Below are 57,077 nucleotides of genomic sequence, written 5' to 3' on the forward strand. Positions count from 1 at the left end.
GCGCATTCATTCAGATGATGTCCTTGTCATTCGTACCGCAGGGCCTGCACGGGATCGAGGCGCGAGGCGCGCCATGCCGGAAAGATCGTGGCAAGGAACGACAGGCTGAGGGCCATGACGACGACGAGGATCGTCTCGTCGGCGTTCATATCTGCCGGCAACTGGCTGAGGAAATAGAGCTCGGGGCTGAACAGCGTCGTGCCTGAAATCCAGGAGAAGAATTGGCGAATGGACTCAATGTTCAGGCAGACGACGACACCGAGCAGCACGCCGGCAACGGTTCCCGCCGCACCGATGGCAGCTCCAGTCATGAAGAAGATGCGCATGACGGAGCCGGAGGTCGCGCCCATCGTGCGAAGGATGGCGATGTCGCTCCCCTTGTCCTTCACCAGCATGATCAGTCCGGAAATGATGTTCAGCGCCGCGACCAGAACGATCAACGTCAGGATCATGAACATCACATTACGCTCGACCTCGAGCGCCGAGAAGAACGTCTTGTTGCGGTCGCGCCAATCGGTGATGAAGATCTGCCGCTCGGCAGCGTCCTCGACCGGCTTGCGCAAATCGTCGACCATATCGGGGTGCTCGACGAAGATCTCGATCTGCTGGGCCAAGCCTTCGGCATTGAAGAACAGCTGCGATTCCTCAAGCGGCATGAAGATGATCGACGCATCATATTCCGACATACCGATCTCGAAGATTGCCGAGACCGTATAGGCCTTGACCCGCGGGTTCATGCCCATCGGCGTGACGTCGCCGTTCGGCGATGTCAGCGTGATCGTGCCGCCCACCTGAATGCCGAGCTGCTCAGCCATACGTGAACCGATCGCCACGCCGGTGCCGGCGGCGAAGCCGACGAGATCGCCGGATTGAATATGGTCGGAGACCGACTTCATCTTGCTGAGGTCATCGGCGCGGATGCCGCGCACGAGCGCACCGGTCGAAGAATCGCCGACGCCCTGGGCCAGAACCTGGCCTTCGACCAGCGGGATCGCCATCGTCACACCCTTCACACCGGAAAAGCGGGTGGCGAGGTCGGGGTAATTGTTGAGCGGACCGTCGATCGGTTGCACGATCATGTGGCCATTGATGCCGAGGATGCGCGAGATGAGCTCGGTGCGAAAACCGTTCATCACCGCCATGACGATGATCAGCGTCGCGACGCCGAGCATGATGCCGATGAAGGAGAAGCCGGCGATCACCGAAATGAAGGCTTCCTTGCGCCGCGAACGCAGATAGCGCCAGGCGACCATGCGCTCAAAGGCGGAAAAAGGGCGGCTGGCGGACTTTGCAGACTGGCCAGCGGCCTGCACCTGATCTTCCGTCACGGCGGTCATCCTGCCTCCCCTTGCCTCACTTACTTCGTCGCGATCAGCTTGTTGAGGGCTGCCTCGACAGTCATGGTCTCGCGCTCACCGGTCTTGCGATCCTTGAGCTCGACTTCGCCGTTGGCGATAGAACGCGGTCCGACGATGATCTGGACAGGTACGCCGATAAGATCGGCAGAGGCGAACTTGGCGCCGGCGCGGTCGTCCGTATCGTCGAGCAGCGCATCGAATCCTGCGGCGCCGAGCTTCGAATAGAGCGTCTCGCAGGCTGCGTCGCAAGCGGCATCGCCCGCTTTCATGTTGATGATCACACCATCGAACGGCGAGATCGACTTCGGCCAGATGATGCCGTTGTCGTCATGCGACGCCTCGATGATCGCCGGAACCAGCCGTGTCGGGCCGATGCCGTAGGAGCCCATATGGACCGCGTGTTCCTTGCCATCCGGACCGAGAACCTTCGCGCCCATCGCCTCGGAATACTTGGTGCCGAAGTAGAAGATATGGCCGACTTCGATGCCGCGTGCCGACAGGCGATCGCCTTCGGCGACTTCGTTGAACGCCGCTTCGTCGTGCATTTCGGACGTGGCCGCGTAGCGCGAGGTCCACTTGTCGAAGATCGTCTTCAGACCAGCGACATCATCGAAATTGGTGTCTTCGCCGGGAATATCGAAGCCGAGGAAGTCCTTGTGGCAGAACACTTCGGATTCACCGGTTTCGGCGAGAATGATGAATTCATGGCTGAGATTGCGCCAATCGGTCCGGTGTCGGCACGCATCGGAATGGCACGCAGCCCCATGCGCGAGAAGGTGCGCAGGTAAGCGGCGAACATCTTGTTATAGGCGTGCTCGGCACCTTCGCGGTCGAGATCGAAGGAATAGGCATCCTTCATCAGGAACTCGCGCGAGCGCATGGTGCCGAAGCGCGGACGGATCTCGTCGCGGAACTTCAGCTGGATATGGTAGAGATTGAGCGGCAGATTGCGGTAGGACTTCACGTAGGAACGGAAGACATCCGTGATCATTTCCTCATTGGTCGGACCATAGAGCATCGGCCGATCCTGGCGGTCCTTGATGCGCAGCATTTCCTTGCCATAGGCGTCATAACGGCCGCTCTCCTGCCAAAGCTCGGCGGACTGCAGCGTCGGCATCAAAAGCTCATTCGCGCCGGTGCGGTTCTGCTCTTCGCGAACGATCGCATTGACCTTGTCGAGAACCCGCTTTCCGAACGGCAGCCAGGTATAGATCCCCGAGGACTGCTGCCGGATCATGCCCGTCCGGAGCATAAGACGGTGGGAAACGATTTCCGCTTCCTTCGGATTTTCCTTCAAGATGGGCATGAAAAAGCGGGACAGGCGCATGACGGGTTCCAGAACTTGATGAACGTCGCACTATCGACGGATTCGGGCGAAATGACGTTGAGCTCAGGTACGCCGGTCTCGCCGAAAACAGGCAAAGGCGACCATTGCTTCTTGGGGTCGGCTCTCAAATTTCCGTCACCGACAAGTCGGCAGGAACCTTTCCGAGCCCTGCGTTCATAGCCGCTTCGCGCCCGGATGAAAACCCTGCTTGCAGAAGGAACCACACAGAGTGGATCGAGAGATTCGAAGGAGAACCGACAAGCCAAAAGCTGCGTCAAAGAGCACGGTAGTAACAGTATTGCGACGATGCTTGTCAACGGAGAAATTTTATCCAACTGTAGCAAAAATGCAAAAAAATAAGGTGACATCGCCCAATGTTTGGGCTAATTTCGGCTCACAAAACAGGCATGAAGTCTAAATTCTTGCCGACTTTCGCGGTCAAGTCTTGGGAGGATAAGATCTTAGGCGCGCTTCGTCGCTGCCGCCGGAAACGGATTAAAGATCACGCGATACTTGAAAAACAAGGCTTTTAGCCTTGTTTTTTTTTGCCTTTCGCCAAGCGAACCCTCATCGGAGCACCCGGGCTTTCTTGAACTATGTCAATTTCGGGGCGGTCAATCGTAGGATTGCCCGGGTTTCGCGCAGAGAGGCACCCGAGAGAACTCTACGGGCCTGTGCAGCGGTAAATCGATAATACTTAACTGGGGATTGTGAGGAAGCGGACACGATCACTCGATATCCCTAGACGCCGAGCGCCCACATGCTTGCCGATGCTTGGCTCAATAGAACTTCGGATAGAAGCGCGGAATGCTGTCGATGCCGTAGCCGAGCCGCACCGACACAATGTACCAGGCAAGCTGGATGACCGCCGCGATTGCAGTTGTCAGCAGGATGACCCGTTTGGCACGGAACCGCGCCGGCGCGCTTTCGACAGTGCCGGGCACCACCTCGTTTTCCTCCGCCTGCGTGCGCACGCCAAGCGGCAGCACTGCAAACAGCGTCAGCCACCAGATAATGAAGTAGATGGCAAAGGTTGAAAAAAGCGGCATTTCCGGCTCCTGATGAAGACCTGTCCCGAACTGGCTACTGGCCCTCAACGGAACGATCCTCGCGATATTCTACTGCATAATTCCTTAAATCGGCATCGATTTAAGGAGAAAATTATGCAGCAAGTTTAAAGTGTTACAGCGTGCTGAGCGCGTCAAACTTGACGCGCGGCGCTGTAGCCCGCTTATAACGCCACCGGCGCGATCACACAAACCGGCATCGCGCGGTCAACTGTCACACCTGTTCAAGCTCGATCAACGTGCCTTGAAAATCCTTCGGGTGCAGAAAAAGCACCGGCTTGCCGTGAGCGCCGATCTTCGGCTCGCCGTCACCGAGAACCCGCGCGCCGGACGCCTTCAGCGTGTCACGGGCAGCAATGATGTCCTCGACCTCGTAGCAAATGTGATGCATGCCGCCGGACGGGTTCTTGGCGAGAAACGCCGCAATCGGCGAGGCATCGCCGAGCGGCTCCAGCAGTTCGACCTTGGTGTTGGGAAGCGCGACGAAAACGACGGTGACACCGTGCTCGGGCAAGGCTTGCGGCTCGGTCACCGAAGCGCCGAGCGTCACTCGGTAGCCCTCAGCAGCGGATGCCAGATCCGGCACGGCGATTGCCACATGGTTTACACGTCCAAGCATCGCGATCCTCCAACCTTCGGGCTGTTTTCAAGCCCCCGGACGTCTACAGCGCCGGGAGCCTGAAGGAAATCAGACTTTGGTGACGAACACGGTCACCACGGGCTTCTTGCCCCAGATCTGGTTGACGGTGCTACGCACGGCGCGGCGCACCGCCTCCTGCAGCATGGCCAGATCCTTGCGCTTGGCACGCGGGATGCTTTCGACAGCACCGAGCACGGCGTCATAGAGCGTGTCTTCCATGTCCTCGCCCTCGTCGTCGAACTCGGGCAAGCCGATGGCAACGAGGTCAGGATCACCGAGGAAATCGTAGCGGTTGTCGAGCACGACGTTGACTGAGACATGTCCGGCAAAGGAGAGCTTGCGCCGCTCACCGATGCCCATTTCCTCGAAATCACCGATCAGCGAGCCATCCTTGTAGATCCGGCCATGCGGCGCAGTGTCGATGACTTCGGCCGGACCTGGCGCCAGCCGCAGCATATCGCCGTTGCGAAGCCGCGGAACGCTGGCGATACCCGACTGCAGGCCAAGTTCGGCATGCGCCGTCAGGTGTGCGGCCTCACCATGCACCGGCACGAGGATCTGCGGACGGACCCACTGGTACATCTGCTGCAGCTCGCTGCGACGCGGGTGGCCCGACACATGCACCAGCGCTTCACTGTCGGTGATGATGTGAATGCCCTGCTCGATCAGGCCGTTCTTGATGTCGTTGATCGCCTTCTCGTTACCGGGAATGGTACGCGACGAAAACACGACCGTATCGCCGGCGGAAAAGGCGACGTTGCGCATCTCGTCGCGGGCGATCTTGGCAAGTGCGGCACGGGGTTCGCCCTGGCTACCGGTCAGGATCACCACGACCTTGTCGCGCGGCACATAGCCGAACTCGTCTTCGGCGAGGAAAGGCTTGATGCCTTCCATCAGGCCGAGATCGCGGGCGACGGCGACGACGCGCTTCATCGAGCTGCCGAGAAGCAACACCTCGCGGCCCGCCTCTTCCGCAGCTTCCGCAATCGAGCGGATGCGCCCGACATTGGAAGAGAAGGTGGTGATCGCCACACGTCCTTCAGACTTGGAGATGATCTGCGTCAGGCTTGCCGAAACCTCCTGCTCGGACGGCGAGACCCCGTCACGAAGCGCATTGGTCGAATCGCAGACCAGCGCCAGCACGCCCTCGTCACCGATCTTGCGGAAGCGCTGCTCGTCGGTCAGGGGCCCGAGCGACGGCTGAAGATCGATCTTCCAGTCGCCGGTGTGAACGATCGCGCCAAGCGGCGTGCGGATGATCAGCGACATCGGCTCGGGGATCGAGTGGTTGACGCCGACCGCTTCGATTTCGAACGGGCCAACATTGATGCGGTCGCCCTGCTTGAAGATCGTTATCGGGATTTCGCCGCGGCTCCTTTCGAAGTCGCGTTTCGCCTCAAGCATGCCCGCGGTAAACGGCGAGGCATAGACCGGTACGTTCAACCCCGGCCAAAGATCGTTGAGACCACCATAGTGATCCTCGTGGGCATGGGTGATGATGATGCCCTTGAGATTGCGGCGTTCTTCCGCCAGGAAACTGATATCGGCCAGAACCAGATCCACTCCCGGCAGCTCCGGCCCCGGGAAGGTGACGCCGCAATCGACCATTATCCACTGTCGATGACCGGGTTTGCCATAGCCATAGAGGCCGAGGTTCATCCCGATTTCACCGACGCCGCCGAGCGGCAAGAACACCAGTTCTTCTTCTTGCGCCATGTTTTTGATGCGCCCTTGTTTTGATTATCCGAAAAATACGTCGCCGGCGGCGATCGTCTGCATCGTGTCCGAGCCCGTATCGAGCATCAGCCGGCCGTCCTGATCAATACCGGCAAAGCGGCCGGAAAGCGACCGATCCGGCAGGTTCACCGTAATGGTCTCGCCGATGCCGCGCGCTGCCGCCCGCCATTGGTCTATGATGTGTGCCACACCCCTGCCCTGGTCCCAAACGGAGAGCGTTTCGGCCATGGTCAGGAAAAGGTGGGCAAACAAGTCGTCCGGCGATACCGACGCCCCTTCGTTGCGAAGCGAAGTCACCGGGTAGAGTGCCTCGTCGGGCATGACGGCGATGTTGATGCCGCAGCCGATGACCAGCGCGCGACGTCCGTCTGCAAGACTCTCGCCTTCAAGCAGGATGCCGCAAGTCTTCTTGCCGTCGATGAGGATATCGTTCGGCCATTTGATCTCGACCGGAGCGCCGGCCAGCGGCATTACCTGTCGGATGGCCCTGTGAACCGCCACTGCCACTGCCAGCGGCAGCGAGTGCAGCAGCTCGATCGGAGCCGGCTCGATCAAGAGGAGCGAAGCATAGAGATTGCCGGGCTCTGAAAACCAGGCCCTACCGCGTCGACCACGTCCACCTGTCTGGCGGGCGGCGGTGATCCAGAGATTTCCCCTGTCCCCCTCGCGCGCCCGCACCAGGCATTCGCTGTTGGTCGAACCGACTTCATTGAGAGCGACGTGCCGGAAATCGTCGAGCGAAACCCGGCCGCCGCCTTCAAGCCCTATCAAAAGAAGGTCCGAGCCGCGACTTCAGCGGCGTTGCCGAGCGGACCACCGATCAGGACGTAGCCAAGCACGAACAGGCCCGAGAGACCGAAAACCAGGCGAAGCTCGCCGGCCGTCCGGGCAAACTCGCCCTTGGCATCGTCGAACCACATCACCTTGATGACACGCAGGTAGTAGTAGGCGCCGACGACCGAAGCGAGCACGCCGATGATGGCAAGCGCATAGAGATGGGCTTCGATAGCCGCCATGAACACGAAGTACTTCCCGAAGAAGCCTGCCATCGGCGGGATGCCGGCGAGCGAGAACATCAGGATGGTAAGGACCGTGGCCATGAAGGGGTTGGTCTGCGACAGGCCAGCGAGATCGTCGACGCTTTCGACGTTCTCGCCATCCTTGCGGCGCATGGCGAGGATGCAGGCGAAGGTGCCGAGCGTCATGACCATGTAGATGAGCATGTAGAGCAGAACGCCGCGAACGCCCGCCATAGAGCCGGCGGCGAGACCGACGAGCGCGTAGCCCATGTGACCGATGGAGGAATAGGCCATCAGGCGCTTGATGTTCTTCTGGCCGATCGCCGCAAAGGCTCCGAGCAGCATCGAAGCGATCGAGATGAAGACGACGATCTGTTGCCACTGGACAACGACCGGCTCGAACGCGTTGATGACGATGCGAACGAAGATGGCCATGGCGGCAACCTTCGGGGCCGCGGCGAAGAATGCGGTGACCGGCGTCGGCGCACCTTCATAAACATCCGGCGTCCACATGTGGAACGGAACGGCAGAAATCTTGAATGCAAGGCCGGCAAGGATGAAGACCAGTCCGAAGATCAGGCCGAGCGACGGCGTGCCCGTAGTCGTCAATGCAGCGGCAATCTCGTCAAAGCCGGTGTGGCCGGTGAAGCCGTAGACCAGCGACATGCCATAAAGCAGCATGCCCGAAGACAGCGCGCCGAGGACGAAATACTTCAGGCCGGCTTCCGTCGAACGGATGCTGTCACGGTTGATGGCGGCTACGACGTAGAGCGCCAGCGACTGCAATTCCAGCGACAGGTACAGCGACATCAGGTCGTTGGCCGAGATCATCAGGAGCATTCCGAGGGTGGCGAGCACCAGCAGCACCGGGAACTCGAAACGATCGATCTGCGCGGAACGGGCATGGCCGACCGTCATCACCATGGCGGTGATCGAGCCGATCAGCGCCAGCACCTTCATGAACTTGGCGAAGGGATCGGACAGGAAGGCGCCGCCGTAAGCTTCGCCCTCGCCCGTCTTCAGGACGAGCCAGAGGCCGGCGATGATGAGAAGGGCAACCGCAAGGCCGGTGACGGTCGAGGTCGACTTTTCACCGGCGAACACGCCGATCATCAAGAGCGCCATCGCGCCGACCGCGAGGATCAACTCGGGGATCGAGAGCTGCAGGCTAGCGAGGAGGATTTCAGCAGTCATGTCCAATCACGTCCTGTGGTCATTGCACCGAAAGCGCAACGTTTTGCGCTGCCTGCAGGGCTGCGGAGTAGTTGTTGACGAGCAGATCCACGGAGGCTGCGGTCGCATCGAAGATCGGCGCCGGATAGACACCGAAGAAGATCGTCAGGATCACCAGCGGGTAAAGGATCGCCTTCTCGCGAGCCGAAAGATCGAGCAGAGCCTTCAGGCTTTCCTTTTCCAGCGCACCGAAGATCACTCGGCGGTAGAGCCAGAGCGCGTAGGCAGCCGAGAGAATAACGCCGCTCGTTGCAAAGAACGCAACCCAGGTATTGACGCGGAAGACGCCGACGAGCGTCAGCACTTCGCCGACGAAGCCTGATGTGCCGGGTAGGCCGACGTTGGCCATGGTGAACACCATGAAGGCGACGGCGTATTTCGGCATGTTGTTGACGAGGCCGCCATAGGCCGAGATCTCGCGGGTGTGCAGCCGGTCATAGACGACGCCGACGCAAAGGAAGAGCGCGCCGGAGACGATGCCGTGCGACAGCATCTGGAAAATCGCACCCTGAACACCCTGCGTATTGGCCGCGAAGATACCCATCGTCACGTAACCCATATGTGCGACGGACGAATAGGCGATCAGTTTCTTGATGTCGGTCTGCATCATCGCCACCAGCGAGGTGTAGATGATCGCGATGACCGACAGCGTGAAGACGAAGGGCGCGAAATAGTCGGACGCCAGCGGGAACATCGGCAGCGAGAAGCGCACGAAGCCGTAACCGCCAAGCTTCAGGAGGATGGCGGCCAGGATGACCGAACCCGCCGTCGGCGCCTGAACGTGCGCGTCGGGAAGCCAGGTGTGCACCGGCCACATCGGCATCTTCACCGCGAAGGAAGCGAAGAAGGCGAGCCATAACCACGTCTGCATCTCACGCGGGAAGTTGTAGGCGAGAAGTTCAGTGATGTCGGTGGTACCGGCCTGCCAGTACATCGCCATGATGGCGAGCAACATCAGCACCGAGCCGAGCAGCGTGTAGAGGAAGAACTTGTAGCTCGCATAGACGCGATCCTTGCCGCCCCAGACACCGATGATGAGGAACATCGGAATGAGGCCGGCTTCGAAGAACACGTAGAACAGCACGATGTCGAGCGACACGAACACGCCGATCATGAACGTTTCCAGGATCAGGAACGCGATCATGTATTCCTTCAGCCGCTTTTCGACCGAGAACCAGCTTGCGAGCACGCAGAACGGCATCAGGAAGGCAGAGAGAACGACGAAGAGCACCGAGATGCCGTCGACGCCGAGATGATAGGAAATCCCGGTGCCGAGCCATTCGTGCTTCTCGGTCATCTGGAAACCCGGGTTCGAGCTATCGAACTGGTACCAGATATAGACCGACACGGCGAACGTGAAGAGCGTCGTCAGCAGCGATACGTTCAGGATGTTGCGGCGGCCGTAGGCGCTGTCTTCTCTTGTCAGCAAGAGAAGCAGGACGCCGACGAGCGGCATGAAGGTGACCGCGGAAAGTACGGGCCAATCGGTCATCAGAAGGAACTCCCGAGCATCATCCATGTAACGAGCGCAGCAATGCCGATCAGCATGGCGAACGCGTAGTGATAGAGGTAACCGGTCTGCAGCCGGACCACACGATCGGTGACATCAAGCACGCGTGCCGCAATTCCGTTAGGGCCAAGGCCGTCGATGACCCGGCCGTCGCCTTCCTTCCACAGGAAGACGCCGAGGCGCTTGGCCGAGCGTACGAACAGGAAGTCGTATAGCTCGTCGAAGTACCACTTGTTGAGCAGGAACTGGTAGAGGCCGCGATGCTGTTCCGCCAGGTACTTCGGCAGCTCAGGCCGACGGATGTACATGTACCAGGCCGTGAAGAGACCAAGCGCCATGGCGCAGAACGGGCTCCACTTAACCCACAGCGGAACGTGGTGGTACTCATGGAGGATTTCGTTTTCAGCCGAGGTGAACAACGCACCCTTCCAGAACTCGGCATAGCCCTCGCCGAAGAAGTGGTCGTGGAACAGGAAGCCTGCGAGCAGAGCACCGGCAGCCAGGATGTAGAGCGGCACCAGCATGACCTGAGGTGATTCATGGACGTGATGCATGACATCCGACGAAGCGCGTGGCTTGCCGTGGAAGGTCATGAAGGTCAGGCGCCAGGAATAGAAACTGGTGAACAGAGCGGCGATCACCAGCATCGCAAAGGCAAAGCCCGAAACGATGCTGTGCGAAGCGAACGTCGATTCGATGATGGCATCCTTCGAGAAGAAGCCGGCCGTACCGATGACGGTGCCGGGGATGCCGACGCCGGTGAGCGCGATCGTGCCGATGAACATCATCCAATAGGTGACCTTAATATGCTTCCGCAGGCCACCCATGTAACGCATATCCTGTTCGCCATCGACGGCGTGAATGACCGAACCTGCACCCAAGAAAAGGAGAGCCTTGAAGAAGGCGTGCGTGAACAGATGAAAGATGGCCGCGCCATAGGCGCCGACGCCGAGGGCCACGAACATGTAGCCAAGCTGCGAACAGGTCGAATAGGCGATGACGCGCTTGATGTCGTTCTGGACCAGACCGACGGTTGCGGCGAAGAAGGCCGTGATCGCGCCGATCAGCGTGACGACCGTCAGTGCAGTCGGCGACAGCTCAAACAGCGGCGACATGCGAGCGACAAGGAAGACGCCGGCGGTGACCATGGTTGCGGCGTGAATGAGGGCCGAAACCGGGGTCGGGCCTTCCATCGCGTCCGGAAGCCAGGTGTGCAGCAGGAACTGAGCCGACTTGCCCATCGCGCCCATGAAGAGCAGCAGGCATGCGGCCGTGATGGCATCTGCCTTGTCGAGGTGCATGCCGAACAGCGTAACAACCGCCTCCCCTGCTGCGGCACCTTCGGCCGGCAGGTAGGTCTGGGCTGCTGCAAAGATGGTTTCGAGGTTGACCGAACCGAACAGCACGAAGACGAGGAAGATGCCAAGCGAGAAACCGAAGTCGCCAACGCGGTTGACGATGAACGCCTTCATCGCCGCCGCGTTCGCCGACGCTTCTTATACCAGAAGCCGATCAGCAGGTAGGATGCGAGACCCACGCCTTCCCAGCCGAAGAACATCTGCACCAGGTTGTCCGACGTGATCAGCATCAACATCGCGAAGGTGAAGAGCGACAGATAGGCGAAGAAACGCGGACGATGCGGATCGTGGTGCATATAGCCGATCGAATAGACATGCACGAGCGTCGACACTGTGTTGACGACCACGAACATGACTGCGGTCAGCGTGTCGACGCGGAACGCCCATTCGACGTCGAAGCCGCCGGACTGGATCCAGCGCAGCACCGAAACCTTGATCAGTTCCTGCTCGCCCATCGCGACGTCGAAGAAGACGTACCACGACAATGCGGCGGCGATGATCATCAGTCCGCTGGTGACATATTCAGAAGCCTTGGCGCCGATCGAAGTGCCGAAAAGGCCGGCGACCAGAAAGCCAATCAAAGGCAGGAAGACGATAGCCTTGATGATGGTATCCATAGCCCAATCAGCCCTTCATCATGTTGACGTCTTCAACAGCGATCGAGCCGCGGTTGCGGTAGAAGACGACGAGAATTGCAAGCCCGATGGCGGCTTCCGCGGCCGCGACGGTCAGAATGAACAGAGCAAAGACCTGGCCAGTGATGTCGTTCAGGAACGACGAGAAGGCGACCATGTTGATGTTGACCGCAAGCAGGATCAGTTCGACCGACATCAGGATGACGATGACGTTCTTCCGGTTCAGGAAGATGCCGAAGACACCAAGCGTGAACAGGATGGCGCTGACGGTGAGATAGTGGGAAATTCCGATTTCCATTTTTTGGTTCCTCGACCTCGCGTCCGAATTAAATGCCCTGCCCGGGCTTGACCGTGATCACCTCGACGGCGGTCTCGGGCGTGCGGGCAACCTGCTGCGGAATGCTCTGGCGCTTGATGTTCGTGCGGTGGCGCAGCGTGAGGACGATGGCGCCGATCATGGCGACCAACAGCACAAGGCCCGCGATCTGGAAGAAGTAGACGTAGTGGGTATAGAGCACGTCGCCGAGTGCGGCGGTGTTCGTCCGGTCGGCAACCGCCGGGATCGGCATCGAGATGCCCTTGGCAATCTCCGGCGAGAAGGTCGCGCCGCCGACGACGATGATCAGTTCGGCAGCCAGGATCAGACCGATCAGCGCACCGACGGGCGCATATTCAAGCACGCCGGCTCTGAGTTCGGCGAAATCGATATCGAGCATCATGACGACGAACAGGAAGAGCACCGCAACCGCGCCGACATAGACCACGAGCAGGATCATCGCCAGGAACTCGGCGCCAGCCAGCAGGAACAGGCCCGCCGAATTGAAGAAGGTCAGGATCAGGAACAGCACCGAATAAACGGGGTTCCTGGCCGCAATGACCATAAATGCCGATGCCACCGCGATGAAGGCAAAGAGATAGAAAAAAAGAACCTGCAGACCCATGATCGGTGCCTTTTTCGTCTTGCACGGCGTGAGGCTCTTGCAGCCCCCACTCCACTGGCAAAGCCGGACTGATGTCCGGCCTTTGCCCCAAACTGTTTCACATGTGCCGCCTTGAAGGGCGACACCACGCATCGGCCTCAGCGATAGGGCGAGTCCATTGCGATGTTGCGTGCGATTTCCCGCTCCCAACGGTCGCCATTGGCGAGGAGCTTGTCTTTGTCGTAGTACAGCTCTTCACGCGTCTCGGTGGCGAATTCGAAGTTCGGTCCCTCGACGATGGCGTCGACCGGACAGGCTTCCTGGCAGAAACCGCAATAGATGCACTTCACCATGTCGATGTCGTAGCGCACCGTGCGGCGGGTGCCGTCGTTGCGGCGCGGGCCGGCCTCGATGGTGATGGCCTGGGCAGGACAGATCGCCTCGCAGAGCTTGCAGGCGATGCAGCGCTCTTCGCCGTTCGGATAACGGCGCAGGGCGTGTTCGCCACGGAAGCGCGGGCTGACCGGCCCCTTTTCGAAGGGGTAGTTCAACGTCGCCTTCGGCTTGAAGAAGTAGCGCATCGACAGAAAGAACGCGCCGACGAATTCCTTGAGGAACAGCGAGCTGACGGCTTGCGAAAGACCGGCCATCATTTACCTCCAGACTTGCCGGCCTGGGAGCGGCCAGCGGTATGCAACCGAGCGAAAGCCAGCATCATGCAGCTCCCGTCAGCTTGAGAACGAATGCAGTGATCACGACCATTGCCAGAGAAATCGGCAGGAAGACCTTCCAGCCGAGACGCATCAGCTGGTCGTAGCGGTAACGCGGAACGAAAGCCTTCACCATCGCGAACATGAAGAACACGAAGGATGCCTTGAGAACGAACCAGATGATGCCCGGGACCCAGTTGAGGAACCAGACGTCAACCGGAGGCAGCCAGCCGCCGAGGAAGAGAATGGTCGTCAGCGCGCACATCAGGCAGATGGCGGCATACTCGCCGAGCATGAACATCATGTAAGGCGTGGAGCCGTATTCGACCATGAAGCCGGCGACGAGTTCGGATTCCGCTTCCGGCAGATCGAAGGGCGGGCGGTTCGTTTCAGCCAGCGCCGAAATGAAGAACACGATGAACATCGGGAACAGTGCGAGCCAGTGCCAGTCGAGGAACGATGCGGGCAGACCCAAGTTCGTACCGATGCCGTTGCTCTGCGCATTGACGATATCAGTCAGGTTCAGCGAACCCACGCACAACAGGACGGTGACGATGACGAAGCCGATCGAGACTTCGTAAGACACCATCTGCGCGGCAGAACGAAGCGCGCCGAGGAAGGGATATTTGGAGTTCGACGCCCAGCCACCCATGATGATGCCATAAACTTCAAGAGAAGATATGGCGAACACGAAGAGGATGCCGACGTTGATATTCGCGATCACCCAGCCGGCATTGAGCGGAATAACCGCCCAGGCGGCGAGCGCCAGCGTCACGGAGACGAGCGGCGCGAGCAGAAAGATTGCCTTGTTTGCGCCAGCCGGAATCACCGGCTCCTTGAAGACGAACTTCAAAAGGTCGGCAAAGGACTGGAAAAGACCCCAGGGGCCCACCACATTCGGACCACGGCGAAGCTGGACAGCAGCCCAGATCTTGCGGTCGGCCAGCAGAACGTAGGCGATGAAAAGCAGCAGCGCGACCAGCAGCAGCAGCGACTGGGCGACATGATGATCGCAGGCCAGACATAGGTCGAAACGAAAGCGTCCATGATACTCTATTCCCTCGCGCTCATTCCGCCGCAGCTTTGAAGTTGTTGCGTGCCAAAGCCGAGCATTCGGCCATGACGGCGGATGCGCGCGCTATCGGGTTCGTCAAATAGAAGTCTTTGACCGGAGACGCAAACACGGATTTGCCCATCTCACCGGCTTTTTGAGCAAGTGCGGCAATTTCGTCGCCACTGCCGACGGCAATCGCGTCGACATCGGCGAAATGCGGCTGCGCGGCGTAAAGCTTCGAGCGTAATTCGCCAAGCGAATCAAAGGGCAGCTTCTTGCCGAGAACGTCGGAGAGCGCACGGATGATCGCCCAGTCCTCGCGGGCGTCGCCCGGAGCGAAGCCGGCACGGTTGCCGATCTGCACGCGGCCCTCGGTGTTGACCCAGGTGCCGGATTTTTCGGTGTAGGTGGCGGCGGGCAGGATGACGTCGGCAGCGTGGGCGCCATTGTCGCCATGCGAACCGATATAGACAGTGAAGCCGGACTTGCGGCCAGCAAGATCGATCTCGTCGGCGCCGAGCAGGAAGAGAACGTCAGTGGCCGAAACCATTTCGGCGGCCGTCTTGCCGTTCTTGCCCGGGACGAAGCCGAGGTCGAGACCACCGACGCGGGACGCTGCGGTGTGCAGAACGGCAAAGCCGTTCCAGTCGGCCGTCACTGCGCCGACAAGCTTGGCGGCAGCGGCGAGAACGGCGGCACCGCCCTCCCCTGCAACGGCGCCCTGGCCGATGATGATCATCGGACGCTGCGCCTTCTTCAAGGTCGCAGCGAACTTGCCCTTGCCGGACACGAGTTCGGCCAGCGTGTCGGTGCCTGCACCGAGGTATTCGTATTCGTAGCGCAGTTCACCCTGCTCGCCGATGACGGCGATCGGGAAATTGCCCATCCGGTAACGCTTGCGGATGCGTGCGTTGAGAACGGATGCTTCGAAGCGCGGGTTCGAGCCGATGATCAGCAGCGCGTCGGCGCTCTCGATCCCCTGAATGGTCGGGTTGAAGATGTAGCTGGCGCGGCCGAGCGACGGATCGAGCGCTGCACCATCCTGGCGGCAGTCGACGTTTTCGGAACCGAGCGAAGCAAGCAGTTCCTTCAGCGCGTACATTTCTTCTACGGAAGCAAGGTCACCGGCGATGGCGCCGATCTTGTCGCCGGAGGTCGCTGCAACGGCAGCCTTGACCGCCTGGAACGCTTCGCTCCACGTTGCAGCCTGCAGACGGCCGTCCTTCTTGACATAAGGACGGTCGAGACGCTGAGTCTTCAGGCCGTCCCAGATGAAGCGGCTCTTGTCGGAGATCCACTCTTCGTTGATGTCCTCGTTGACGCGCGGCATGATGCGCATCACTTCGCGGCCACGGGTATCGACGCGGATGGCCGAACCGAGCGCGTCCATCACGTCGATCGATTCGGTCTTGTTCAGTTCCCACGGACGCGCCGTGAAGGCGAACGGCTTGGAGGTCAGCGCGCCGACCGGGCAGAGGTCAACGACATTGCCCTGAAGCTCGGAGGTCATGGCCTGTTCAAGATAGGTAGTGATCTCGGCGTCTTCGCCGCGGCCGATCAGGCCGAGTTCGGCAATGCCGGCCACTTCCGTGGTGAAACGGACGCAGCGCGTGCAATGGATGCAACGGTTCATCACCGTCTTGACCAACGGGCCGATATACTTGTCTTCGACAGCGCGCTTGTTTTCCTGGTAGCGCGAACTATCGATGCCGAAGGCCATCGCCTGGTCCTGCAAGTCGCATTCGCCACCCTGGTCGCAGATCGGGCAATCGAGCGGATGGTTGATCAGCAGGAATTCCATGACGCCTTCGCGCGCCTTCTTGACCATCGGTGTGGTCGTGAAGACTTCCGGCGTCTCGCCGTTCGGACCCGGACGAAGGTCGCGCACACCCATGGCACAGGAGGCGGCGGGCTTTGGTGGCCCTCCCTTCACCTCGATCAGACACATGCGGCAGTTGCCGGCGACCGACAGCCGCTCATGGAAACAGAAGCGCGGAACCTCGGCGCCGGCTTCTTCGCACGCCTGAAGCAGCGTGAAATGATCCGGGACCTCGATCTCTTTTCCGTCGACTTTCAGCTTTGCCATCTTCGTACTCAATCCTGTCTTCCATCCGTCCACCTTGAGGCGACGGACAATTCCAACACAGCCATGCTGCTTGCCGGTGGCGACCTCTGCCGGTCACCGCCTCTTATTCTTTTGCGCCTTTCAGCGCCTTTGCCTGCTTTACCCAGTCGTCGCGCAGAATACGTCCGCCAAAGCCCAGTTCGTCGTCGAAGCGGGCAATGTCGGCGTCACTCCAGGCGGCGATATCGGCGAACCGGCGAATGCCCTTGCCGTTCAGGACCTGCTCGAGCTTCGGGCCGATGCCGGAAATCCGCATGAGGTCGTCGGCGGTGCGGGTCTTGGACCGCGAAGCTGCCGGCGCCTTCACGCGCTCCGCCAGCTTGTTCTCAGCCTTCGGCTTTGATACCGCGCCTTTCTTGGCGACTACCGGCTTCACCGTCTCTTGCGGCATTGCTTCTGCCTGAACCGGAGCTGCTTGGGTCGGAACGACCTCAGCCGGGGCGTCTGCCTGCATCTGGCCAGCCAAGGCCGAGCCCTTCTGCAGCGCTTCGACGGCGCCCTGCATCGCGCCGAACATAACGCCGGCGATGTGGCTCGACAGACCGAAACCAAGCGCGGTGGCAGCTGCCACGGCGCCTGCCGGATGCGCCATCAGCGGATGCAGCGGCACTTTGGGCATGGTCTTCATCCATTCGGCCATGCCGAACGGATCGGCCGGATCACTGCCAAGCGGACGTGCGGACGGAATGCCGCTCTCGGCCTCTCCCCTCACCTGTCCATCCTTGCGTGTGCCGGCCATGGCCCGTTACTCCGCCGCTTCCAGCACCGCGCCGTGCGACGTCGCGTTGCGGGTGTATTCGTCGATGCGCTTTTCGATCTCCGGACGGAAGTTGCGGATCAGGCCCTGGATCGGCCAGGCGGCCGCATCACCCAGAGCACAGATCGTGTGACCTTCGATCTGCTTGGTGACGTCGAACAGCATGTCGATCTCGCGCTTCTGGGCGCGGCCCTGCACCATGCGTTCCATCACGCGCCACATCCAGCCGGTGCCTTCGCGGCACGGCGTGCACTGGCCGCAGCTCTCGTGCTTGAAGAAAGCCGAGATGCGGGCAATTGCCTTGATGATGTCCGTGGAGCGATCCATGACGATGGCAGCCGCCGTGCCGAAGGACGATTTGACTTCACGAAGCCCGTCGAAATCCATCGGGCAGTCAATGATGTCTTCCGCCTTGACCACCGGGCACGATGCGCCGCCGGGAATGACCGCCAGCAGGTTGTCCCAGCCGCCGCGTATGCCACCGGCATGCTTGTCGACGAGTTCACGGAAGGTGATGCCCATCGCTTCTTCGACCGTGCACGGCTTGTTGACGTGACCGGAGAGCATGAACAGCTTGGTGCCGACGTTGTTCGGACGGCCGATCGACGAGAACCAGCCAGCGCCGCGGCGCAGGATCGTCGGGGCAACTGCGATCGACTCGACGTTGTTGACGGTCGTCGGGCAGCCGTAGAGACCCATGTTCGCCGGGAACGGCGGCTTCAGGCGCGGCTGGCCCTTCTTGCCTTCAAGGCTTTCGAGCAGCGCGGTTTCTTCGCCGCAGATGTAGGCGCGGCGCGTGGTGGACGTAGATGTCCATGTCCCAGCCCAGCTTGTTGTTCTTGCCGAGCAGGCCGGCGTCGTAGCATTCGTCGATCGCAGCCTGCAGCGCCTCGCGCTCGCGGATATATTCACCGCGCACGTAGATGTATGCGGTGTGCGCACCCATGGCGAAGCTGGCGATGACGCAGCCTTCGATCAGGGTGTGCGGATCGTGACGCATGATGTCACGGTCCTTGCAGGTGCCCGGTTCGGATTCGTCGGCGTTGACGACCAGATAGTGCGGACGCCCGTCGCTTTCCTTCGGCATGAAGGACCACTTGAGACCGGTCGGGAAGCCTGCGCCGCCACGACCGCGAAGACCCGAAGCTTTCATCTCGTTGACGATCCAGTCGCGACCCTTTTCGAGGATCTGCTTGGTGCCATCCCAATGGCCGCGGCTCATCGCGCCCTTGAGAGACTTATCCTTGAGGCCGTAGATATTGGTAAAGATGCGATCTTCATCTCTGAGCATGGTTCACCTCTTTACCGCGGCTTCTTGCCGAAAACTCTGATGTATTCGGCTTCGCCACCCTTGGCGAGCGCCTTGGCCTGCTTGACCCAATCGTCACGTTCGATCCGGCCCTTGAAATTGAGATAGCTGTCGACCCATTCGCGCTCGGCCTTCTTCCACGACGCGACTTGCGCGAACGTGTAGATGCCGAGTTCGTGCAGCGTGCCTTCGATCTTCGGGCCAACGCCGGAGATCAGCTTGAGGTCGTCGACAGCCGCCGGCCTAGCGATGCCTGCCGGGCGGTTCTTGTCTTCAAGCGACGGCTTGCCGGAAACGTCGGCCGCCCTGGCGGGCTTCGACTTGTCGGCGGTGTCGCCCTCGACCTTGGCGTTTGCCGCCGCTTCCTTCTTCGCCGTCGCCGGCGTCTTCACGGCGGCGTTGGTTTCGCTGGCAGCGGTCTTTGCCCGTGCAGCGTTCGATGGCGGAACGCTGACAACAGGCGCATCGCTGACCTTCTTCGCGCTCGCGGGAGCCTTCCTGGCCGGCGCGTCCGGCGTCATGAGCGTGGTCGGGCCACCTTCCGGCGCCGAGAAGACACGATCGATCTGCGGACCGGTGGCGACTTCGGCACCCTTGCCTGCATCGAAGCGGTCGATGATCTGCTCGAGCTGCTCGGGCGTCAGGTCTTCATAGGTGTCCTTGAAGATCATGACCATCGGCGCATTCACACAGGCGCCCTGACATTCCACTTCTTCCCAGGAAAGCGTGCCGCTCTCGTTGAGGGTGAAAGGATCGTGGGCGATCTTGCTCTTGCAGACCCGGATCAGGTCTTCGGCGCCACGCAGCATACACGGCGTCGTGCCGCAGACCTGCACGTGAGCGCGCGTTCCGACCGGCTTCAGCTGGAACTGGGTATAGAAGGTCGCAACTTCGAGCACGCGGATATAGGCCATGCCGAGCATGTCAGCGATCGATTCGATCGCGGCCTTCGTTACCCAGCCGTCCTGCTCCTGCGCCCGCATCAACAACGGAATGACCGCGGACTGCTCACGGCCTTTCGGATACTTCTGGATTGTCTTCTTTGCCCAAGCGGCGTTTTCGCGATTGAACGCGAATGCGGCCGGCTGAACATTGTCTTCGGCTAGTCGACGAACAGACATTCTTCACGACACCTTATCAGTTAATCGACCCACACCGCGATTTCGTCACCGAAACGAATTCGCAGGCATAGGCTGACTGGTCTTTTTGTAAAAATACGATGTAGCGCGTGCCGTTGGCCACGGCCGCCTTGATCTCGTAGCCCTTGGCCACGAGATCGGCCATCGAGCCCCCACGCATCGCGGCAGACGCTTCGCTGTTGACGGAATCCTGTGCGGATGCCGCCGTCGCAAGCATAAGAAATCCTGCCATTGCCAGGGGCGCGAAACGCATCAGCGATCCACCTCACCGAACACGATATCGAGGGAGCCCAGCACGGCTGACACGTCGGCAAGCTGGTGTCCGCGACAGAGGAAGTCCATCGCCTGCAGATGCGCGTAGCCCGGGGCACGGATCTTGCAGCGATAGGGCTTGTTGCTACCGTCGGAGACGAGATAGACGCCGAATTCGCCCTTGGGCGCTTCAACGGCTGTATAAACCTCGCCGGCCGGCACGTGGTAGCCTTCGGTGTAGAGCTTGAAGTGGTGGATCAGCGCTTCCATCGAGCGCTTCATCTCACCACGTTTTGGCGGAACGATCTTACCGTCCATCGACGAGACCGGGCCAATCTTGGCATCGCCGAGCAGACGGTTCACGCACTGACGCATGATCTTGGCCGACTCGCGCATTTCGATCATGCGGATGAGGTAACGATCGAAGCAGTCACCGTTCTTGCCGATCGGAATGTCGAAATCCATGTCCGAATAGCATTCGTAGGGCTGCGAACGGCGCAGGTCCCAGGCAGCGCCGGAACCGCGAACCATCACGCCCGAGAAACCCCAGGCCCAGGCGTCTTCCAGCTTGACGACGCCGATGTCGACGTTGCGCTGCTTGAAGATGCGGTTGCCAGTCAGAAGCTCGTCGATATCGTCGACGGTCTTGAGGAACGGGTCGATCCACTTGCCGATATCCTCGACCAGCTCATGCGGCAGATCCTGGTGCACTCCGCCGGGACGGAAATAGGCCGAGTGCATGCGCGCGCCGCAGGCACGCTCATAGAACACCATCAGCTTTTCGCGCTCCTCGAAGCCCCAGAGCGGCGGCGTCAGCGCGCCGACGTCCATGGCCTGCGTGGTCACGTTCAGAAGATGCGACAGGATACGGCCGATTTCCGAATAGAGAACGCGGATCAGCTGGCCGCGGATCGGAACTTCGGTTCCGGTCAGCTTTTCCACTGCAAGCGCAAAAGCATGCTCCTGGTTCATCGGCGCGACGTAGTCGAGCCGATCGAAATAGGGAATCGCCTGCAGATAGGTCTTGGTTTCGATCAGCTTTTCGGTGCCGCGATGCAGCAGACCGATATGCGGGTCGACACGCTCGACGATTTCGCCATCAAGCTCGAGCACCAGACGAAGAACGCCGTGCGCCGCCGGATGCTGCGGACCAAAGTTGATGTTGAAATTGCGGACGTTATGTTCGGTCATACCGATTACTCCAGGCCGGACGGCGCCCTCAAAGGGTCGCCGCGGGCCGACTTAGTCTCACCGTGCTTTCGCCCTCTCGTCGCCGGGCAGGACGTATTCCGTCCCTTCCCACGGGGAGAGGAAGTCGAAGTTACGGAATTCCTGCTTCAGTTCAACGGGCTCATAGATGACGCGCTTGGCTTCGTCATCATAGCGAACCTCGACAAACCCGGTGACCGGGAAGTCCTTGCGCAGCGGATGCCCTTCGAAACCGTAGTCCGTCAGGATGCGACGCAGGTCCGGATGGCCGGTAAACAGAATGCCATACATGTCGTAGGCTTCGCGTTCGAACCAGTCGGCGCCCGGAAAGACGCTGGTGGCCGACGGCACAGGCTCGCCTTCACCGGTCGCAACCTTGATGCGCACGCGGAAATTCTGGCGTGGCGACAGCAGGTGGTAGACGACATCGAAACGGTCCGGCCGCTGAGGCCAGTCGACACCGCAAACATCGACGAAGTTGATGAAGGCGCACTGCACGTCGTCGCGCAGGAACGTCAAGAGCTCGATCAGGTTTGCAGCCGTCGTCGTCAGCGTCAGTTCGCCGTAGTTGATGGCGGCATCCGAAATCAGCTGGCTGCGCGTCTCGCGCAGATAGGAGGCAAGCTCGTTCAGGGCTTCACTCATGTTAAGGACCCCCTACCCTTAGCGTTCGATCGTGCCGGTCCGGCGGATCTTCTTCTGCAGCAAAAGCACGCCGTAAAGCAGCGCTTCTGCTGTGGGAGGACAGCCTGGCACATAGATATCAACGGGCACGACACGGTCGCAGCCACGCACGACGGAATAGGAATAGTGATAGTAGCCGCCGCCATTGGCACACGAGCCCATCGAGATCACGTAACGCGGCTCCGGCATCTGGTCGTAGACCTTGCGGAGCGCTGGCGCCATCTTGTTGGTCAGGGTGCCGGCGACGATCATCACATCGGACTGGCGCGGTGAAGCGCGCGGCGCGAAGCCGAAGCGCTCGGCGTCGTAACGCGGCATCGACATCTGCATCATCTCGACGGCGCAGCAGGCAAGACCGAAGGTCATCCACATCAGCGAACCAGTGCGCGCCCAATTGATGAGCTCGTCGGTCGACGTAACCAGAAAACCCTTGTCGGCGAGCTCATTGTTGATCTCGCCGAAGAATGCATCATTGCTGCCGATCGGCTTGCCGGTCGAGGGATCGATGATCCCCTTCGGCTTGGGCGCAACGAGCGTGGTGCCGGATGCTAGTTCCATTCCAGCGCTCCCTTCTTCCATTCATAGATAAAGCCGATCGTCAGCACACTGAGGAAGACCATCATGGACCAGAATCCGAACCAGCCCAGCTGGTGGAACGAGACGGCCCACGGAAAGAGGAAGGCGACTTCCAAGTCGAAGATGATGAAGAGGATCGACACAAGATAGAAACGAATGTCGAACTTCATTCGAGCGTCGTCGAACGCATTGAAACCGCATTCGTAGGCCGACAGCTTTTCCGAATCAGGCGCCTTGAACGCGACGGCGAAGGGGGCAATCAAAAGTGCCACGCCGATCACAAGTGCGATTCCAATGAAAATCGCGATCGGAACATAGGAACCGAGAAGTTCAGTCATTGTTATCCGTCCCTGCCTGCGGGAGGGCGCATGGGAGAGCGCCAAACAACAAATCTCGCAGGCCGAAAAATATGTTGCAACGCCAGAGTGGTTAGCGCAGCCCGCGCTTGCGCGCAAGCCTTCGAGGGCCATTTAAACCGGTTCGCGGCACAGGATTGGACGACGTGTCGCGGCAAAGCGCTGATTTGCAGGCACGGGCAGACTTTACGGTAAAAGCGACGCCAGAAGGACAGATTGCCGCACTGCAAAAAACAGAATTTGCAGTGACGTTGTATCGGAGGAATCAAGAGGTAAATGGCGCGAGTGACGGGGCTCGAACCCGCGACCTCCGGCGTGACAGGCCGGCACTCTAACCGACTGAGCTACACCCGCATCATCTTGAAGTGGCTGGAGCGTTTCCGCCCCGGCACCGAGCGGGCTTGCCCGTTCGATGAGCGGCTAACTAAGCGGTTCGCATTTGGGTGTCAAGCGTGTTTGGAGACAAATCCATAACGGAGCCAATTTTGATCCACAGGCAATGTCAAAGCCGCCCTCGACCTCCCCTTAAGAGAGAGGGCCCCTGCCCTTTGCGCAGCAGCCGGCTCTGGCGTGAGGAAAGACAATGCACAGATACATGCCAGCGACTGATGGATTCGGATGAAAGTCGTCGCGTGGCCAATCACCTTTTTCCACAGTCGCCGCTCTCCGCTTTTTTCCACAATGTGAAAACCCGGCAACTCCTGCACTTTTGTCGCCTCGTGCAAAAAAAATCAAAAAAACGACGGAAATGCTCTTGCGGTTTTTTTCGGTTACGCCTAGATCACGGCCACCGACGCGGCGGACACATCCGGTCCGAACGCTGAAGGGCGATTAGCTCAGTTGGTAGAGCGCCTCGTTTACACCGAGGATGTCGGGAGTTCGAGTCTCTCATCGCCCACCATTTTTTCCTTGGAACTTCCACCGCCGACTCAACAAGCGCATTTGCGTTCATGTTTTCACTGTCGAACTGTCCGTGGCCAAAATTCTGCGCTTCCTGTGTTCAGGCGTTCATCAGATCGAGCTGTCGGTACCGTGACCCAAGGCAAACGCCCGCACAGGCTTCGACGATAGAGCGACCTGCGCCTTTCGCGCGATGCAACCGAATTTGTTGAAAGCGATCCTTACGCCACGTGCGCTGTGAACGCGCTGGCGACAGATTCGTCACGAATCGCAAAGCAGCAGACGAGCAAAAGAATCAGCTAGCTGCCGCGATACTGTTCGTCGGTGACATGCTCCAGCCAGTCGACCGCCTTGCCGTCGAGCGCTTCCTGGATGGCGAGGTGAACCATGGCCGTGTCAGGCGCGGCACCGTGCCAATGTTTTTCGCCTGGCGGAAACCAGACCACGTCTCCCGTACGAATCTCACGCACCGGCTCGCCCCAGACCTGCGCCAGGCCTCTGCCCGATGTCACCACCAGCGTCTGCCCAAGCGGATGCGTATGCCATGCGGTCCGCGCGCCGGGCTCGAAGGTCACGTTGACGGCGCGCACACGGGCCGGCTCTGCTGCCTCGATGACGGGATCCTGCCTGACTGTCCCGGTGAAGTAGTCGGCCGAGGGTCGTGTCGACGCTCGCGATCCGCTGGGTATGATTTCCATCTGCCGTTCCTCCGGGTTTCCGTCACGATCATTCGCCGACGGCATGTCGGCATCATAACCTGTGGATAGTCACTTCCGGGCACGCCGTTCGGGCAATATCGCAAAGATGCTCGTGGTGCGTCAGGTAGATCACCTGCCCGACGCGGGCCATATCCGCCATCAGCTCGAAGGCGCGACCGGCGCGGCCGTCGTCAAACGTCTCCATGATGTCGTCTGCGATGAAGGGCAAGGTTTCGCGCGCCGCGGCGACCTCGTGATAGCCGGCGATCCTGAGCGACAGATAAAGCTGAAAGCGCGTCCCCTTGGAAAGATCGCGCGCCAGCTTGGACCCGCCAGTTGCGGCGTTGGCAATCAGGAATTCCTGACCCTTGTCGGCCTGCGCCGACAGGCTGGAATATTCTCCACCGCTGATGCGGCTGAAGGTTTCCGAGGCGCGCCGCATCATGCCGCTGCGATGGCGCTCGCGAAAGAGCCGGAGTGCCTGCTCGGCGGCGATCAGGCCGGCTCTCAGCTTGAGATAGCCGAGCGCCTTGGCCTCGATCTCCAGAAGCAGCGTGCGGCGACGCTGATCGAGTGCTGCGACAGCGTCGTCGCCGGCGATATTGGCGAGCGCCCCTTCCTTCGTCCGCATGTCGGCGTGCAATTCACTTACATCACGGTCGCTCTCTTCAAGCAGCGCCTCGACGCGAGCCAGTTCCAGCCGCACCGCTTCGTCGTCAAGCGCAGCCAGCAACGCCTCGGCGTCTTCGCTGCGGGCGACACCAAGGCGCTGCGCAAGGTCGGCCTCCGATTCGGCAATGCGCTGGCGCAGCCGTTCCTGCTCGCGGGAAGCGTCGAGCCGCAAGCCGGCTTCATCCAATGTCTCGCAGTCGAAGAAGTCGAGGACCAGACGTTTGCGGGCAATGTGAAGATCCTGCTCGGCAGCAACGCTGCGTTTCTCCTCCTCAAGGCGGGCAAGCTCCGTCAACAGCGTAGCGCGCCGATCCTCCTGCTTTTCAGCCTCTGCGGCACGCGCCTTCATGGCGGCGAAAATCGCAAGCGTATCTCCGGTGTCGGGCACACCGGCAAGATTTGCGATCGCCGCTTCAAAAGCCACTTGATCCTTGCGCATGCCGGCGACGCGGTGATCGAGATCGGCCTTGCGCTGCACCAGCTTGTCGAGATCCTGCAAGACCGCGAGCATGGGGGCGATTTGATCCGGCAGCAGCTGTTCCGGCCGACCGGCAAGCCAGGTGGTTGAGAGCAGATCGTCCCATTGCTCCCGCCAGGAGCACAGGGCGTCCTCGGCTTGCGCCAAGATCGACTTACGCTGCTCCAGCGCGTCACTGGAACGTCGGACCGCCTCGCGCGCCGCCTTGCCGGCAGAAAAAGCCGCCTGGGCCTGCCCGACAGCATTCTCGGCAAAGGCCATGAGATCGTCGAGCCGTTGCGGCAAACGCTCGGTCACACCGATCTCGGCAAGTGAATCCTTCAGAACATCGCGCGCGTCATTCTCGTCGGCCTGGGCGCGATCGAGCTCCAGCCGCGTAGAACGCTGTTGTGTGCGGACATCGAGCGCCGCGAGCCGGGACACGAGCCAGGCTTCCAGCTGCGTCAACTGCGTGACGTCAGGTAAACCGCTTGCAGAGGCTGTTGCTTTGACCGCCTGTGCAAGTGCAGACGCCTCCTCGGCGAGCGAGCATTGTTGTCGCCCAAGCTCATCAAGACGCGCCCGGCGCTCGGCGATCGACAAAGCGAGCGAGCGCATATCCGCGACCTTTGCTGCCTCGGCGAGCCGCAATGCCGTCGCATCGTCGTCGCGACCCAACGCGTCCTCAAAGATTTCCGCAGTCGTCGCATCCAACCGGACCTTGTGCCGCTCCCAGGCGTGTTGTCGCTGCTGGCGAATCTCGATGGACGCCCGGTCGTCAAGGGCGCCGCCCGAAGCAATCAGGGCCGCGAGGCGAGCTTCCTCTCCGGCCAGTTGTTCAGTTTCGCTCGCGACGCGGTCGGCAAGGCGCAGGCGCCTTTGGTCCTGCGCCGCCGTGTCGCGTCGCCAGGTCTCGATCGTGCCGGCAGCGGGCACAGTCAGGCCAAGCAGATCATCGGCGCTGCCTGAATAGGGTTTCAAAGCCGCCAGCTTGTCGGCAAGCTCTGCATCCAGGCGTTCGAGCACTTGTCGGGTGGCCTGCAGGCGCAGGGAGCAATCATCCTGCCGAACACGCCGCAAGCGCTCGACAAACGCGCTCGGATCGATGGCCGAGCTGCGTTCGGCCTGCAGCCGCGCCAGCTCGTCTGTCGCCTCCCGCTCCATCCGTTTTGCCCCATCCGCCTCCTGTCGAGCCGATGCCGCACGCTCCTGCAACGCGGAATGCCGCCGTGAGAGTTCCTGCAGGCGAGCGCCTGTGGCCGTCGGCAACAGCAGCGATGCCGGATCCTGGTCGCCGCGCTCGCCGAGCCTAACGAGGCAGGCAGAAATTTCGATATTTGTCCGCGACAGTTCGTCGATCCGTGCGGGCATGTCGCGCGCGGCTGTGACGTAACGCGCATCGAGCGCCGTCTCCTGCAGCGCGTTCAAACGTTCCACCAGGATGAGGGCCGCCTTGTCATGCGGCAGGACCTCCAGCTCTTCCTGCCGACGGCGACTTTCGTCCGCGAGTTGACGCAACCTGGTCGCAATTTCGATGTCGCGCCGTCGCAGTGCGGGCAGTTCTGCGGCCCACTCGGCCGGCGCTGGCGGCAAGGCCGGCGCCTTTGCCAGATCAATGCGCAAGCCACACAGGCGCCGGAAGAGCGGCAAGGCATCGATCTGCGCTCGCAGGCGATCGCGCTCCACTCGCAGTTCGACGCGCCGCGCCATGGCCGCGTCGTGGCGCTCGCGGGCGGCAAGAAGCGTCTTGCGCAGCGATGCATATTCACGCGCATTGACGTCCAGCCCGTTGCGCTCGACTTTCAACGCATCGAGTTCGGCCTTCAGCTCGGAAAGCTGATGCTTGCGTGCCTGGGGTCGATAGAAGGCATCCGCCTCGGCGCGCAGGATAGACAGGATCGCAGCGCTGTCCGGCAGACCTGAACTGGCGGAAAAGAGCAGGGAGCCGAGTTCGCCCTCGCTCTTCAGGATCGCCTCCCCTCCCTGCTCGATACTGTCGTCGTCGAGCGAGAACATCATGCGGTAGGTCGCGCGGTCGATCGAGCCGAGCGCGGCGGAAAACAGATTGTCCGGCAACGGCTGATCGTCGGCACCGACCAGCGTGTTGGTCTTGCGCTTTATCCGGAAGGCCTGATGGGTGCGGCCGGCCGCCTCGATCGTGCCGCCAACCCGCATCGTCTGATAGGCGTGCAGAAAGCCGTAGGAGCTGTAATGCTCGATGCCGAAGAGCAGGTCGAGGAAGCCCGAAAACAGCGTCGACTTGCCGGCCTCGTTCGGGCCGTAAACGATATGCAGGTCTGGCCTACCTGATATCGCCGGACCGAAGTCGAGGCGCCGCTCGGTAAACTTGCCGTACCGCACCAGGTCGAGTTCGCGCAGCCGCATCAGCGTGAACCCTCGCCTGCATTGCCATGAAGGTGTGCGAGCACCTCCGCAGCACCGGAGACACCGGCATCGAACGCCAGTCTTTCGACCGCCGCCTCATCCGGCGCCAGAACCTGGCGCAGGTCCGGCGGCAACTGCTGCAGCAATTCCTCGACCGCAGAGCGCACTTCCTGACGGAAACCGTGGGCCGGCAGGACATCGCTGCCGACAAGGGCCGCCAGTTCGTCGACCGGATCAGCCATAACCGCCCCCGCCTCTGCACCAGGACTGCGGCAATCGAGCTCGATTTTCTCGACCCAGCAGCCGCCGTTGCCCGCAGCCACATTGTCGATCTCGGCCCGGAGCAGATCGCCATCACGGCGCATGCGCCAGGAAAGCGGCGTCGCGCCAGTCAGTGTCAGGCGGAAGATCACATTGTCGGCAGCGGTCGTCTCGCGCGACTGCAAGAAAGCGTTCCCGACCGTATCAAGCATATCGCCCCACTCGGAAACGCCGGTGAGGTCAAGGCTGATCCGCTCGAAGGTGGCAAGGCCGATTGCCCGCTCCTCGATCGAAACCCGCCCTTCGTCGGTCACCGTCACCAACGTCACGCCCTTGCTGCCGGCTTCGTTGATGTCGCGCCCCTGCGGCATGCCCGGCATGACGACGAAAGGTTCGCTGGCATGGACCTGACGCTGATGGACATGGCCGAGCGCCCAATAGTCGAAGCCGTGCGCCTGGAGATCCGCCACGCTGCAGGGAGCATAGAGGTCATGGCCGGCAGCGCCGGCGAGGCTCGTGTGCAACATGCCGATATTGATCGCGTCGGCGACCGGTGACTGAAAGGACGGCAGCAAGCTTTCCGACGCATGGGGGTTCGCAAAGCTCACACCATGGATATAGACATCGCGGCCGCTCTCCAGCGTCTTTGCGAGGACTGCCTTGCCGCGGCCCTTGAAGACGTGTGTCGATGGCGAGAGCGTCAGCTCGTTCGTCACTTGCGATTGGGCATCGTGATTGCCGCGGATGATGAAGACCCGGATGCCGGCCTCGTCGAGCCGGCGCAGTTCGCCAGCGAGAAACAGCGCGGTGTTCATCGAGGTCTGGCTGCCATCATAAAGGTCGCCGGCGATCAGCAAGGCATCGACCTCTTCGGCAAGGCAAAGATCGACGATCCTCACAAGCGCTTGCCTGGTCGCACCGCGCACGATGTCGGCGAGCTCGGCATTTCGAAGCGCAAGGCTGCGCAGCGGGGAATCAAGATGAAGATCGGCGGTGTGAACGAAGCGGAAGGACATGGCCGACCATGGCCCGTGGGAGCAGCACCCGTCAATGCGCCGGACACCGTCATCCACGCGGATGCGCCCGTCACTCGCCGTTATTTCAGGGCAGTTAAGTAAAGCCAGCGCTCATACGTAATGACTGGAGTTTCGACTTGAAACGTTCTGCCGCAAAAGCGCGCGCCCCTATGTGCAAATATCAGATTATACTCACTTTAATCGATTAGCGCTTTTGTAAGAACTTGTTGGCTAGGTTCCGCTCGGCTGCATTTTGCGTGCGGCCAAGCACAGGAATGACTCCCTGCTTCGGCATCCGCTCCGTCATGACGATCAAGAGCCGGAACGACTTATTCATGCACAAGCTTTTACGGACGCCGTTCCTCCGGAGTTATTCATGTCGCGCCTAAAGATATCACACACCCTTATTGCCCTTTTCCTGATGGTTGGCCTCATCGTCACCGTTCTGGCCGTCGCCTCGCTTGGCGGCATCAAGATGATGAACGAGCGCAACAACGAGATTGCCACCACGTGGCTGCCGCGTGTCTCGCTCTCGCGCGCACTGGAAACCCAGCTTTCGGACACACGCATGTCGTTTGCCCGGCACCTGATCTCGCTGACCCCCTTCGAGAAGAAGGCGGCCGAGAAGGTCATCGGCGAAACCGTAGATGGCTTCAACAAGCTTTCGGACGAATACGCCGCCCTGATGGTCAACGACGCCGACAAGGCAGCACTTGAAAAGGTCAAGAGCGCCTATGAGGCCTACCTCTCGGTTTCCGCCGGCATGGTCAAGCTCTCCAACAATCTCGAGAATATGAAGGCGCAAAGCGTGTTCAAGGTCGAGATGCGCGAGAGGGAACAGCAGGTCGACCAGGCGATCAAGGAAATGCGCGCGCTCAATCTGGCCGGCGCCGACGCTGCCGTTGCTGACAGCTCCACCACGCACGACCAGATCCGTATGATCGAAATGGCTGTCATCGCGGTTGCGGCTCTCATCGTCCTCGGCGCTATTTTCTACGCAATCCGCGGCATTGCCCGTCCAATCCAGATCATCACCCGCTCGATGGCAGGTCTCGCAAATGGCGATACGGCCACCGCCATTCCCTATGGCGTGCGCAAGGACGAGATCGGCGAGATGGCGCGCGCGTCGAGGTCTTCCGCGAGGCGGCCATCTCCAATCTTCAGCTCGAGGAAGATGCCAAGGTCCAGCGTTCGCAGGCAGAGGCCGAGCGTCACCGCGTGACCGAAGAGGCCGAGGCGGCCGCACAGCTCCGTCTGCAGGAAGCGACAGCCGGCCTTGCAACCGGTCTTCGCCGCCTGGCGGCCGGCGATCTCGCCTTCCAGCTCAACGAACCTTTCGCACCGGATTTCGAACAGCTGCGTCACGACCTCAACCAGGCCGTTGCCCAGCTGGCCGATACACTGGCTGCCGTCTCCTCCAGCTCGGGCAGCATCGACAGCGGTGCACGCGAAGTCAGCCAGAGCGCCGACGATCTGTCACGTCGCACCGAACAGCAGGCCGCGTCGCTGGAAGAAACGGCAGCCGCCCTCGACCAGATCACGGTCAATGTCGGCAGCTCGTCCAAGCGCACCAACGAAGCCCGCGCCATTGCCAGCCAGGCAAACGAAAGCGCCCACAAGTCCGGCGCCATCGTCTCCGGCGCAATCGACGCCATGGGCCGCATCGAGCATTCGTCGAGCCAAATCTCCAACATCATCGGCGTCATCGACGAAATCGCCTTCCAGACCAACCTGCTGGCGCTGAATGCCGGCGTGGAAGCAGCGCGCGCCGGTGATGCCGGCAAGGGATTTGCCGTCGTCGCCCAGGAAGTGCGCGAACTCGCACAGCGTTCGGCCAATGCCGCCAAGGAGATCAAGGACCTGATCCGCAATTCAGCGGTGGAAGTGCAGAGCGGCGTCAAACTCGTGCGTGAAACCGGCGAGGCTCTGCGCACGATCGAAGGCTTTATCGTCACGATCAACCAGCACATGGACGCGATCGCCGTTTCGGCACAGGAACAGTCCGCCGGGCTTTCCGAGGTCAACACCGCCGTCAACCAGATGGACCAGGTGACCCAGCAGAACGCCGCAATGGTCGAAGAGGCGAACGCCGCAAGCGCGACGCTGGCACAGGAGGCCGGCCGTCTTCGCGAACTGATCGCTCGCTTCACATTGGCCCAGGATTCGGGCCACGGTTACGCGCCTTGGACCGGCTCATCGCGCCGGGCAGCATAGTCCGAACGGGTGAAATTCTTGGCACTACAAGTGAAACGGCCTCCGGAAACGGAGGCCGTTTCTTGCTTGCGGAGGTCGTTACCGTGAAATTGCAGAGGTTTTAGTCGACAAATGTAGCAATTGTAACTATCAATAATGTTGCTGCCATTTGACATGGCACCTCACAATTTTCCAACGATGATCATGAAGAAGACATTCGAAGTTTCCGACAGACTGTTTGAGCTTTATCACCGCGTCCACCGGCTCGTGAACGAGTCGATGACGGAGGAAGGCGTTTCGCTGGCGCGGAGCAAATTCCTGTTCTTCCTGAGCAAGCTCGGCCCCTGTCGCTCGACGGATATCGCCTGCGCGCTGAACTTTGCGCCGCGCACCGTCACCGAAGCGATCGACGGCCTCGAGCGCGACCGATTGGTGATGCGCAAACCCGATCCCGAGGATCGCCGCGCCAAGATCGTCTCGATCACCGACACGGGACGCGTGATCCTGGAGGCAGCCGAACACCCGCGCAAACAGCTGATCGAGGAGATCTTCTCCGCGCTCGACGACAAGGAGCTCGGTCAGCTCTTCGATATCGTCGGCAAACTCGTCGACAAGACCGACGAAATTCGCAAGCGCAAGGATGAGGCCGAAGCAGCACAGATTGCGGTCGCTCGCTAGGCCCGCCCTTCCCCCAGCCTTTACAGATAGCCGAAACAGAAAGAGGCCGGGACGTCATGTCCCGGCCTCTTTCGTTTTTCTCCTGGCCCGACGATTACATCGCGTCGATGGCACCGATGGAGAAGAACAGTGTCTCGCCGGAGGAATCGTCGACGCCGTCATTGTCGGTGACGACATAGCCGTTGCCGGCGGCATCGACGGTGAAGCCTTCGACCTTGTCGACGACGTAACCCTTCAGGGCCCTCAGATCGGGAAGGAGGTCGCGAACCTCTTCCTTCTTGACGACAGGAAGCTCGCCGCCAAGGGCTGCCGGCTTCAGGTCGGCAAGGGCGACACGGTAGAGCTTCTTCAGCTTGGCTGCCTGGCCGATCAGGTTGTCTCGCTCGATGATATAGGCATAATCGCCGTGGACGGAGATTTCCGACAGGCCGACCCAGCCGCCATCCGCCTTCTCGAGCGGATAACGCACAGCACCCCATTCCTCGCTCGACGGCTTGTAGGAGACGAGCTTGACGAAGCCCTTCTCGTCGTCCTTCCATTCGCGCTGGACGGCCATCCAGAGAACCTGATCGTCGCCTTCGCCGACAACCGTTACACCCTCGAAGCCGAAGCGGCTCTCGCCTGCACGCAGAGTTTCGGGCAGGGCGATCTCCTTCTTGATCTCGCCCTTCTTGTTCACACGCAGCAGCGCGTGGCTGTAGAGCTTGTCGGCGTTGCCTTCCGAAGCGAGCCAGAAGCCCCCTTCCCCATCATTGGCGATGCCTTCGATGTCGAGCTTCTGTGCCGGGGCGCCATCGCGGGTGATCCGAAGCGTCTCGGTGATCAACGCCGGCTTCTGCGTCGCATCGATGGTGAAGATGGTCGGCTGCGATGCATAAACCGAATCGTTGACTGCGCGCAGGAAGCCCGGCTTGTCGGCAACGGCTGCGAGGCCCGACAAGGCTCCGAAGCCCACCGGCAGACCATCCTTGTCCGCCGAACGGATCTGCGGATAGGCGGCTTCACCTTCGCCACGCTCGTAGATCATCACATGCGAGCGAGCGCCGCCGTCTTCGCCGAGATCGACCTCGTTGGCGGTCGCAAGCAGATTGCGCGACGGGATCGCGACGGCACCCTCCGGCGAGATGCCCGACGGCAGCAATTGCAGCAGTTCCGGCTCGGCGCCGGTGTCCTTGTAAACGCCGACGACGGATGCACGTTCGGCAAGCACGAAGAACAGATTGTCTTCGCCGAACTTGGCAGCCTCGAGGCCTTCCGGCTCGACGCCCTTGGCCGACGAGCGCTTCTCGGGATAGTGGCCGATCGAAGCGATCTCGTGTTCGAAACTCGCACCCGATTCGAACAGGACCTTACCGGCCGTATCGAAGATGGTGAAGCCGCGCGAACCGCCCTCATAGTCACCTTCGTTGGCGACGACGATGCGATTGTCGTCGAGCCACTTGACGGCGTCAGGCTCGCGCTTGCGGCCCGGTTGCTCGTCCATGAAGGCGATGGCGCCGTCACGCTTGGCGTCGATGTCCCTAAGGTCGACCGCGCCAGCGGAGAAATGCGTCTTTACCGTCGCCGACTTGCCGTCGATGATGACGATGTGGTTGTTCTCCTGCAGCGTCAGCGCAATCTCGTCCTTGCCGTTGAAGGACACGAATTCCGGCTCCGGGTCGTCGCCTGCAACCTCGGCAAGACCGGTGAGGGTCACGTGCTTGATCGTCGCGCAATCGGCACCACCATCCTTCAGAGACAGGATCACCAGGTCGCCGGCAGGCATCTGCGGGATCTTGCCGTCGTTGACCTCTTCATCGCGCTCATTCTCGATCGCGATCGCAGCAATGGTCCGGTCCTTGTTGACCGCGACGGAGTCCGGCTGGCCGCCGAGATCGCAGGTCGACTCGACCTTCTTCGAGGCAACGTCGACGGTAGCGAGAAAGCCGGAAGGCTTGGTGAAGCTTTCGCGTGTGTTGACCGCGATCAGGGCCTTGGTACCGGCGACGGTTACCGAGGTCGGCTCGCCATCGAACGACACGATACCGGCCGCCTTCGGCGCCTTGGCGTCGGTGATATCGATAAGGCCGATGCGCTTGCCCGGGCTATCGGAATAGATCAGCGTATTGCCGTCTTCGGTGGCGGTAATGATTTCCGCGGATGTCGCGTCCTTGCGGGCATCGCCCTCCGGCAGATTGTCGGCAACGGCGAAGGACGCAATACGATTGAACACCGGTTCGGCGGCAGCCGGAAAGGCAACGGACGCAAGAAGTATGGCGGCAAGTGCCGTTCTGCATGATGAAATGGTCATGAAAAATCCCCCATGTCGAATATTCAAAACAAGGGGGTTCTGCGGGATGGCGATGACAGGCGCATGACAGTCTCGCGCCTTTGTTGTGCAGCGTTGTCTTACGCGGTCGCGCGCTCGCGTTTCATCTCGTTGCGCATGATGAAAAGCGAGGCGCCGAGGATCAGGACCGCCCCCAGCCACAGATAGCCGCTCGGCGCATAACCGAAGACGAGCCAGCCGGCGAGAACGTTGAGCGGTAGCTTGAGATCGTCGAAAGGCTGCACATACGCTGCGTCTGCGACGGTATAGGCAAGCGTCAACAGATACTGTGCCACCACGGTCAAAAGCCCCGCCAGCACCAATAGCGCAAGGATAGTTCCACTCGGCACGACAAACCCTGCCGACAGCGCCAGCACACCATTGATCGGCGTCAGAAGCACGAGCAACCAGACCGTTATCGTCTCAGGGCGCTCGATGCCTGTCAGGCTCTTGGTGATCAGCGACGCCGCCCCCCAGAGCAGCGCCGAGAAAACCGGCAGCAGCGCTGCCCAGGTGAAGCTTTCCGACCAGGGCTGCAGGATGATCGTGGCGCCGGCAAAGCCGACTGCCGCCGCTGCCCAGCGTGCCGGACCAACGCGTTCGCCCAGGAAGAGCCGCGCACCAAGAATGATGAAAAATGGCGATGTCATCACCAGCGCGATCGCCTGCCAGATCGGAACAGAAGCCAGGCCCGAAACCCAGGCCCCTACGCCGAGCGCCGCAAAGGCAACGCGAATGACGTGACGCCAGGGGTAATCGGTGCGCATGGCCGACAGGCCGGCGCGAAACAGGAACGGCAGGGAGAAGACGAGTGCAAATGCATATTGCCAGAAGGCAGTCGAGGTGGCGGAAAAGCCGAGTTGCATCGTCATCCATTGCGTGACGACATTCAGGAGAGCAAAGGCGACGCCGGCCAGTATCATCCAGGCCGCACCGGCCATGGCACGGGAGGTGAAAAGTGCTTGGGTCGTCTCGCTCATGTCCTTCATCCGCAAACAGGGACCTACACAAATCAGGACACATGAGCGCAGGATGCGACGACGGACCGCCCGCCCGTCGCACCCACGATCATTCTCTTTCATCCGGACTGTGACCGTCGGCTCCGGAATCGCACCGGATCTGCTAACCTTCCGACACGACAGCGCCTGAAGTGCTCGCGGGCTTGGGCCTGCTGCATAATTCCTTAAATCCAATCCGATTTAAGGAGAAAATTATGCAGCAGCTTTCAAGTGTCACAGCGTCCGTTGCGCGTCATATTTGACGCGCGGCGCTGAGCCCTTACCGCCGGTGGGGAGTTTCACCCCGCCCTGAGAACAGGGCTGAGCCGTAGACCAAAGACCGCGCTGCTGCAAGGGCAGCCGAAACGCAAAAGGGTCCGGCGTGAACCGAACCCTTCAAGACTTGGACGGCCGGCCTCGTATCCGGCCGTCAAGCAAACCTATCAGCCGTTAACGGCATCCTTCAGGCCCTTGCCGGCCGTGAACTTCGGAACGTTGCGTGCCGGGATGTCAACTTCAGCGCCCGTGGACGGGTTGCGGCCCTTGGAGGCTTCGCGACGCGAAACGGAGAAGTTGCCGAAACCGACGAGGCGAATGTCGCCACCGTCCTTAAGTTCAGCCTGGATGGTCTCGAAAACTGCATCAACTGCGGAAGATGCGTCGGTCTTGGAAAGTCCGGCCTTCTCAGCAACGGCAGACACGAGCTCATTTTTGTTCATGTTTCCACCCCTTTCAAAATGGTTCGAAACGACTGTGTTTTTAAGCCGCGGCGGCTTGCGCATCGCCCGCGTCTTGCCATTCCCAATTGCGCCTAATCCCTTGGAATGCAAGGCTTGCAGCATGCTTTTACAACAAAAAAGACCGGCCAGAGGCCGGTCTTCCTTGTTTTTCTGCCAAATGGGCCTGACGGGAACACAATTGCACCCGCCCGGTCCTGTCAATCAGTGGGCGATGGAAGCGCCCGCTTCGTCCTGCGAATCAACCGCGGCGACGGTTGCCGGCTCATTTGCCGGGTCCCATTCGATCGGCTCCGGGACGCGGACCAGAGCGTGCTCGAGCACTTCACCCATCCGCGAAACGGGGATGATCTCCAGCACGTTCTTCACGTTGTCCGGGATCTCGGCGAGATCCTTGGCGTTTTCCTCGGGGATCAGCACCTTCTTGATGCCGCCGCGAACGGCCGCCAGCAGTTTTTCCTTCAGTCCTCCGATCGGCAGCACGCGGCCGCGAAGGGTGATCTCACCCGTCATCGCCACGTCCTTGGAGATCGGAATACCGGTCATGACAGAGACGATCGCTGTTGCCATGGCAACACCGGCCGACGGGCCATCCTTGGGCGTCGCGCCTTCCGGCAAGTGCACGTGGATGTCGCGCTTGTCGAACAGCGGCGGCTCAATGCCGAAGTCGATCGCCCGCGAGCGGACATAGGATGCCGCCGCCGAAATCGATTCCTTCATCACGTCGCGCAGGTTGCCGGTGACGGTCATGCGGCCCTTGCCGGGCATCATGACGCCTTCGATCGTCAGCAGTTCGCCGCCGACCTCGGTCCAGGCAAGACCTGTGACCACACCGACCTGATCGTCGCGTTCGGCTTCGCCGTGACGATAACGCGGTACGCCAAGGTAGTCCTGGATGTTGCCGGCAGTGACTGCCACTGCCTTGGCCTTGCCCTTGATGATCTCGGTTACCGCCTTGCGGGCGAGCTTCATCAGTTCGCGCTCGAAGTTACGAACGCCGGCTTCGCGTGTGTAGGTCTGGATGATCGCCATCAGCGCACCGTCGGTGACCGAAAACTCTTTCGGCTGCAGCGCGTGATCGCGGATCGCCTTCGGCAGCAGGTGCCGCTTGGCGATTTCCAGCTTTTCCTCTTCGGTGTAGCCGGCAATACGGATCACTTCCATGCGGTCCATCAGCGGCGCCGGAATGTTCAGCGTGTTCGCCGTGGTGATGAACATCACGTTGGACAGATCGTATTCGACTTCAAGGTAGTGATCCATGAAGGTCGAGTTCTGTTCTGGATCCAGCACCTCCAGCAGAGCCGAGGACGGGTCGCCACGGAAGTCCTGGCCCATCTTGTCGATCTCGTCGAACAGGAAGAGCGGGTTGGACTTCTTCGCCTTCTTCATCGACTGGACGACCTTGCCGGGCATCGAGCCAATGTAGGTGCGGCGGTGACCGCGGATTTCGGCTTCGTCACGAACGCCACCCAGCGCCATGCGCACGTATTCGCGGCCGGTCGCCTTGGCGATCGACTTGGCAAGCGAAGTCTTGCCGACGCCCGGAGGGCCGACGAGGCACAGGATCGGGCCTTTGATCTTCGTCGAACGGGCCTGGACGGCGAGATATTCGACGATGCGCTCCTTGACCTTGTCGAGGCCGAAGTGATCGACGTTGAGCACTTCCTCGGCATGGTTCAGATCGGTCTTGATCTTGGACTTCTTGCCCCACGGCATGCCAAGCAGCCAATCCAGATAGTTGCGCACGACGGTTGCTTCCGCCGACATCGGGCTCATCTGGCGCAGCTTCTTCAGCTCGGCGTCGGCCTTTTCGCGCGCTTCCTTGGAAAGCTTGGTCTTGGCGATGCGCTCTTCGATTTCGGCCATCTCGTCGCGGCCGTCTTCACCGTCGCCGAGTTCCTTCTGGATCGCCTTCATCTGTTCGTTGAGGTAGTACTCGCGTTGGGTCTTCTCCATCTGGCGCTTGACGCGCGAACGGATACGCTTTTCCACCTGCAGGACGGAGATCTCACCTTCCATGAAGCCGAGCGCCTTTTCCAGGCGCATCTTCACGCTGGTGGTTTCCAGCATTTCCTGCTTTTCGACGATCTTGATCGATAGATGCGATGCGACGGTGTCGGCAAGCTTCGAATAATCTTCGATCTGGCTCGCGACGCCGACGACTTCCGGAGAAATCTTCTTGTTGAGTTTCACGTAGCTTTCGAATTCGGAGACGACCGAGCGGCTGAGCGCCTCGATCTCGACCGGATCTTCTTCCGGCTCGTCGAGCGCCTGTGCGGACGCTTCGTAGAATTCTTCGCGCGGCGTGTAGCTGTCGATCTTGGCGCGCGTGCGCCCTTCGACCAGCACCTTGACGGTGCCGTCGGGCAGCTTCAGGAGCTGCAGGACATTGGCAATCGTGCCCACCTGGTAGATCGCCGAGGCTTCCGGATCGTCGTCCGTCGCGTTGATCTGGGTGGCAAGCATGATCTGCTTGTCGGTCCCCATGACTTCTTCAAGCGCACGGATGGACTTTTCACGGCCGACAAAGAGCGGCACGATCATGTGCGGGAAGACTACAATGTCGCGAAGCGGCAAGACCGGATAGGTCGCGCTTTCAGTCGCCGGAGACGTTTTGCTCGTCATGTCATTTCCTTTCCGTCCCGATTTCGGGCCCGTTCCCGGGAGCCACAGCGGCACTCCCGGTTGTCATATTTTCCACATGAAAGTGGAGTGCTAGAGAGTCCTTTTCAAGGCTCGCCGCAACATCCACCATCAGTGGCCGGGTCCTTCTGACTACGCTTTATTGCTGTTGCGTACCTTGCGACGGAAAACGAGGCTTCAAGGATATGCAACGGCCGAGGCCCTCTACTGAATCGTCACATCATTGCGTTGTTAAGACACTTTAGCAACAACCGAATTGTTAAATCGTCCCCCGCGCAAGCCATCTCAACAACTAAGTGCAAGGCCATGAAAAAGCCCGCACGAGGCGGGCTTTTTCAGGTCCGATCTGTGGGCCTGCGATCAGGCCGAAACGTTCGCCTTCTCTTCCGAGCGCTCGGAATAGATGTAGAGCGGCCGCGCCGCACCCTTCACCACCTCGTCGGAGATCACGACTTCGCGAACGCCTTCGAGCGTCGGCAGCTCGAACATCGTGTCGAGCAGGATCTTTTCCATGATCGAGCGCAGGCCACGGGCGCCGGTCTTGCGCACGATGGCGCGACGGGCGATCTCGCGCAGCGCGTCCTCGTGGAAGGTCAGTTCGACGTCCTCCATCTCGAACAGCCGCTGGTACTGCTTGATCAGAGCGTTCTTCGGCTCGGACAGGATCTGGATCAGCGCGTCCTCATCGAGGTCTTCGAGCGTTGCCAGAACCGGCAGACGGCCGATGAATTCCGGGATCAGGCCGAACTTAACCAGATCTTCCGGCTCGAGTTCGCGCAGAACTTCGCCGACGCGGCGATCTTCCGGCGAGCGAACCGTCGCGCCGAAACCGATCGACGTCTTCTCGCCACGGGCGGAGATGATCTTATCGAGGCCGGCGAAGGCGCCGCCGCAGATGAACAGGATATTGGTGGTATCCACCTGCAGGAATTCCTGCTGAGGATGCTTGCGGCCACCCTGAGGCGGCACCGAAGCAACAGTGCCTTCCATGATCTTCAAGAGCGCCTGCTGCACGCCCTCACCGGAAACGTCACGGGTGATCGACGGGTTGTCGGATTTGCGCGAGATCTTGTCGACTTCGTCAATGTAGACGATGCCGCGCTGGGCGCGCTCGACATTGTAGTCGGCAGCCTGCAGCAGCTTCAGGATGATGTTTTCGACGTCTTCACCGACATAGCCGGCTTCCGTCAGCGTCGTCGCATCGGCCATCGTGAAGGGCACGTCGATGATGCGTGCAAGCGTCTGTGCGAGATAGGTCTTGCCGCAACCGGTCGGGCCGACGAGCATGATGTTCGACTTCGCCAGCTCCACATCGCTGCCCTTGGCCGCATGGGCCAGACGCTTGTAGTGGTTGTGCACGGCGACCGAAAGAATGCGCTTCGCCTGCTGCTGGCCGATGACGTACTCGTCGAGGACCTTGATGATTTCCTGGGGGGTCGGAACGCCATCGCGGGACTTGACCATCGAGGTCTTGTTCTCTTCGCGAATGATGTCCATGCAGAGCTCGACGCATTCATCGCAGATGAAGACCGTCGGTCCGGCAATCAGTTTGCGGACTTCGTGCTGGCTCTTGCCGCAAAACGAACAATAAAGCGTATTCTTCGAGTCACCGCCGTTGCTACCGCTGACCTTGCTCATTTCCATTTCCTTCCAGCACGCCGGACATCTTCGGAAAAGATATCACGGACCACTCAATTCGCCCCGCGCAAAGACCTGCGCCGCATTAAGAGGGCTTCCGGGAGTACTCACCGTATCAGGGCATTTTGCCCAAGATTCGGCCGCAACGACTCTCCCACCTAACTCTGAACCCTATGTCTTCACAGCTCAATAGAACATTAAGGGGTCATCTTAGCGGCTTTACCCCCTCGATAAAGCCCTTTCACCATTACAATTGTGTCACAATTGCATCTATCGTGACACAAAAGCGCGTTATCACGCCTGCTCTGCAGCCTCGATCGCTTCGCGCGACGTGATGACCTTGTCGATCAGACCCCAGTCGAGCGCTTCGTCGGAACTCATGAAATGGTCGCGATCGAGCGTCTGTTCAACCTCTTCGTAGGTCCGGCCGCAATGCTTGACGTAAACCTCGTTCAGGCGCCGCTTCATCTTGAGGATGTCCTTGGCGTGACGCTCGATATCAGAGGCCTGGCCCTGGAAGCCACCGGACGGCTGATGCACCATGATGCGCGAGTTCGGGGTGGCGAAACGCATGTCCTTGTGGCCGGCAGCCAGCAGGAGCGAACCCATCGAGGCGGCCTGACCGATGCACAGCGTCGAAACCGCCGGCTTGATAAACTGCATGGTGTCGTAGATCGCCATACCGGCGGTAACGACGCCACCCGGCGAATTGATGTAGAGAGCGATTTCCTTCTTCGGGTTTTCTGCCTCGAGGAAAAGAAGCTGGGCGCAGACGAGCGTTGCCATCTGATCTTCGACCGGACCGGTCAGGAAGATGATGCGCTCTTTCAGAAGGCGCGAAAAGATATCGTAGGAACGTTCGCCGCGGTTGGTCTGCTCCACAACCATCGGCACCAGCGCCATGGCGGTATCAACTGGATTTCTCATATCGAACCTTCATCAATCGGGCCCGCAATGCCTTTGCGAACCGGGAATCACAGGATTAGCCTTCTGCCCCTACATAGAGTGTCAACACCCTTCACTTCAAGTCGCCAACCTCCGATAACCTTAATCGGCGGCGCCCTTCCAGCCTAAGAACAGCGGTCCTCCACACGTGATTGCTGATAGAACATTTTTTCGCCGCCGCCTTTGCCAACGCCCTGGCTTTTGCGCTTTCCGCACAGCATTCGCCACCGCTGGGTAAACGGACGGTAAACGGCGCGCGCGCCACGGCGGACCTCAAAGCTGCGATTCGATCGGCAGGATACGGATGATCCCGGCGATAACGCGCCTCAGCAGGCTGGCGTCGGGCTCGCGCCGCAGCCGCCGCTCGGTCCCGTTGGTTCGGTCACGCCAGACGAGCCGCGCACCTTCAAGGCTTAGCCGATAACTGACGGACGGGGCCGTCTCGTCCTCAAACATCGTGGCGAGTTCGCCGGCAAGTGCTGCATCCACAAACACAACGCCCATTTCGGTGTTCAGCGATGCCGACCGCGGGTCGAAATTCATCGAACCGACGAAGCCGTTCAGACCATCGACCACAAAGGCCTTGCTGTGCAGGCTCGCATTGCGCCGGCCAAACAGCGACATACGATGACTCTCGACCGTATCGCCCTGCTCTTTCAGTTCGAAAAGCTCGACACCGGCGCGAACGAGGTTTCGACGGTACTTCACATAGCCACCATGAACGGCCGCGACGTCGGTCGCAGCCAGTGAATTTGTCAGCACCGCGACGCGGATGCCCTTTTTCACAAGCGCCGTCAGTTCGCGCGTCCCGGCCGTGCCGGGAATGAAATAGGGCGAAATGATGCGCAGATCGTTCTTTGCCGCCTGGATCAGCGGGAAGAGTTCGCGCAGCAGCCAGTTCTGCCGCTTTTGCATCAGCGCCTTCTCGGGCGGGTCGGCCTCAAGGCGAACGTTGTCGATCCAGTACAGCCTTCTCGAGCCGCTATAGAACGTCTCTTCGGCCATCGCGTCAGTCACGCGCTCCAGATAGAAACGGGCGGCAGGCGTGCGCGCATGGGCATCGAGCGCCTCCCTCAGCGCCGGCAGATATTGCTTGCGGGGGGTGCGCAGTTTGGCGATCGGCAGCACGGACGTGCTGTTCCAATAGCGATCGAACATTGCCGTTGCCTGATCGACCACCGGCCCGATCATCCAGAGATCGAGGTCACGAAAGTTTGAAAGCTCGGCCGCGTCGAAATAGGCATCGCCGATATTGCGCCCGCCGGCGATGGCCAGGCGCGCATCGGAAACCCACAGCTTGTTGTGCATGCGGCGTGTGGCGCTGAAAGCGCGGATGGCCATCTCGAAACCCCGGCGGATACGATCGGTGCGGGCACGGCTTGGATTGAAGAGCCGGACCTCAATGTTCTCGTGGGCATCAAGCGCGATGCACATCCGGTCGTGGATGCCGGCGTTGATATCATCGAGCAGCAGGCGGACGTGGACGCCGCGGTCGGCAGCCGTCAGGATTTCACGCGTGAGCAAGAGACCGGTCAAGTCATCCTTCCAGTAGTAGTATTGCAGGTCGAGGCCGCGGCCGGCCCTGCGAGCCGCATGCGCCCTGACGACGAAAGCTTCGATGTTGTCAGAGACCAGCGATATGCCGTTCTTTCCGGAACGGGTGCGAAGCAGCGGGCCTATGGCCCGATCGAGTTCGGTATCGGCGTCAGCGACAGGGAGTGCAGCAGACGGGTCTCCATGGGGACGCCGACCGAAGCGGCCATAGACATAGAAAATCGCCGCACCGAACGCGCCGCCGATGGCGACAACGGCAACAATGACAAAGGACAACATCACCTGCCCGCCAGAAAGTGTCTCAGGCCGATCCGGCCCGGCTCACTTCAATCCGTTCGTTGTTATGGTCTTCCCGCTTGCCGACCTTCAGATCGATCGATGCCTTGACCGGCAAATGATCGGAAGCGATGCGGGCCAGAGGAGAATCGTGCACTGCGACCGATGTCACCAGGCTGTGCGGGTTGCCGAGAACGCGATCGAGCGGCAACAGCGGAAAGCGAGAGGGAAAGCTCGCGACGGTCGCATGCGAGGGGTCGAAGACGGGGCTAAGGAAGGACAGCGACGACCGTTTGCCCATGCGCCACTCGTTGAGGTCGCCGATCAAAAGCGTGGGTCGCCCGCCCGCATCGGAGGCCGCCTCGATGATCGCCTCGGCCTGTTGCGCGCGGGAATGACGAAGCAATCCGAGATGGGCGGCGATCACGCGCAGCGGCCCCATCCTGAGGTCAAGATCGACAACGAGCGCTCCGCGCGGCTCGACACCCGGAAGTTTCAGTTGCTGTACGTCGGAAACCGCACCTTCACGCAGAAGCAGCACATTGCCGTGCCAGCCATGCCCCTTGGTGGAGAAGCCCGAGATCGGAACGGATACGAGATGCGCTTCGCGCCGCAGATGTTCCAGATCGAGGAGCCCTGCCCGCTCACCGAACCGCTGGTCGGCTTCCTGAAGGGCGACGATATCGGCGCCGAGTTCGCCGATCACTTGGGCCGTGCGGCCCGGATCAAAGCGGCCATCGGTGCCGACACATTTGTGGATGTTGTAGGAAGCGATGACGATATCACCGCGGTTGACCGCCGCCTCACGGCTGACGACGGTGGGTCGCCGCTTGCGGATTGCCGCTACGATGCCCGCCGATAGACTGGTCTGGTTTTTTGCCATGCCGCTCCCTGCTTGCTGCCGCATCATGCGCAAATAGGTCGCCGGACGCCACTGAAAAAGGCTCCAGACCAAAACTTGTTCCGTTCGAAATGGCGGCAGTGGCGCTTTTTCGAACTGCTCCACAGTCATCGGCGCCGCTCAGACCTCAAGGCACAGGTAGACTGTTTCCCGCATTTTTGAGGGCTGGAGAATGACGGCCGGCCGCCGGGCCACCCGCCGTTGCGCAAACGCGACCTTCAATCCGCCGGACCGGCAAAGAGGATCAGATTGCCGTCGGGATCAAGGACGATGAAGTTCCGCGCACCCCAAGGCTCGGTCCGCAATGTTTGGTGAAAACGCACGCCGGCGGCCTGATAGTCGAGGAACAGGCGCTTGAGCTCATCCGATGTGGCGACGGTCAAGGAGGCGGAAAGCAGATGCTCCCGCTCTCTGATGTCGCCGACGAAGACAGGCTCGCAGACCAGGCGCAATGCGAGCAGCGCATTGTCGCGTTTCACCTGGCCATAGAAGGGTGGATCGCCGTAGACGAAGTCGACGGCAAAACCGAGTTTGTCGGTGACGAAGTCGCAAGACGCCTTGATATCGGCGACGAACAATTGTGCCGAAGTCGATTGCAGAACAGGGCGCGGTGCTGCTTGTTTTGCTTGCATGGTCATTGTCAGGGCTCCTGATTTGAGCGCCTGCCAGCCGTCAAAACCCATCTGGCGTGCGACCAGTTCCTGGGCGTCGGCGAGCTTGAAGTCTGCCTTCAATATTTCCCGATCATCCAGGTCGGGCCTGCTTCTTGAGGTTTTCGAGGTTCGGCATGGGCGCAACTAAGGTCTATCTACCGTAGGTGGGCGTTGCCCTTTCGACCTTGCACCGATGCGCCCTACGCAGCGTCAGAACATTGACTCGCGGTGAGCTATCTTGTCAACGCGCTGATACCGCAAGCCGATGACCCGTTGCGACAACCACTCAGTCGCGCTGTCGATCGGTCAGGGCTCTGCAACTTGTACTCTTGCGGGGCGAACCCGGTCGCCCTTAGAAATAGCTGTCGCACCCGCCTTGCAAAGAGCCAGATCATGCCGCCCAAGCCCGCCATCATCATCGACAGCGCCAAGCGAAGCGTTTCGATCGACGTGCACGACCCGGATTTCTACCGTGCGCCACTGTCGGCTTACGCGGAAATTCACGCCCATTGCCCGGCATTTTACTGGAGCGAGCGCGAACAATGGTATTTCGCGGGCTACGACCAGGTGAACGCGTTGCTACGCGACCGGCGTTTTGGCCGGCAGATCCTACACGTGGCGACACGCGAAGAACTCGGCATGCCGGCACCGAAGCCGCATCTGAAGGATTTCGACGCACTTGAGGAGCATTCGCTACTGGAGCTCGAACCGCCGACCCACACCAGGCTTCGCACCCTCGTCAACCGCGCCTTCGTCTCCCGGCAGATCGAACAGTTGCGGCCGGACATCGAACGGCTTTCGCATACGATCATCGACGGTTTCGAGCAGGACGGCGAAGTCGAGCTACTGAAGACCTATGCCGAAACGATCCCGGTCACGATCATCGCCAGGATGCTCGGCATTCCCGTCGACGCCGCGCCAAACCTGCTCGATTGGTCGCATCGCATGGTGAGAATGTACGTCTTCAATCGGAGCCACGAGACCGAGTTCGACGCCAACCAGGCCTCCGCCGACTTCGCCGACTACCTCAAGACCATCATCGCCGAGAAGCGCCGCAAGCCGGCCGACGATCTGCTGACACATATGATCACGTCGGAGAAAGATGGAGAGCGATTGTCCGAGGCAGAGCTGGTTTCGACGGCCGCCCTGCTTCTCAACGCCGGCCACGAGGCGACCGTCCATCAGATCGGCAACGCGGTCAGAACGATCCTGCAGTCGGACCACGCGCCGGGAGATCTGTTCGCAACGGAGGCGACGACCGATCTTGCGATCGAGGAGTGCCTCCGATTTGCCGCACCGCTGCATATCTTTCAACGCTATGCGCTGTCGGATATCGAACTCGACGAAGGGATTGCGCTTCGCAAGGGCGACAAGATCGGCCTGCTTCTTGGTGCCGCCAATGTCGATCCGCGGAAGTTCAGCGACCCTGACCGCTTCAAGCCTGCGCGCGACGAGGGCGTCAACGTCTCGTTCGGTGCGGGCCTGCACTTCTGCATCGGAGCGCCGCTCGCCCGGCTCGAACTCAAGCTGTCGCTGCCGATCCTGTTCCAGCGCTTGCCCGGGATGCGGCTGAAACACCCGCCGGAAGTGAAGGACAGTTTCCATTTCCATGGCCTGGAGCGGCTCGATCTCGTTTGGTGAAGGGACACCCCTGCCCGGTCTGCGCAAAGCAAACGGCTTCGACGCAACCGCCGAAGCCGTTTGATCCCAATTGCAGAGGCGAATGCGTTGGGGTTTAGACGGCGGCGGCCGTCTGTTCGACACCGTAGCGCGCCGCCGGCCTGTCATGCGAAAGATTGGGCGACAGCACCATGCGCGCCTTTGTGAAGGCGTGCCAGTCGGCAGCGTCGGGCAACGATGGAATGGTGACCAGTTCTCCCTGGTCGAAACCGGCAAGTGCCGCGTCGACGAGATCGGTGACGTCCATCACCATCGAAGGGTCGAGCCGGTCGATCGAGCCGCCGGCCCGGTCAAAGATCTCGGTGCGGGTCAGCCCGGGCAGCACCGCCTGAACCCTGACGCCCTTGTCTGCCGCTTCCACGTTGATCGATTGCGTCAGGTTAAGCACAAACGCCTTGGAGGCATTGTATGTGCCGTTGAACCGCTCGGGCACCAGCGCGACGACGGAGGCGATGTTGATGATCGCTCCCTTGCCGCGCATCGCGAATGTCTGGGCGGCGGCAATCGCCAACCGGTTCACGGCGACGACGTTCAGCTCGATCATGGCTTCGAGATAGTCCAGGTCATCAGTGAGCAGCGGTCCCTTCGGACCGATCCCCGCGTTGTTGACAAGGAGTTCGATTGCCTCGTCTTCGCGCAGGCGCTTCTCGACCAGCCTTACGTCATCCCGTAGCGTCAAGTCCGCCTTGAGCACGTCGACCGTCACACCGTATTGCGCCGACAGCTTGGCGGCAAGATCGGAGAGACGCTTTTTATCGCGTGCCACCAGAACCAGGTCATGGCCGCGTTGCGCCAAGCGGTCCGCATAGGTCGCGCCGATGCCCGACGACGCGCCCGTCACCAGCGCCTTACCCCTTTTCTCCACTGCACGCATTGTCGGTTTCCTTGTTCGGATTTCAATCTAGTGGTATATGCCACTAAATATACAGCAAACTGGACGCTGCGCAAGAGTGGCGCTACCAAAGTCGAAAATGGGCGCCGCAGCTCCCGACGGAGGAAACGATGGACGACACGCCGAAGGGAATCTGGGACTTCTGCACCAACAGTGCGCTGAAGCGCGCCTCGCGACAGTTAGGACAGCTCTATGAGGATGTGCTCGCACCAAGCGGATTGCGCGGCACGCAGTATTCGCTGCTGAGCCAGATCGCCCATAGCAAGAATGCGTCGCTGCGCACGCTCGCGGATCTGTTGGTGATGGACCTGTCGGCGCTTGGTCACACGCTGAAGCCACTCATCCGCGACGGCTATGTCGAGCTTGTGCCCGACGCGTCGGACCGGCGAGTGAAGCGCGTTCAGCTGACGCCCTTCGGCGCCAAGAAGCAGCGGGAGACGACGGATCTCTGGCGCAAGGCGCAGGCGCGCTTCGACAATGCTCTCGGTAAACAGGAGGCCGAAGCCTTGCGGCGGGCGCTGAACGGAATCTCGGAAGCCTCGTTTGCCGAAGCGTTCACCCGGGCATCGGACGGTACCGAGCCGGGCGCAAAGGGATAACGGGTCGATCAGAGGCGGATGACGTAATCCTTGCGGGTCGTCTCGATGACCTCCCACGTTCCCTTGAAACCGGGCTGGAGGATCATGCTGTCGCCGGCGCGCAGGTGCACCACTGCGCCGCCGTCGTCGGTGACGACCGAGTAGCCCGACAGGATATGGAAGTACTCCCATTCGTCATAGGCGATGCGCCACTTTCCGGGCGTGGATTCCCAGACGCCGGCATAAATCCCGCCATCGGCCTCCTCGACGTTCCAGGTGCGGAACCGAGGCGTGCCGGAAATCAGCCGATCGGCCGCAGGCCCGCCGACTTCGGGCTCGATCGCCGCCAAGTCGAATTTCTGCATCTTCACCATCACGCACCAACTCCATAAGGGGACGGAAGGTCCGTCCCCTCTTTTTCATATCAATATCAGATCTTTGCGAGCGACTGCTCGAGATCGGCGATGATGTCGGAAACGTCTTCGATACCGACAGACAGGCGCACGACATCGGGACCTGCCCCCGCCGCAACCAGCTGCTCCGGGGTCAGCTGACGATGGGTGGTCGAGGCCGGGTGAATGACGAGCGAACGGGTATCACCGATATTGGCAAGGTGAGAGAACATCTCGAGCCCCTCGACGAAGCGCTTTCCTGCCTCGTAGCCGTCCTTGAGACCGAAGGTGAAGACGGCGCCGGCACCCTTCGGTGCATAGCGCTTTTGCAGCGCATTGTTCGGATCGTCCTCAAGCCCGGCATAGTTGACCCAGGACACCTTGTCGTGGCCCTTCAGCCACTTGGCAACGGCGAGCGCATTGTCGCAATGGCGCTGCATGCGCAGCGGCAGCGTCTCGACGCCAGTCAGGATCATGAAGGCGTTGAACGGCGAAATCGCCGGCCCGAAGTCGCGAAGCCCGAGAACGCGAGCAGCAATCGCAAAGGCGAAATTGCCAAAGGCCTGATGCAGCACGACGCCTGCATATTCCGGGCGCGGCTCCGACAGCATTGGGTACTTGCCGGACTTCGACCAGTCGAAGGTGCCGCCATCGACGATGACGCCGCCCATCGAATTACCATGACCGCCGATGAACTTGGTGAGCGAATGCACGACGATATCCGCACCGTGCTCCAGCGGACGCAGCAGGTAGGGTGTCGCCATCGTGTTGTCGACGATCAGCGGCAGGCCATGCTTGTGTGCGACCTCGGCAATCGCGGCGATATCGACGAAGGTACCACCCGGATTGGCGAGACTTTCGATGAAGATCGCCTTGGTGCGCGCATCGATCTTCGCCTCAAAGCTCGAAGGATCGCCCGGATCCGCCCAACGAACCTGCCAATCGAAGGACTTGAAGGCATGGCCGAACTGATTGACCGAGCCACCGTAAAGACGGTTGGCGGCGACGAAATTGTCACCCGGGCTCATGATCGTGTGGAATACGAGAAGCTGGGCCGCATGCCCGGAAGCAACCGCCAGCGCCGCAGTGCCGCCTTCCAATGCGGCGAGGCGCTCTTCCAGCACCGCCTGCGTCGGGTTCATGATGCGGGTGTAGATATTGCCGAACTGCTGGAGGCCGAAGAGTGCTGCCGCATGGTCGGTGTCGTTGAAGACGAAGCTGGTCGTCTGGTAGATCGGCGTCGCCCGGGCGCCCGTCGTCGGATCTGGTTGCGCTCCGGCGTGGATTGCGAGCGTGCTGAAACCAGGATTGTCTTTCGTCATTCGTCCCTCCCATGACCGCGCCGCACCTCCCATGGAGGCGCCAAACGCACCCTATCCCTTTGATTCCAGGCATCGTGCGCGTCGAAGAACAGCTTCGATTTCGGCTTCATGCGCTGGAGCGGCGGCACTATCCCAGAGCCGCCACGCGTGGTCAAAGAAAGATTTTTTCAAAACTGACGGTTGCACGAAACATCGCTGTGGCCGATGCCGTGTCAGCCGATCAGACGCGGATACTCCATCGCCGGACAGCGATCCATGACGACCTTGATACCGGCGGCCTCCGCCTTGGCAGCAGCGGCGTCGTGCCTCACCGACAGTTGGCCCCAGATCGCCTTCGGCAAGGTCTCGAGCGCCAGGATCTCGTCGACGAGCGCCGGCAGTGCATGGGCCGCGCGAAAGACGTCGACCATGTCGATCGGCTCCTTGACGTCGGTGAGCCTGCCGACGACGGGCTGATCGAGGATCGTCTTGCCGACATGACCCGGATTGATGGGGATGACGCGATAGCCCTTGCGCAACAGGAAGGCCATGACCCGATGGCTCGGCCGCTCGGCGTTCGGCGATGCACCGACGAGGGCGATCGTCTTTGTCGAACGCAGGATGTCGGCGAGGTAATAATCCGGGTAGGCGTCGTGGTTCATGTTCTGATCCGAACTCATCTGTTATACGCGTGTATAGTTCGCACGGTGGCGGCGGGTGTCAATCGAGCGCCCGATGGCGGCGGCGGAACGGCTGTAGCGCCGCACAGGCATCCTCCCGCCAATTTCCGGTTGCTTTTCCCGTACAGTGGCGCGACAACGCTGGCAACGGCCTGCCCCATTCTCCACTGAGGTTTCACCTTGCCCCTTGATGTCATTGCGCTCGTCCTCTTCGGGGCGCTGTTGCACGCGACCTGGAATGCGCTGGTCAAGGCGGGCTCGGAGAAATCGCTCGATGCGGCAATGATCGCACTCGGCGCGGCAGTCGTGGCCATTCCTTTCCTGCCGTTCCTGCCATTGCCGCAGCCGGAAGCCTGGCCGTTCATCCTGGTTTCGGCGCTTTTCCAGTTTGCCTATTTCCAGCTGGTCGCTGCCTCCTACCGTGCCGGCGATATCGGGCTAGTCTATCCCCTGATGCGCGGCGTCGCGCCACTGATCGTCGCCTCCACCAGCAGCGTCATCATCGGCGAGCAGCTGACAACCGGCGCCATGGCGGGTGTGTTGACCATCAGCGTCGGCGTGCTGACGCTCGCCTTCGAATCGCGAAAAGGCGGCAAACACGCGATCATCCTGGCGCTACTCAATGCCTGCGTGATTGCATGCTATACCTTTGTCGACGGCATCGGCGCGCGGGTGTCGGGCAACGCGATCTCCTACACTTTGTGGATGGCGCTGCTTCCGCCGGTGTTGCTGTTTACCTGGGCCTTTGCCCGGCGGGGCATCAAGCCGGTCGCCCGCCACGTCTACAAGAACTGGTGGCGCGGCCTCATCGGCGGCGCCGGCTCCATTGGCGCCTACGGCCTGGCACTGTGGGCGATGACGAAGGCGCCGGTCGCGACCGTCGCAGCGCTGCGCGAGACCGCGATCCTGTTCGCTGTCGTTATCTCCGTGGTGTTTCTGAAGGAGCGCGTCAGCATCTGGCGCATCGCCGCCGCCTGCGTAATCGCGCTTGGCGCCCTGCTCCTGAAACTGGCCTGACCGCTATTCCCAATCCCAATTATTCCCTATCCCACTCCGGCATCCGCTTGCCGAGGAAGGCGCCGATGCCGTTCTCGGCGTCGCCTGCCAGCATATTTTCGACCATGACGCCGACCGCATAATCGTAAGCCTCGGGAAGGCTCATTTCCGCCTGGCGATAGAACGCTTCCTTGCCGATCTTCAGCGCCTGCGGCGATTTCGAAGCAATGACGGCTGCATATTTGTCGACGACCTGGCGAAGATATTGCTGGGGCACGATGCGATTGACCAGGCCGAAATCCTTGGCGGTCGATGCATCGATGGTCTCGCCTGTCAGAAGCATTTCCATCGCCTGCTTGCGATGTGCTGCCCGCGACAGCGCCACCATCGGCGTCGAGCAGAACAGGCCGATATTGACGCCCGGCGTGCAGAAGGTGGAGCTGTCGGTGCAGATCGCCAGATCACAGCTGGCAACAAGCTGGCAACCGGCTGCCGTCGCCAGGCCGTCGAACTCGGCGATGACCGCCTGGGGCAGCCGCGTGATCTTGATCATCAAATCTGCAGCAAGGCGGATCGTCGTTTCGAAGAAGGCCCTGCCCCCGTCGGCATCGGCCCGATGTGCCGTCATTTCCTTGAGGTCGTGGCCCGCGGAGAACAGCTTGCCGGATGCCGCCAGCACGACAACTCTGATGTCCTTGGAATGGGCAACGGCATCGAGCGCCGTATGCAACGCCTCCATCAGCTCGATCGAAAGCACATTGGCTGGCGGGTTGTTGAGCGTCAGCCGAAGCACCGGTCCCGAAAGCTCGCGCACCAGCAATGCACTCGGCTCTTCCTTCCGAAATGAAACAACGTCCGCCATGCTTTTCTCCTGCTGTCCTGTCTATCCCCGTAAATGGGCATCCGTGGTACGCCGCCTCCTGCAACCTTTCAAGTCAGTGGTAGCTGTCGCGACTTAGACCTTTTTCCGCCTTGCGCAAAAACGCATGTCGGCTTCACTAAGTGTCGATGTTAGCGCAAAGGAATACCTGCCGATGAAGATCCAGCCCATCATGACGGTCGAGGAGCTGAACCGGTTTCTCGACACGGACTTTCCTCAGGTCCACACGGACGGCAAAGTGTTCCATGTCACCGAGGCCGGCCCCGGATTTGCGACGATGCGACTCGATCCGAACGAGCGTCATATCCGGCCGGGCGGCACCGTATCGGGCCCGACACTTTTCGCGCTTGCGGACGTTTCGGCTTATATCGCGCTGATCGCCCATATCGGACCTGTGGCGCTTGCCGTCACCACCAATCTCAACATCAATTTCCTGCGCAAGCCGGAGCCGCGGCCGCTCGAATGCACCTGCCGCATCCTCAAGCTCGGTAAGCGATTGGCCGTTCTTGACGCCGCTATCGCAATGGTCAGCAGCGACGATCTCGTGGCGCATGCGACAGCGACCTATTCGATTCCGCCTCAGTAAATTGAGGTATCAATGCACCACATTGCTAAGTCGTTGTTTTCGCAATACTTTATTTCGACCTTGCAAAATTCACGTTGTTGACGCCGGTTTAGGGCTTGGGTATAAGCACCCTCAGATCGCGGTCCCTCTCGGGCCGCTTTCTTCTTTTGGCTGAGTTTCAGTCAAAACCAAGCAACAAGAAACGCCCAGCGGTTCGCCGTTCGGGTCCAGAGAAAGAGTTTTGTTATGGCAACCTTCGTTCAGAAGCCTGCAGAGGTGGAGAAGAAGTGGATCATCATCGATGCCGAAGGCCTCGTTGTCGGTCGCCTCGCTTCCATCATCGCGAACCGCCTGCGCGGCAAGCACAAAGCCACCTTCACGCCGCATGTTGACGATGGCGACAACGTCATCGTGATCAACGCCGAGAAGGCCGTGCTTACGGGCAAGAAGTACACCGACAAGAAGTACTACTGGCACACCGGCTACCCCGGCGGCATCAAGGAGCGCACCGCGCGCCAGATCATCGAAGGCCGCTTCCCGGAGCGCGTCATCGAGAAGGCCGTCGAGCGCATGGTTCCCCGCGGCCCGCTCGGCCGTCGCCAGATGAAGAACCTGCGCGTTTACGCAGGCACGAACCATCCGCATGAAGCACAGCAGCCGGCCGTCCTCGACGTCGCCAAGCTGAACAGCAAGAACACAAGGAGCGCCTAATGGCCGACCTTTCCGCTCTCAAGGAAATCGCCACGACTGCGGAACCGGCAGCTCCGGTTCACGTCAAGAAGGTCGATGCACAGGGCCGCTCCTACGCGACCGGCAAGCGTAAGAACGCTGTCGCCCGCGTATGGGTCAAGCCCGGCTCGGGCAAGATCACCGTCAACGGCAAGCCGTACCTCGACTACTTCGCTCGTCCGGTTCTGCAGATGATCCTGCAGCAGCCGATCGTCGCAGCTGCCCGTGATGGCCAGTTCGACATCGACGCGACGGTCGCCGGTGGCGGTCTCTCCGGCCAGGCCGGTGCCGTTCGTCACGGCATCTCCAAGGCGCTCACCTACTTCGAACCGGGCCTGCGTCCGGTCCTGAAGAAGGGCGGCTTCCTGACCCGCGACAGCCGTGTCGTCGAACGTAAGAAGTACGGTAAGGCCAAGGCCCGCCGTTCGTTCCAGTTCTCCAAGCGTTAATCGCTGGAAGACACTGCATTTTGGAAGGCCGGGTTCGCCCGGCCTTTTTTTGTTTCAGATCGGCAGCTCGGTCGTCGACTTCAACTCGCGCAGCACGAAGCTTGAAACCACCGTGCGCACATGCGGATTGCGCATGAGATAGCGCGTCATGAAGGCGTCATAGCTGTCGACGTCGTTCGCGCGGATCTTCAGCATGTAGTCGAAGGTTCCCGACAGCGCATAGCACTCCATAATCTCCGGCCGATCGCGGACAACCGCCGAGAAAGAGGCGATGGCCTCGTCATGATGATCCTCCAGCGTCACATGGGCGATGATGCAGAGTTTCAGATCCAGTTTCGACGGATCGAGCAGCGCCACCCGCTTGCGGATCACGCCGTCGGCCTCCAGTTCCTGCAGCCGGCGCCAGGCGGAGCTTTGCGACATGCCCGCGCTTTCCGCGAGCTCCGACAGCGACTGGCCGCTGTCGGCCTGAATCAGCCTCAGCAGCTTGCGCAATGGCTGGGAAGTTTCCTTCAAATCCGACGACATTTTGAAATTTCCTCCCGCATCAGCGGCTTCCGCCGGCAACTGTGAAACAAATACTCGCTCCATTCGCGATACAATTGCAACAACCGGATGTTTTGACGAATGAGGAGACGTCATGCCCAAGGAAAGCAGCTACACCGCGAAACTGCCGGAGCCCGATGGCAGCTACCACTACACGCCCGAGGAAGATGCGATCTGGGGCGAACTTTACCAGCGACAGATGGCACTGCTCGCCGACAAGGCCTGCGACGAATATCTGGAGGGCGCGCGCAAACTTGGCCTTGGCCCTGACCGCGTGCCGCAGTTGCAGGACGTCAACCGCCGCCTGCAGGAAACCACCGGCTTCGGTGTCGAAGGCGTACCGGCACTGATCCCGCCATCGCGGTTCTACGAACTTCTGTCTGAGGGCAAGTTTCCGCTCGCAACCTTCATCCGCAGGCGCGAACACATCGACTATATCGAAGAGCCTGATATTTTCCACGAGGTCTTCGGCCATTGCCCGCTCCTGACCAACCAGAGCTACGCCAACTTCGTCCGCCGCTTCGGCGAAAAGGCCGTCGCACTTGGCAAGGGTTATTCCTGGCATATGTTCCGGATCTTCTGGTTCACTGTCGAGTTCGGACTGATCAACACGCCGCAAGGTCGGCGCTGCTTCGGTGCCGGCATCGTGTCGTCGCCGAACGAGACCCGCACGGCGATGGAGCCGTCGGCGAGTGAATTTCGCCCCTTCGACCTGATGACGGTGCTGCGCACCCCCTATCGCATCGATATCGTCCAGCCGATCTACTACGTGATCGACAGCTTCGCGCAGCTCGAGTCCATCATCGAAGAGGACATCGGCGCGCGCATTACCGAGGCCAAGGCGCTGGGTGACTTCGCGCCGACCTTCGAAGCCAAGGCGTCCTGACAGCATTACAGCGCCGCGCGTCAAATATGACGCGCGAAGGACGCTGTAACACTTTGAACCTGCTACATATTTTTATCCTTAAATCGGAATCGATTTAAGGAACTATGCAGTAGAATTCGCCGGCAGGGACTTGCCTTGCCGGCGACGATTGTCCAACGTTCCGCCATACACGGGAGACGGGATATGGCGAACAGGACGATCGATCACGCGCTAACGGCGCGCTCACTCACATCGGCGGCATCGGACCCGACGCATGCCGGCATTCTCTCCTTCATGCGGCGCAAATACTCAAAGCAGCTGAAGGACGTCGATGCCGTCGTCTGGGGCATCCCGTTCGACGCCGCAACCTCCAATCGTCCCGGCGCCCGCTTCGGGCCGCAGGCCATCCGCCGCGCCTCGGCGATCTTCGACAACGATCCGCAATACCCGTTCGAACGTGACCTCTTTGCTGAAATGGCAACCATCGATTACGGTGACTGCCTGCTCGACTACGGCAACCACTCGAAAACGCCGGCGACGATCGAGCGCGAAGCGGCAAAGATCCTGAAGAGCGGCGCCTATCTGCAGACGCTTGGCGGCGACCACTTCATCACCTATCCGATCCTGAAAGCCCATGCGGCCATCCATGGCCCCCTCGCCCTCGTCCAGTTCGACGCGCACCAGGACACTTGGCCGGATGAACGCGGTCGTATTGATCATGGCTCGTTTGTCGGCCGTGCGGCGCGGGCGGGCCTGATCGATACCGACGCATCGATCCAGATCGGCATCCGCACCCATGCGCCCGAAGACTGCGGCATCCGCATTCTCTATGGCTACGACATCGAGGAAATGAGTGTTTCAGACATTGCCGACGCCATCATTCAGCAGGTCGGGGAACGCAAAGCCTATCTGACCTTCGACATCGATTGCCTCGACCCTGCCTATGCGCCCGGCACCGGCACTCCGGTCGCCGGCGGCCCATCCAGCGCCAAGATACTCTCGGTTCTACGCAAGCTCGGAGCCCTGACTGTCGTCGGAAGCGATGTCGTCGAAGTCGCGCCTGCCTATGACCACGCGGACATCACCGCCATCGCCGGCGCGACGGTCGCCATGTACATGCTCGGCCTGCACGCCGAAAAGCTGGCGGAGCGTTCGACGCTTCGCTGATTTCCTGCTCCGTCAATCGAGATTGAGCAGACCGGCGTCCTGACGCTGACGGAGATGCTGATCGACGAGCGCTCGATCAGGACACGCGTGATAGCGCCCCTCGCAAGCATCGCGTAGTCGTGCCAACGCCTCGAACGTCGGCGATGTCGGCAAGCCCGCAGCCTCGATCAGGCTTGCGGCAAGGAAACCGACGTCCAACGGTATGGCGAAAGGCCGCATATCGATATCGCGCCCGTAGCCGTGCACAGTGTAATAGGTCTTGTAGGCAATCGATCCCAGGTCGGAAAAGACATTGTTTCCCGGGGTACCGGCGGCAAGGTAGTCCTTGGTGGCAACCGCCTGGTGATCGCCGAAATCGAGCACGATCGTGCCATTGGGGCCTGGCATCCGTTCACGCTCGCGCCGAAAATCCTGCAGGTCCTGTTTGGACAATGCAACACGCCGCAGGTATTCGTCAACCTGGGCATCC

Annotated in this window: 48 protein-coding genes, 2 tRNA genes, 5 pseudogenes and 1 riboswitch (2 of these 56 cut by a window edge); of the genes and pseudogenes, 12 read left to right on the forward strand and 43 right to left on the reverse strand. The window is 60.7% G+C overall.

All coding sequences use genetic code 11. From position 1 onward, the window contains the following. The 24 genes and pseudogenes from BKP54_RS04770 to BKP54_RS04885 all read right to left on the reverse strand — a co-directional run. A protein-coding gene (locus BKP54_RS04770; protein ID WP_025426602.1) for an ABC transporter ATP-binding protein crosses the window boundary here: on the reverse strand, positions 1 to 10 show its 5' portion. 677 nt of this gene lie to the left of the window's left edge; 10 of the gene's 687 nt are visible here — the first part of the coding sequence; the start codon lies at positions 8 to 10; the stop codon falls past the left edge of the window. A gap of 16 nt (positions 11 to 26) precedes the next feature. Further along, on the reverse strand, positions 27 to 1,337 hold the full coding sequence (locus tag BKP54_RS04775; RefSeq protein WP_025426601.1) for a lipoprotein-releasing ABC transporter permease subunit: 1,311 nt from the start codon (positions 1,335 to 1,337) through the stop codon (positions 27 to 29). 20 nt (positions 1,338 to 1,357) lie between these two features. Beyond that, positions 1,358 to 2,685: pseudogene (proS, locus tag BKP54_RS04780) on the reverse strand (proline--tRNA ligase). Positions 2,686 to 3,464: 779 nt separating this feature from the next. Then, positions 3,465 to 3,734, reverse strand: coding sequence for a DUF1467 family protein (locus BKP54_RS04785; protein ID WP_025426599.1), 270 nt, complete (start codon positions 3,732 to 3,734; stop codon positions 3,465 to 3,467). 232 nt (positions 3,735 to 3,966) lie between these two features. After that, positions 3,967 to 4,371 (reverse strand): methylmalonyl-CoA epimerase, encoded by a 405-nt coding sequence (gene mce, locus BKP54_RS04790; RefSeq protein WP_025426598.1) that lies wholly within the window; start codon positions 4,369 to 4,371, stop codon positions 3,967 to 3,969. A 69-nt stretch (positions 4,372 to 4,440) separates the two neighbouring features. Then, positions 4,441 to 6,108 (reverse strand): ribonuclease J, encoded by a 1,668-nt coding sequence (locus tag BKP54_RS04795; RefSeq protein WP_025426597.1) that lies wholly within the window; start codon positions 6,106 to 6,108, stop codon positions 4,441 to 4,443. 24 nt (positions 6,109 to 6,132) lie between these two features. After that, entirely contained in the window at positions 6,133 to 6,897 is a 765-nt protein-coding gene (locus BKP54_RS04800; protein WP_162249774.1) for a biotin--[acetyl-CoA-carboxylase] ligase, read from the reverse strand. Further along, on the reverse strand, positions 6,897 to 8,342 hold the full coding sequence (gene nuoN, locus BKP54_RS04805; RefSeq protein WP_057211423.1) for an NADH-quinone oxidoreductase subunit NuoN: 1,446 nt from the start codon (positions 8,340 to 8,342) through the stop codon (positions 6,897 to 6,899). The genes BKP54_RS04800 and nuoN overlap by 1 nt, the downstream gene beginning before the upstream one ends. Before the next feature lie 19 nt (positions 8,343 to 8,361). Then, positions 8,362 to 9,873, reverse strand: a complete 1,512-nt coding sequence (locus BKP54_RS04810; protein WP_057211424.1) for an NADH-quinone oxidoreductase subunit M — start codon at positions 9,871 to 9,873, stop codon at positions 8,362 to 8,364. Further along, positions 9,873 to 11,866 (reverse strand): annotated as a pseudogene (gene nuoL / locus BKP54_RS04815) (NADH-quinone oxidoreductase subunit L). Before nuoL ends, BKP54_RS04810 begins: the two are co-directional and overlap by 1 nt. 7 nt (positions 11,867 to 11,873) lie before the next feature. After that, complete coding sequence (nuoK, locus tag BKP54_RS04820; RefSeq protein WP_025426592.1) at positions 11,874 to 12,182, reverse strand: NADH-quinone oxidoreductase subunit NuoK; 309 nt, start codon at positions 12,180 to 12,182, stop codon at positions 11,874 to 11,876. A gap of 28 nt (positions 12,183 to 12,210) precedes the next feature. Next, positions 12,211 to 12,825, reverse strand: coding sequence for an NADH-quinone oxidoreductase subunit J (locus tag BKP54_RS04825; protein WP_025426591.1), 615 nt, complete (start codon positions 12,823 to 12,825; stop codon positions 12,211 to 12,213). Between the two features lie 137 nt (positions 12,826 to 12,962). Next, positions 12,963 to 13,454: an NADH-quinone oxidoreductase subunit NuoI gene (gene nuoI / locus BKP54_RS04830; RefSeq protein ID WP_025426590.1), complete on the reverse strand. Its 492-nt coding sequence runs from the start codon at positions 13,452 to 13,454 to the stop codon at positions 12,963 to 12,965. 64 nt (positions 13,455 to 13,518) lie between these two features. Then, positions 13,519 to 14,561 (reverse strand): annotated as a pseudogene (gene nuoH, locus BKP54_RS04835) (NADH-quinone oxidoreductase subunit NuoH). Positions 14,562 to 14,581: 20 nt separating this feature from the next. Beyond that, positions 14,582 to 16,654, reverse strand: a complete 2,073-nt coding sequence (gene nuoG, locus BKP54_RS04840; RefSeq protein ID WP_025426588.1) for an NADH-quinone oxidoreductase subunit NuoG — start codon at positions 16,652 to 16,654, stop codon at positions 14,582 to 14,584. Between the two features lie 103 nt (positions 16,655 to 16,757). After that, positions 16,758 to 17,432, reverse strand: coding sequence for an NADH:ubiquinone oxidoreductase (locus tag BKP54_RS04845; RefSeq protein ID WP_084814299.1), 675 nt, complete (start codon positions 17,430 to 17,432; stop codon positions 16,758 to 16,760). A 6-nt stretch (positions 17,433 to 17,438) separates the two neighbouring features. Continuing rightward, positions 17,439 to 18,741 (reverse strand): annotated as a pseudogene (gene nuoF, locus BKP54_RS04850) (NADH-quinone oxidoreductase subunit NuoF). 11 nt (positions 18,742 to 18,752) lie between these two features. Next, entirely contained in the window at positions 18,753 to 19,880 is a 1,128-nt protein-coding gene (locus BKP54_RS04855; RefSeq protein ID WP_025426585.1) for an NADH-quinone oxidoreductase subunit E, read from the reverse strand. A 16-nt stretch (positions 19,881 to 19,896) separates the two neighbouring features. Next, on the reverse strand, positions 19,897 to 20,151 hold the full coding sequence (locus BKP54_RS04860) for a hypothetical protein (protein WP_025426584.1): 255 nt from the start codon (positions 20,149 to 20,151) through the stop codon (positions 19,897 to 19,899). Continuing rightward, a complete protein-coding gene (locus BKP54_RS04865) occupies positions 20,151 to 21,341 on the reverse strand; it encodes an NADH-quinone oxidoreductase subunit D (RefSeq protein WP_025426583.1) in 1,191 nt (396 codons plus the stop codon). The genes BKP54_RS04860 and BKP54_RS04865 overlap by 1 nt, the downstream gene beginning before the upstream one ends. A gap of 57 nt (positions 21,342 to 21,398) precedes the next feature. Then, the gene (locus BKP54_RS04870) at positions 21,399 to 22,004 is read right to left on the reverse strand and encodes an NADH-quinone oxidoreductase subunit C (protein WP_057226518.1); all 606 of its coding nucleotides are present in this window, start codon (positions 22,002 to 22,004) and stop codon (positions 21,399 to 21,401) included. A gap of 18 nt (positions 22,005 to 22,022) precedes the next feature. Beyond that, entirely contained in the window at positions 22,023 to 22,601 is a 579-nt protein-coding gene (locus tag BKP54_RS04875; RefSeq protein WP_025426581.1) for an NADH-quinone oxidoreductase subunit B, read from the reverse strand. Next, the gene (locus BKP54_RS04880; RefSeq protein ID WP_025426580.1) at positions 22,592 to 22,957 is read right to left on the reverse strand and encodes an NADH-quinone oxidoreductase subunit A; all 366 of its coding nucleotides are present in this window, start codon (positions 22,955 to 22,957) and stop codon (positions 22,592 to 22,594) included. The genes BKP54_RS04875 and BKP54_RS04880 overlap by 10 nt, the downstream gene beginning before the upstream one ends. Before the next feature lie 295 nt (positions 22,958 to 23,252). Beyond that, positions 23,253 to 23,329: transfer RNA gene (locus BKP54_RS04885), tRNA-Asp, on the reverse strand. A 471-nt stretch (positions 23,330 to 23,800) separates the two neighbouring features. Here BKP54_RS04885 and BKP54_RS04890 point away from each other — a divergent pair. Next, positions 23,801 to 23,876 (forward strand) — tRNA-Val (locus tag BKP54_RS04890). 298 nt (positions 23,877 to 24,174) lie between these two features. On the opposite strand, the gene BKP54_RS04895 is transcribed toward BKP54_RS04890, so the two are convergent. From BKP54_RS04895 to BKP54_RS04905, 3 genes are read right to left on the reverse strand one after another with little or no spacing between them, the layout of a single operon-like run. Further along, a complete protein-coding gene (locus tag BKP54_RS04895) occupies positions 24,175 to 24,573 on the reverse strand; it encodes a cupin domain-containing protein (protein WP_025426579.1) in 399 nt (132 codons plus the stop codon). Between the two features lie 52 nt (positions 24,574 to 24,625). Next, positions 24,626 to 28,087, reverse strand: a complete 3,462-nt coding sequence (locus BKP54_RS04900; protein ID WP_057211428.1) for an AAA family ATPase — start codon at positions 28,085 to 28,087, stop codon at positions 24,626 to 24,628. Then, positions 28,087 to 29,364 carry an exonuclease SbcCD subunit D gene (locus tag BKP54_RS04905; protein ID WP_025426577.1) on the reverse strand — a complete coding sequence of 426 codons (1,278 nt, stop codon included), beginning with the start codon at positions 29,362 to 29,364 and terminating at the stop codon, positions 28,087 to 28,089. Before BKP54_RS04905 ends, BKP54_RS04900 begins: the two co-directional genes overlap by 1 nt. Before the next feature lie 376 nt (positions 29,365 to 29,740). On the opposite strand from BKP54_RS04905, the gene BKP54_RS37255 reads away from it, so the two are divergent. The 3 genes from BKP54_RS37255 (at position 29,741) to BKP54_RS04915 (ending at position 32,235) form a co-directional block, all read left to right on the forward strand. Next, entirely contained in the window at positions 29,741 to 30,586 is an 846-nt protein-coding gene (locus BKP54_RS37255; protein ID WP_348626726.1) for an MCP four helix bundle domain-containing protein, read from the forward strand. Continuing rightward, positions 30,583 to 31,578 (forward strand): methyl-accepting chemotaxis protein, encoded by a 996-nt coding sequence (locus tag BKP54_RS37260; RefSeq protein WP_348626727.1) that lies wholly within the window; start codon positions 30,583 to 30,585, stop codon positions 31,576 to 31,578. The genes BKP54_RS37255 and BKP54_RS37260 overlap by 4 nt, the downstream gene beginning before the upstream one ends. Before the next feature lie 183 nt (positions 31,579 to 31,761). After that, the gene (locus tag BKP54_RS04915) at positions 31,762 to 32,235 is read left to right on the forward strand and encodes a MarR family transcriptional regulator (RefSeq protein WP_025426575.1); all 474 of its coding nucleotides are present in this window, start codon (positions 31,762 to 31,764) and stop codon (positions 32,233 to 32,235) included. A 94-nt stretch (positions 32,236 to 32,329) separates the two neighbouring features. Here the strand turns inward: BKP54_RS04915 and BKP54_RS04920 are convergent, their stop codons facing one another. From BKP54_RS04920 to BKP54_RS04960, 9 genes and pseudogenes are all read right to left on the reverse strand, one after another. After that, a complete protein-coding gene (locus BKP54_RS04920; protein ID WP_057221474.1) occupies positions 32,330 to 34,525 on the reverse strand; it encodes an esterase-like activity of phytase family protein in 2,196 nt (731 codons plus the stop codon). Positions 34,526 to 34,623: 98 nt separating this feature from the next. Then, positions 34,624 to 35,523 carry a DMT family transporter gene (locus tag BKP54_RS04925; protein WP_057212386.1) on the reverse strand — a complete coding sequence of 300 codons (900 nt, stop codon included), beginning with the start codon at positions 35,521 to 35,523 and terminating at the stop codon, positions 34,624 to 34,626. Between the two features lie 86 nt (positions 35,524 to 35,609). Then, a riboswitch (FMN riboswitch) is annotated at positions 35,610 to 35,862 on the reverse strand. Positions 35,863 to 35,984: 122 nt separating this feature from the next. Further along, positions 35,985 to 36,260 (reverse strand): DNA-binding protein HupB, encoded by a 276-nt coding sequence (gene hupB, locus BKP54_RS04930; RefSeq protein WP_025426572.1) that lies wholly within the window; start codon positions 36,258 to 36,260, stop codon positions 35,985 to 35,987. A gap of 222 nt (positions 36,261 to 36,482) precedes the next feature. Further along, positions 36,483 to 38,903 (reverse strand): endopeptidase La, encoded by a 2,421-nt coding sequence (gene lon, locus BKP54_RS04935; protein WP_025426571.1) that lies wholly within the window; start codon positions 38,901 to 38,903, stop codon positions 36,483 to 36,485. A 378-nt stretch (positions 38,904 to 39,281) separates the two neighbouring features. Next, a complete protein-coding gene (gene clpX / locus BKP54_RS04940; RefSeq protein WP_025426570.1) occupies positions 39,282 to 40,559 on the reverse strand; it encodes an ATP-dependent Clp protease ATP-binding subunit ClpX in 1,278 nt (425 codons plus the stop codon). A 294-nt stretch (positions 40,560 to 40,853) separates the two neighbouring features. Next, the gene (gene clpP / locus BKP54_RS04945; RefSeq protein WP_025426569.1) at positions 40,854 to 41,486 is read right to left on the reverse strand and encodes an ATP-dependent Clp endopeptidase proteolytic subunit ClpP; all 633 of its coding nucleotides are present in this window, start codon (positions 41,484 to 41,486) and stop codon (positions 40,854 to 40,856) included. Between the two features lie 291 nt (positions 41,487 to 41,777). Then, a complete protein-coding gene (locus BKP54_RS04950) occupies positions 41,778 to 43,337 on the reverse strand; it encodes a phospholipase D family protein (protein WP_025426568.1) in 1,560 nt (519 codons plus the stop codon). Positions 43,338 to 43,359: 22 nt separating this feature from the next. Next, a complete protein-coding gene (locus BKP54_RS04955) occupies positions 43,360 to 44,217 on the reverse strand; it encodes an endonuclease/exonuclease/phosphatase family protein (RefSeq protein ID WP_025426567.1) in 858 nt (285 codons plus the stop codon). 236 nt (positions 44,218 to 44,453) lie between these two features. Next, positions 44,454 to 45,024 (reverse strand): annotated as a pseudogene (locus BKP54_RS04960) (VOC family protein). Positions 45,025 to 45,281: 257 nt separating this feature from the next. On the opposite strand from BKP54_RS04960, the gene BKP54_RS04965 reads away from it, so the two are divergent. After that, positions 45,282 to 46,529 carry a cytochrome P450 gene (locus tag BKP54_RS04965; RefSeq protein ID WP_025426566.1) on the forward strand — a complete coding sequence of 416 codons (1,248 nt, stop codon included), beginning with the start codon at positions 45,282 to 45,284 and terminating at the stop codon, positions 46,527 to 46,529. A 94-nt stretch (positions 46,530 to 46,623) separates the two neighbouring features. Here the strand turns inward: BKP54_RS04965 and BKP54_RS04970 are convergent, their stop codons facing one another. Continuing rightward, positions 46,624 to 47,442: an SDR family oxidoreductase gene (locus tag BKP54_RS04970; protein ID WP_025426565.1), complete on the reverse strand. Its 819-nt coding sequence runs from the start codon at positions 47,440 to 47,442 to the stop codon at positions 46,624 to 46,626. A 128-nt stretch (positions 47,443 to 47,570) separates the two neighbouring features. Here BKP54_RS04970 and BKP54_RS04975 point away from each other — a divergent pair, with 128 nt between their 5' ends. After that, complete coding sequence (locus BKP54_RS04975) at positions 47,571 to 48,059, forward strand: MarR family winged helix-turn-helix transcriptional regulator (protein ID WP_025426564.1); 489 nt, start codon at positions 47,571 to 47,573, stop codon at positions 48,057 to 48,059. An 8-nt stretch (positions 48,060 to 48,067) separates the two neighbouring features. On the opposite strand, the gene BKP54_RS04980 is transcribed toward BKP54_RS04975, so the two are convergent. From BKP54_RS04980 to BKP54_RS04990, 3 genes are all read right to left on the reverse strand, one after another. Continuing rightward, entirely contained in the window at positions 48,068 to 48,412 is a 345-nt protein-coding gene (locus BKP54_RS04980; RefSeq protein WP_025426563.1) for a cupin domain-containing protein, read from the reverse strand. A 56-nt stretch (positions 48,413 to 48,468) separates the two neighbouring features. Next, positions 48,469 to 49,752 (reverse strand): O-acetylhomoserine aminocarboxypropyltransferase, encoded by a 1,284-nt coding sequence (locus BKP54_RS04985; RefSeq protein ID WP_025426562.1) that lies wholly within the window; start codon positions 49,750 to 49,752, stop codon positions 48,469 to 48,471. A gap of 212 nt (positions 49,753 to 49,964) precedes the next feature. Next, on the reverse strand, positions 49,965 to 50,393 hold the full coding sequence (locus tag BKP54_RS04990) for a CoA-binding protein (RefSeq protein ID WP_025426561.1): 429 nt from the start codon (positions 50,391 to 50,393) through the stop codon (positions 49,965 to 49,967). Between the two features lie 198 nt (positions 50,394 to 50,591). On the opposite strand from BKP54_RS04990, the gene BKP54_RS04995 reads away from it, so the two are divergent. Beyond that, positions 50,592 to 51,428 carry an EamA family transporter gene (locus tag BKP54_RS04995; protein ID WP_025426560.1) on the forward strand — a complete coding sequence of 279 codons (837 nt, stop codon included), beginning with the start codon at positions 50,592 to 50,594 and terminating at the stop codon, positions 51,426 to 51,428. Positions 51,429 to 51,447: 19 nt separating this feature from the next. Here the strand turns inward: BKP54_RS04995 and BKP54_RS05000 are convergent, their stop codons facing one another. Then, positions 51,448 to 52,269 (reverse strand): enoyl-CoA hydratase, encoded by an 822-nt coding sequence (locus BKP54_RS05000; RefSeq protein WP_025426559.1) that lies wholly within the window; start codon positions 52,267 to 52,269, stop codon positions 51,448 to 51,450. Positions 52,270 to 52,441: 172 nt separating this feature from the next. On the opposite strand from BKP54_RS05000, the gene BKP54_RS05005 reads away from it, so the two are divergent. The 3 genes from BKP54_RS05005 to rpsI all read left to right on the forward strand — a co-directional run bounded on the left by BKP54_RS05005 (position 52,442) and on the right by rpsI (position 54,030). Continuing rightward, a complete protein-coding gene (locus BKP54_RS05005; protein ID WP_025426558.1) occupies positions 52,442 to 52,873 on the forward strand; it encodes a PaaI family thioesterase in 432 nt (143 codons plus the stop codon). Between the two features lie 225 nt (positions 52,874 to 53,098). After that, positions 53,099 to 53,563 (forward strand): 50S ribosomal protein L13, encoded by a 465-nt coding sequence (gene rplM / locus BKP54_RS05010; protein WP_025426557.1) that lies wholly within the window; start codon positions 53,099 to 53,101, stop codon positions 53,561 to 53,563. Next, positions 53,563 to 54,030, forward strand: a complete 468-nt coding sequence (gene rpsI, locus BKP54_RS05015; protein ID WP_025426556.1) for a 30S ribosomal protein S9 — start codon at positions 53,563 to 53,565, stop codon at positions 54,028 to 54,030. Before rplM ends, rpsI begins: the two co-directional genes overlap by 1 nt. 54 nt (positions 54,031 to 54,084) lie before the next feature. Here rpsI and BKP54_RS05020 read toward each other — a convergent pair whose 3' ends face one another. Beyond that, positions 54,085 to 54,558, reverse strand: a complete 474-nt coding sequence (locus BKP54_RS05020) for an Lrp/AsnC family transcriptional regulator (protein WP_051509158.1) — start codon at positions 54,556 to 54,558, stop codon at positions 54,085 to 54,087. 112 nt (positions 54,559 to 54,670) lie between these two features. Here BKP54_RS05020 and BKP54_RS05025 point away from each other — a divergent pair, with 112 nt between their 5' ends. Both BKP54_RS05025 and speB read left to right on the forward strand, forming a co-directional pair. After that, positions 54,671 to 55,462, forward strand: a complete 792-nt coding sequence (locus BKP54_RS05025) for a phenylalanine 4-monooxygenase (protein WP_025426554.1) — start codon at positions 54,671 to 54,673, stop codon at positions 55,460 to 55,462. Positions 55,463 to 55,645: 183 nt separating this feature from the next. Beyond that, a complete protein-coding gene (gene speB / locus BKP54_RS05030) occupies positions 55,646 to 56,608 on the forward strand; it encodes an agmatinase (RefSeq protein ID WP_057211432.1) in 963 nt (320 codons plus the stop codon). Between the two features lie 12 nt (positions 56,609 to 56,620). On the opposite strand, the gene BKP54_RS05035 is transcribed toward speB, so the two are convergent. Then, on the reverse strand, positions 56,621 to 57,077 hold the 3' portion of the coding sequence (locus tag BKP54_RS05035; RefSeq protein WP_025426552.1) for a sulfatase-like hydrolase/transferase. 1,229 nt of this gene lie beyond the right edge of the window; only the last 457 of its 1,686 coding nucleotides appear in the window; its start codon lies off the right edge, out of view — the gene reads right to left on this strand; it ends in the stop codon at positions 56,621 to 56,623.

Origin of the sequence: Ensifer sp. 1H6 (assembly GCF_001976035.1) — a bacterium.
Classification (GTDB): Bacteria; Pseudomonadota; Alphaproteobacteria; order Rhizobiales; family Rhizobiaceae; genus Ensifer; species Ensifer canadensis.

What these genes read in the sequence shown, in the direction of transcription:
- BKP54_RS05025 (WP_025426554.1), top strand. Translation starts at nt 54,671, where the DNA reads ATGCCCAAGGAAAGCAGCTACACCGCGAAACTGCCGGAGCCCGATGGC.
- BKP54_RS04975 (WP_025426564.1), top strand. Translation starts at nt 47,571, where the DNA reads ATGGACGACACGCCGAAGGGAATCTGGGACTTCTGCACCAACAGTGCG.
- rplM (WP_025426557.1), top strand. Translation starts at nt 53,099, where the DNA reads ATGGCAACCTTCGTTCAGAAGCCTGCAGAGGTGGAGAAGAAGTGGATC.
- BKP54_RS04895 (WP_025426579.1), bottom strand. Translation starts at nt 24,573, where the DNA reads ATGGAAATCATACCCAGCGGATCGCGAGCGTCGACACGACCCTCGGCC.
- BKP54_RS04905 (WP_025426577.1), bottom strand. Translation starts at nt 29,364, where the DNA reads ATGTCCTTCCGCTTCGTTCACACCGCCGATCTTCATCTTGATTCCCCG.
- BKP54_RS04985 (WP_025426562.1), bottom strand. Translation starts at nt 49,752, where the DNA reads ATGACGAAAGACAATCCTGGTTTCAGCACGCTCGCAATCCACGCCGGA.
- nuoK (WP_025426592.1), bottom strand. Translation starts at nt 12,182, where the DNA reads ATGGAAATCGGAATTTCCCACTATCTCACCGTCAGCGCCATCCTGTTC.
- BKP54_RS04955 (WP_025426567.1), bottom strand. Translation starts at nt 44,217, where the DNA reads ATGGCAAAAAACCAGACCAGTCTATCGGCGGGCATCGTAGCGGCAATC.
- clpP (WP_025426569.1), bottom strand. Translation starts at nt 41,486, where the DNA reads ATGAGAAATCCAGTTGATACCGCCATGGCGCTGGTGCCGATGGTTGTG.
- BKP54_RS05020 (WP_051509158.1), bottom strand. Translation starts at nt 54,558, where the DNA reads ATGTCGTCGGATTTGAAGGAAACTTCCCAGCCATTGCGCAAGCTGCTG.
- BKP54_RS04980 (WP_025426563.1), bottom strand. Translation starts at nt 48,412, where the DNA reads ATGGTGAAGATGCAGAAATTCGACTTGGCGGCGATCGAGCCCGAAGTC.
- BKP54_RS04845 (WP_084814299.1), bottom strand. Translation starts at nt 17,432, where the DNA reads ATGGCCGGCACACGCAAGGATGGACAGGTGAGGGGAGAGGCCGAGAGC.
- BKP54_RS04880 (WP_025426580.1), bottom strand. Translation starts at nt 22,957, where the DNA reads ATGACTGAACTTCTCGGTTCCTATGTTCCGATCGCGATTTTCATTGGA.
- mce (WP_025426598.1), bottom strand. Translation starts at nt 4,371, where the DNA reads ATGCTTGGACGTGTAAACCATGTGGCAATCGCCGTGCCGGATCTGGCA.
- BKP54_RS04965 (WP_025426566.1), top strand. Translation starts at nt 45,282, where the DNA reads ATGCCGCCCAAGCCCGCCATCATCATCGACAGCGCCAAGCGAAGCGTT.
- nuoG (WP_025426588.1), bottom strand. Translation starts at nt 16,654, where the DNA reads ATGGCAAAGCTGAAAGTCGACGGAAAAGAGATCGAGGTCCCGGATCAT.
- BKP54_RS04870 (WP_057226518.1), bottom strand. Translation starts at nt 22,004, where the DNA reads ATGAGTGAAGCCCTGAACGAGCTTGCCTCCTATCTGCGCGAGACGCGC.
- BKP54_RS04825 (WP_025426591.1), bottom strand. Translation starts at nt 12,825, where the DNA reads ATGGGTCTGCAGGTTCTTTTTTTCTATCTCTTTGCCTTCATCGCGGTG.
- hupB (WP_025426572.1), bottom strand. Translation starts at nt 36,260, where the DNA reads ATGAACAAAAATGAGCTCGTGTCTGCCGTTGCTGAGAAGGCCGGACTT.
- rpsI (WP_025426556.1), top strand. Translation starts at nt 53,563, where the DNA reads ATGGCCGACCTTTCCGCTCTCAAGGAAATCGCCACGACTGCGGAACCG.
- BKP54_RS04795 (WP_025426597.1), bottom strand. Translation starts at nt 6,108, where the DNA reads ATGGCGCAAGAAGAAGAACTGGTGTTCTTGCCGCTCGGCGGCGTCGGT.
- BKP54_RS37255 (WP_348626726.1), top strand. Translation starts at nt 29,741, where the DNA reads ATGTCGCGCCTAAAGATATCACACACCCTTATTGCCCTTTTCCTGATG.
- BKP54_RS04970 (WP_025426565.1), bottom strand. Translation starts at nt 47,442, where the DNA reads ATGCGTGCAGTGGAGAAAAGGGGTAAGGCGCTGGTGACGGGCGCGTCG.
- BKP54_RS04855 (WP_025426585.1), bottom strand. Translation starts at nt 19,880, where the DNA reads ATGTCTGTTCGTCGACTAGCCGAAGACAATGTTCAGCCGGCCGCATTC.
- BKP54_RS04925 (WP_057212386.1), bottom strand. Translation starts at nt 35,523, where the DNA reads ATGAGCGAGACGACCCAAGCACTTTTCACCTCCCGTGCCATGGCCGGT.
- BKP54_RS04915 (WP_025426575.1), top strand. Translation starts at nt 31,762, where the DNA reads ATGAAGAAGACATTCGAAGTTTCCGACAGACTGTTTGAGCTTTATCAC.
- BKP54_RS04875 (WP_025426581.1), bottom strand. Translation starts at nt 22,601, where the DNA reads ATGGAACTAGCATCCGGCACCACGCTCGTTGCGCCCAAGCCGAAGGGG.
- BKP54_RS04950 (WP_025426568.1), bottom strand. Translation starts at nt 43,337, where the DNA reads ATGTTGTCCTTTGTCATTGTTGCCGTTGTCGCCATCGGCGGCGCGTTC.
- BKP54_RS04775 (WP_025426601.1), bottom strand. Translation starts at nt 1,337, where the DNA reads ATGACCGCCGTGACGGAAGATCAGGTGCAGGCCGCTGGCCAGTCTGCA.
- BKP54_RS04900 (WP_057211428.1), bottom strand. Translation starts at nt 28,087, where the DNA reads ATGCGGCTGCGCGAACTCGACCTGGTGCGGTACGGCAAGTTTACCGAG.
- nuoN (WP_057211423.1), bottom strand. Translation starts at nt 8,342, where the DNA reads ATGACTGCTGAAATCCTCCTCGCTAGCCTGCAGCTCTCGATCCCCGAG.
- BKP54_RS04785 (WP_025426599.1), bottom strand. Translation starts at nt 3,734, where the DNA reads ATGCCGCTTTTTTCAACCTTTGCCATCTACTTCATTATCTGGTGGCTG.
- clpX (WP_025426570.1), bottom strand. Translation starts at nt 40,559, where the DNA reads ATGAGCAAGGTCAGCGGTAGCAACGGCGGTGACTCGAAGAATACGCTT.
- nuoI (WP_025426590.1), bottom strand. Translation starts at nt 13,454, where the DNA reads ATGGCCGGTCTTTCGCAAGCCGTCAGCTCGCTGTTCCTCAAGGAATTC.
- lon (WP_025426571.1), bottom strand. Translation starts at nt 38,903, where the DNA reads ATGACGAGCAAAACGTCTCCGGCGACTGAAAGCGCGACCTATCCGGTC.
- BKP54_RS04990 (WP_025426561.1), bottom strand. Translation starts at nt 50,393, where the DNA reads ATGAACCACGACGCCTACCCGGATTATTACCTCGCCGACATCCTGCGT.
- BKP54_RS04810 (WP_057211424.1), bottom strand. Translation starts at nt 9,873, where the DNA reads ATGACCGATTGGCCCGTACTTTCCGCGGTCACCTTCATGCCGCTCGTC.
- BKP54_RS04860 (WP_025426584.1), bottom strand. Translation starts at nt 20,151, where the DNA reads ATGCGTTTCGCGCCCCTGGCAATGGCAGGATTTCTTATGCTTGCGACG.
- BKP54_RS05000 (WP_025426559.1), bottom strand. Translation starts at nt 52,269, where the DNA reads ATGGCGGACGTTGTTTCATTTCGGAAGGAAGAGCCGAGTGCATTGCTG.
- speB (WP_057211432.1), top strand. Translation starts at nt 55,646, where the DNA reads ATGGCGAACAGGACGATCGATCACGCGCTAACGGCGCGCTCACTCACA.
- BKP54_RS05005 (WP_025426558.1), top strand. Translation starts at nt 52,442, where the DNA reads ATGAAGATCCAGCCCATCATGACGGTCGAGGAGCTGAACCGGTTTCTC.
- BKP54_RS04865 (WP_025426583.1), bottom strand. Translation starts at nt 21,341, where the DNA reads ATGACCGAACATAACGTCCGCAATTTCAACATCAACTTTGGTCCGCAG.
- BKP54_RS04920 (WP_057221474.1), bottom strand. Translation starts at nt 34,525, where the DNA reads ATGACCATTTCATCATGCAGAACGGCACTTGCCGCCATACTTCTTGCG.